We start from the raw sequence: 57671 nt of genomic DNA, 5'->3' as shown, positions 1-57671 counted from the left end.
CGGTGATCGAGTCGGGGATGTTGACCTGCGACTCGGCGATCCGCTTGACGACCTCGGCGGAGACGGCCGTCTCCACGGTCACCGGGAACGCGGCCTGCGGCTCCGGGACGTGCGGGGCGGCCGGCTGCGAGGTGGCCTCGCGGACCTCTGCGAACACCTTCTCCAGCTGACCCTGGAAGTCCTGGAGCGCCTGCTCCGCCTCTTCCAGCGTGATGTCGCCGCGACCGATGAGGGACTCGGTGTACAGCTTGCGCACCGAGCGCTTCTTGTCGACCAGGGTGTACATCTGCGGGTTGGTGAACTCCGGGTTGTCGGTCTCGTTGTGACCGCGGCGCCGGTAGCAGATGAGGTCGATCACGACGTCCTTGTTGAACGCCTGCCGGAACTCGAAGGCGAGCCGCGCGACGCGGACCACGGCCTCCGGGTCGTCGCCGTTGACGTGGATGATCGGCGCCTCGATCATGCGCGCCACGTCGGTGGCGTACATCGAGGAGCGCGAGGACTCCGGGGCGGCGGTGAAGCCGACCTGGTTGTTGATCACCACGTGCACGGTGCCGCCGGTGCGGTAGCCGCGCAGCTGCGACATGTTGAGCGTCTCGGCGACGACGCCCTGGCCCGCGAAGGCCGCGTCGCCGTGGAGCGCGACCGGCAGGACCGTGAAGTCCGTGCCGCCCTTGTTGATGATGTCCTGCTTGGCGCGGGCGATGCCCTCCAGGACCGGGTCGACCGCCTCCAGGTGCGAGGGGTTGGCGGCCAGCGAGACCTTGATCTGCTCGCCGTCCAGACCGGTGAAGGTGCCCTCGGCGCCCAGGTGGTACTTGACGTCGCCGGAGCCGTGCATCGAGCGCGGGTCGAGGTTGCCCTCGAACTCGCGGAAGATCTGCGCGTACGACTTGCCGACGATGTTCGCCAGCACGTTCAGGCGGCCGCGGTGGGCCATGCCGATGACGACCTCGTCGAGGCGGGCCTCGGCGGCGGAGTCGATGACCGCGTCGAGCAGCGGGATGACGGACTCGCCGCCCTCCAGCGAGAACCGCTTCTGGCCGACGTACTTCGTCTGCAGGAACGTCTCGAACGCCTCGGCGGCGTTCAGCCGGCGCAGGATGCGCAGCTGCTCCTCGCGCTCGGGCTTCGGGCGCGCGCGCTCGACGCGGTCCTGGAGCCACTTGCGCTGACTCGGGTCCTGGATGTGCATGAACTCGATGCCGGTGGTGCGGCAGTACGACTCACGCAGAACGCCGAGGATGTCGCGGAGCTTCATCATCGTCTTGCCGGCGAACCCGCCGACAGCGAAGTCCCGCTCCAGGTCCCACAGGGTGAGGCCGTGCTCGGTGATGTCCAGGTCGGGGTGCTTGCGCTGGTGGTACTCCAGCGGGTCGGTGTCGGCCATGACATGGCCGCGGACCCGGTAGGAGTGGATCAGCTCGAAGACCCGCGCGGCCTTGGTGACGTCGTCGTCGTGCGAGGCGTCGATGTCCTTGAGCCAGCGGACCGGCTCGTAGGGGATCCGCAGCGCCTTGAAGATCTCGTCGTAGAACTCGTTCTCGCCGAGCAGCAGCTGGGACAGGACCCGCAGGAACTCGCCGGAGGCGGCGCCCTGGATGACCCGGTGGTCGTAGGTCGACGTGAGCGTCATGACCTTCGAGATGCCGAGCTTGTTCAGGGTGTCCTGCGACGTGCCCTGGAACTCCGCCGGGTAGTCCATCGCGCCGACGCCCATGATGAGGCCCTGACCGGGCATCAGGCGGGGCACCGAGTGGACGGTGCCGATGCCGCCGGGGTTGGTCAGCGAGGCGGTGACGCCGGCGAAGTCGTCCATGCCGAGCTTGCCGATGCGGGCGCGCCGGACGATGTCCTCGTACGCCTGCCAGAACTCGAAGAAGTTGAGCGTCTCGGCCTTCTTGATGGCCGCGACGACCAGCTGGCGGTCGCCGTTCGGCTTCACCAGGTCGATGGCCAGACCCAGGTTGATGTGCTCCGGCTTCACCAGGGTCGGCTTGCCGTCCTTCGTGGCGAAGGAGTAGTTCATCGACGGCATGGCCTTGAGGGCCTGCACCATCGCGTACCCGATGAGGTGCGTGAAGGAGATCTTCCCGCCGCGGGCGCGCTTGAGGTGGTTGTTGATGACGATGCGGTTGTCGAAGAGCAGCTTCACCGGGACCGCGCGGACGGATGTGGCCGTCGGCAGCTCCAGCGAGGCGTTCATGTTCTTCGCGACGGCGGCCGAGGGGCCGCGCAGCGTCACGTACTCCGGGCCGGCCGGGGCCTCGGTGGAATCGTCCGCCTTGGCCTTGGCGGGCGCGGCGGCGGGCTTCGCCGCCGCGGGCTTCGCCGGGGCCGGAGCCGGGGCGGCCTTGGCCGGGGCCGGCTGCGCGGGAGCCGCCGGAGCGGCTGCGGGCGCGGCCTTCGCCGGAGCCGGGGCGGCCGCCGGAGCGGGCGCGGCCGGGGCGGCGGGCGCCTCGGTCACCGGTGCGACGCCGGGAACGGGCTTGTCCGCCGTGCCGGAGGCACCCGGCTTGTAGTCGGCGAAGAAGTCCCACCAGGCGCGATCGACCGAACTGGGATCCTGGAGGTACTGCTGGTAGATCTCGTCGACGAGCCATTCATTGGCGCCGAACGCGGCGGCCGGGTTCGTACCCGGTCCGGCTTGATCGGTCGAGATGCTCGAGTTACTGGGGGACTGAGACGACACGGCGGCAACCGCCCTCTTCCGCTTCACAAGGTGATGGACAGCGGAAATCAAGGCTACGCCCCCCGAACCGTTCCTTGCAGGCCGGGCCGGTGCTTCGTCGTGCACATCACATCGGAAGGCGGGTTTCGGCGCAGGAAATGGCGGGAAACAAGCGAGGTTCCACTGCACTTCGGGTACTTCGGGTACGCAGGACCGAGGATACGGCCATCCGGCCGCCTCCCTTTGAGGCCCCTGCTGGCAGGACACGGGTGAACGTGCCCTTCCGGTTCGACCCTATGTCAACCGCACCGTCAACCGCGCGGCTCGGGGATTCCCGGGAGGGTGACCTGGATGCGGCAGCCCGTCGCGGATTCGGCCACTCCGATCCGGCCGCCGTGCAGATCGACCGCCCAACGGGCGATGGCAAGACCCAGCCCCGTACCGCCGTCGCTTCCCGGACCGTGCGGGGAGGGCACCTGGCCCCGGTTGAAGCGCTCGAACACCCGGTGGCGCTCCGCCTCCGGGATCCCGGGCCCCTCGTCGACGACCTCCAGCTCCAGCGACTCGGGACGGTCCCCGCGCCGCGCGAGCACCGTCACCCGGCCGTGCGGCGGGCTGTGCTTGACCGCGTTGTCGATGAGGTTGGCGACCACCTGGTGCAGCCGCTCGGCGTCCGCGTGCGCGGTGAGCTCCGGCGGCGAGACGTCCAGATGCAGGTGGACGTCCGTACGGGAGTGATTGCCCGAACCCGACGACAGACGTCGGTGGGAGGCGGCGAGATTGGCCTCTTTCAGTACGCCCGACAGATAGGGCCAGACCTCGAAACGGCGGGCCTTGAGCGCCACCACCCCGTTGTCCAGCCGCGACAGGTCCAGCAGCGTCTCGACCAGCCGGCCCAGCCGCTCCGTCTGCTGCAGCGCCGTGCGCATCGTCTCCGGATCGGCGGCGGAAACCCCGTCCACCACGTTCTCCAGCACGGCTCTCAGCGCCGCGATGGGGGTGCGCAGCTCATGGCTGACATTGGCGACCAGCTCTTTTCGATGCCGGTCCTCCGCCTCCAGATCGTCCGCCATGCGGTTGATCGTCTGCGCCAGGTCCCCCAGCTCGTCCCGCCGCCCGGCGCCGCTCACCCGGCGGGTGTAGTCGCCGTGCGAGATGGACCGGGCCACCGCTCTCATCTCGTCCAGCGGCGCGGTCAGACCGTGCGCCACGAACTGGGTGATCAGCAGCGTGGCGATCACCGAGAACACCGTGATGAAGCGGAACTCCGTACGGGTCCGCAACGCGACGATCAGCAGACCCGTGGTGATGAACACCGAGATCACGACGAGTGTGCCGAGTTTGGCCTTGATCGAGAAGGGCCGCAGTCCGGACCCTGGCCGCGTCATGGCGCGGGAGTCTCCAGGGCGTAGCCCACGCCGTGCACGGTACGGATCCGCTCCGCGCCGATCTTCCGGCGCAGCGCCTTGATGTGACTGTCGACCGTGCGCGTGCCCGAGGCGTCCGCCCAGTCCCACACCTCGGCCAGCAACTGCTCCCGGGAGAGCACCGCGCGCGGGGTGTTGGCGAGACAGACCAGCAGGTCGAACTCGGTCGGCGTGAGGTGGACGTCCTCGGCGCGCACCCGGACCCGGCGCTGCGCGTGGTCGATCTCCAGCTCACCCAGACGCAGGATTCCGCTCCGCGGGGTGACGGCGGCCAGCGCGGCCCGCTCCACCCGGCGCAGCAGCACGTGCACCCGGGCGGCCAGCTCCCGCATGGAGAACGGCTTGGTCATGTAGTCGTCGGCGCCGACCCCGAGCCCGACCAGCATGTCGGTCTCGTCGTCGCGCGCGGTGAGCATCATCACCGGTACGGGGCGCTGCGCCTGTACGCGGCGGCAGACCTCCAGGCCGTCGAAGCCGGGAAGCATGATGTCGAGCACCATCAGGTCGGGCTGCCAGGCCTCGGCCGCGTCCACGGCCGCAGGGCCGTCCAGCGCGGTCTGCACCAGGAAACCCTCCGCCCGCAGCCGGGCGGAAATGGCGTCGACGATCGTGGGGTCGTCCTCGACCACCAGCACCCGGCGCTGAGCCCCCGGGGTGGCCGCGACGCCGTTGTGGGTGGTGTGTGTCTGTTCCATCGCCCCGCCCCTGCCCGTTCTCGCGGGAGCCATTCCCCCGGAGGCACGGTTTTCGCTCGTGGATTTCGGTGGGTGATCCCGTGTGCCGGTCAGCAGCGTAAAGGCAGCGGAGGGCTCCCGGCTACGCAGGGTGTTGCCCCGGACGTGCGCGTCCACGCCGACCGGGCGGCCGGATCGTCGCCCTTGTGCCGGTTGACCCGTGCCACCGCCGGTCCGCGCATACCGGGAGGGGGGTTCAGATCGCCCGAAGTGCGAGATGGACCACGTCGGGCACACCTCGGGCAACGGCCACCTCTTCCGTCCGAACCCTGCTGAACCCGGCATTCCGCAAGGCCTGTTCGAAGGCCGGCGACGGCTGCGCGGACCAGACGGCGAGCACTCCGCCCGGGGTCAGCCGGTCGTGGCAGTGCGCCAGTCCGGCGGGGGAGTAGAGGCTTCCGTTGTCCTCCGTGACGGTCCAGTCCGGCCCGTTGTCGATGTCCAGGCACAGGGCGTCGTAACGCTCCGTGCTGATACGGAGGTGGGCGACGAGATCCGTGTGGAGGATCCCGGTCCGGGGATCGGCCAGTGCCGGCCCGGAGATCCGGTCCAGCGGCCCGGCCAGGTGCCAGTCCACGATCGCCTGCTCCCGCTCCACGACCACGATCCGGCCCCAGCGCTCCTCCTCGGCGGCCCGCACCAGCGAGAATCCGACGCCCAGGCCGCCGATCAGCACCGAGGGGCCGGTCCGCGCGGCGGGCAGGGCGGCCAGCGCGGCGTCGATCAGCAGCCGCTCGGAGCGCCCGTCGGAGGTGTCCATCAGGAAGCAGCCGTTGGCGATGATCTCGAAGTGCTCCCCGCGCTCCCGCAGCACGACTTCGCCGAAGGGTCCCTCGCGGCGGTCGAGGACGACGGGGGTGCCGGCGGAACGCGTCGGCAACGGGTCGGGGGCGGGCATCGCACGCATCGGGGGCATCGCGGGCATCGTGTGGCTCTCCGGTCTCCGGTCGTAGCGGTCGGTGTCCGTCATCCTGTCCCGCCGCCCGGGCCGAGGGCCAGCGCGTTCCCTCTTCCGGGGATGCTCCGGGGGACGCTTCCGGGGATGGGGAACAACGGCCCGCCCGGTGGCGCTCCCGTATGCGGGGGGCCGCCCCGGCGCCGCCCGCCGGGAGGGCGTGAAGGACGGTCCGGTGTCGACGCGGGAGCGGCTTGAAGCGGTCTGATCGCTCAGAGCGAACAAGCGGTGGGGAACATTCAGCGGCTCAGGAGCATTGAGTCCACATAGCTCAACTTGCCTGCCGAAGGGGAGATCATGACTAACGAGTCCGAGGCGTTCACACCGATCGACCTGCCCGTGCTGCCGCTCGACGACGAGGTCGTCCTGCCCGGCATGGTGGTACCGCTCGACCTGTCCGACACCGAGGTGCGCGCCGCCGTCGAGGCCGCGCAGGCCGCCGTCCGTCCCGGTGGGGGCAAGCCCCAGGTGCTGCTTGTCCCGCGGATCGACGGGACGTACACGGGGACCGGTGTCCTCGGCACCGTCGAGCAGGTCGGACGCCTGTCGGACGGTGATCCTGGCGCCCTGATCCGGGCCCGCGACCGGGTCCGCATCGGCGCCGGGACCAGTGGGCCCGGCCGGGCGCTCTGGGTCGAGGGGACCGTGCTCGAGACCGCCGCCCCCGATCCCCTGCCCGGATCCGCCGCCGAGCTGGTCAAGGAGTACAAGGCGCTCGCCACCAGCTGGCTGAAGAAGCGCGGCGCCTGGCAGGTCGTGGACCGGGTCCAGCAGATCGACGACCTCTCCGCGCTCGCCGACAACTCCGGATACTCGCCGTTCCTCACCACCGCCCAGAAGGTCCAGCTCCTGGAGACCGCGGACCCGATCGCCCGGCTGAAGCTCGCCATCCAGTGGCTGAGCGAGCACCTCGCCGAGCAGGACGTGGCCGAATCCATCGCCAAGGACGTCCAGGACGGCGTAGACAAGCAGCAGCGCGAATTCCTGCTGCGCCGCCAGCTGGACGCCGTGCGCAAGGAGCTCTCCGAGCTCAACGGCGACCCGGAGGACGAGTCCGACGACTACCGGGCCCGTGTCGAGGCCGCCGACCTCCCCGAGCACGTCCGCGAGGCCGCGCTCAAGGAGGTCGAGAAGCTGGAGCGGTCCAGCGACCAGTCGCCCGAGGGCTCCTGGATCCGCACCTGGCTGGATACCGTCCTCGAACTGCCCTGGACCGAGCGGACCGAGGACGCCTACGACATCCGTGGCGCCCGGGAGATCCTGGACGCCGAGCACGCCGGCCTCGCCGACGTGAAGGAACGCATCACCGAGTACCTCGCGGTGCGCAAGCGCCGTGCCGACCGGGGTCTTGGCGTGGTGGGCGGCCGCCGCGGCGGCGCGGTGCTGGCCCTCGTCGGCCCGCCCGGCGTCGGCAAGACCTCCCTCGGCGAGTCCGTCGCGCACGCCATGGGCCGCAAGTTCGTCCGCGTCGCGCTCGGCGGTGTCCGGGACGAGGCGGAGATCCGCGGCCACCGGCGTACGTACGTGGGCGCGCTCCCCGGCCGTATCGTGCGGGCCATCAAGGAGGCCGGTTCGATGAACCCGGTCGTCCTGCTCGACGAGATCGACAAGGTCGGCTCCGACTTCCGGGGCGACCCGGCCGCCGCCCTCCTCGAAGTCCTCGACCCGGCCCAGAACCACACCTTCCGCGACCACTACCTGGAGGTCGAGCTCGACCTCAGCGACGTGGTCTTCCTCGCCACCGCCAACGTGCTCGACGCCATCCCGGAGGCCCTGCTCGACCGCATGGAGCTGGTCCGCCTCGACGGCTACACCGAGGACGAGAAGGTCGTCATCGCCCGGGACCACCTGCTCCCGCGCCAGCTGGAGCGGGCCGGCCTGGAGAAGGACGAGGTCGCCCTGGAGGAGCCGGCGCTGCGCAAGCTGGCCGGCGAGTACACCCGCGAGGCGGGCGTACGGAATCTGGAGCGGGCGGTGGCCCGGCTGCTCCGCAAGATCGCGGCACAGCACGAACTGGGCGACCGCGAGCTGCCGTTCGCGGTGACCGACGCGGACCTGCGCGGCCTCATCGGCCGGCCGCACCACGTGCCCGAGTCCGCCCAGGACCCGGCCGGGCGCCGCACCGCCGTGCCGGGCGTGGCCACCGGGCTCGCGGTGACCGGGGCGGGCGGTGACGTCCTCTTCGTCGAGGCGTCGCTCGCCGACCCGGAGACCGGGGCCTCCGGACTGACCCTGACCGGTCAGCTCGGGGACGTCATGAAGGAGTCGGCCCAGATCGCGCTGAGCTTCCTGCGTTCGCACGGTGCGGAGCTGGAGCTGCCGGTCGCGGACCTCAAGGACCGGGGCGTGCACATCCACTTCCCGGCGGGCGGCATCCCCAAGGACGGCCCGAGCGCCGGCATCACCCTGACGACCGCCCTGGCCTCGCTGCTCTCCGGACGTCTCGTCCGCACGGATGTTGCGATGACCGGTGAGGTGTCGCTGACCGGGCGGGTCCTGCCGATCGGGGGCCTCAAGCAGAAGCTGCTGGCCGCCCACCGGGCGGGCATCACCACCGTGGTGATCCCCCAGCGCAACGAGGCCGACCTGGACGACGTCCCGGCCGAGGTGCTGGAGAAGCTGGACGTCCACCCGGTCACCGACGTCCGCCAGGTGCTGGAGATCGCCCTCGCCCCGGCCTCCGCCCGGGTGGAGGACAGGATCCCGGCCGCGGCCTGACCGCCACGCGGTGACGGGCGCGACGGCAGGAACGCGACCGGTACGGACGGCCCGCTTCCCGAGTCGGGGGCGGGCCGTTCCGCGTGCCGCGCGGGCCGGTCAGGGGCGGTAGATCGTGCCCGGCTCCGGCACGGCCGGGGCCATCAGCTCGGGGACGGTCACGAAGGTGTAGCCGTCCTTCTGGAGCGCGTCGATGATCCCGGGCACGGCGGGGACGGTGCCCTTGTAGATGTCGTGCAGCAGGATGATGCCGTCCTTGCTCGCCTGGTCCAGGATCCGCTTCTTGATCAGCGCGGAGTCGTTCGTGGAGTAGTCCTTGGCGGTGGCGCTCCACAGCACCTGGGAGAGCCCCAGGTCCTTGCTGATGTCCGAGACCGTGTCGTCGGTGCGGCCCTGCGGCGGGCGCATCAGCCGGGGCTTCTTGCCGGTGATCTTCTCGATGGCCCGCTGCGTCTTCTCCAGCTCGGCGCGTATCTCGTCCGGCTTCTGGTCGGTCAGCACCTTGTGCGTCCAGGTGTGGTTGGCGACCTCATGGCCCTCGTCCTCGATGCGCTGCACCACGGCGGGGTACTTGATGACGTGGTGCTTGCCCAGCAGGAAGAAGGTGGCGTGCACCTTCTTCTCCTTGAGGATGTCCAGCAGCTTCGGCGTGTCCTTGCCCGGACCCGCGTCGAAGGTCAGGGCGATGCACTTGGCCTTGCGGCAGTCCACCGGCCCGAACGAGCCCTTGGCGTCGGAGGCCGCCTCGCCACGTGCCGAGCCCGGCGCCGTGGTGTCCATGGAGCAGCCGCCCAGAGTCAGTGTGAGCGCCGTCACCAGCGCCGCGGTCAACCCCATCTTGGACAACGGCATCTTTCTGGGCACGACGCATCACTCCTCTGTGCGGGAAATCCCGCACAGGTGTGCGGTACGCCGAGGACTATACACAGTGCGTATACATGGAGTGTATAGAAGGGGATCGGGCTGCGAGAAGCCCTGTTGATGTGACCCGGGGTGCGGAAGAGGTCCAGGCCGCCGCCGTTGGTCCGCTCCTGCGAAATACTGGCCGAACCGCGGCGTCGACCGGTCGCGGAAGAAACTTTCATCGGCAGGAAACCGTACGAGGGGTGCTGACGTGCGCGGGAATGACAGCGAGCCGGAGCCGGGCGCGACGGACGGAAGTGGTGTCGACCACGAATTTCTGGCACTGGAGCGGGAGTTGGCCGTGTTCCTGCGCCGGGCGCGCGCCACCTCGGGCGATATGGCCCAGGAGGTCCACCCCGAACTGGAGCCCGCCGCCTACGGCCTGCTCGTCCGTCTGGAGGCGGCGGGCCGGCAGCGGGCCACCGAACTGGCCGCCTACTTCGGCGTCGGCAAGGCCACCATGAGCCGCCAGCTGCACTCCCTGGAGAACCTCGGGCTGGTGGCCCGCGAACCCGACCCCGCCGACGGGCGGGCCTGGCTCGTCCGTCTCACCGGCGACGGCCTGGCCCGCTTCCGCAGCGTCCGGGACGCCCGCCGGGGGCGCTACGTGCGCAAACTGGCCGACTGGGACCGGGCCGAGGTCGCCGAGCTGGCCCGGCTCCTGCACCAGCTGAACGCCCGCGCCGAGAGCTGAGCCGCCCGCCGCCGGTCGTGCTCAGCCCAGCTCCACCAGGAGTGCGGTGGCGTCGTCGTGCGTCTTGCCGTGCCGCAGCCGTACGCGCCCGGCCGCCACATCGGCGTCCTCCAGCTCCCGCACCCGGTCGATCAGGCCCTGTGGCCCGGCCTTCCGCAGCAGCCCCAGCGCGTCCGTCCAGTCGCCCTCGCCGAACACCTCCGTCCACCGGGTCGCGCCGTCCGTGAGCGCGGCGAGGGCCCGGACGCCGGCCGCCGGGGTGCTGCCCGTCACCGCGCGCGCCGCCACCGAGGGATCGGCGGCCGCGGTGAAGAAGCCGCCCTCCTTGTTGCGCACCGTGGCATCGGCGATCTCGTTCGAGGCGAGCGAACCCGGCGGCAGCCGGTCCAGCCGGTCGTCGAGGACGGCCCGGACCGCGCCGTCGGGGGACTCCAGCAGCAGGGCCGAGTCGGAGAGCACCAGGTGGTCGATCACGCGTTCGTCCCAGCGGGCCAGCACCACGGTCGCCTGAGGCGTACGTACGTGAGAAAGGTCACAGGTGGCTCGATGCGTGTCGGCTGTACGGGAGATGGCCTCGGCCAGGACCTCGGGCAGGGTCAGATCGGGGCGGGAACCGGACAGTTCCACCAGCGCGCCGCCGAGCCGTGCGGTGAACCACGGCACCGAGTGCACACAGCCGTCGTCCCCCGGCGGCGGGGTGACGCCGTCGAGCACGACCAGCACACCGCCCTGGCCGGAGGCGGGGAGGGCCCCGGAGGCCCAGTCCTCGTTGGGGCGTTCGGGGCTTCCGGGCGCGGTGGCGAGTTCGATGCGCATGCCGCCAGTCTGCACGAGCCCTTCACCTCCTCGTCACGCGACCGGAAATGGCCTGTAGCAGCAGGTCAACGCGGGCGCGCGAGGCGGAAGGGGCGGCTCCGGACCGATGCGGGCGGGCATCCTGCCAAAGGCGGAGCGGAAGTTCCACCCCGCGGTCCACGCATGGTCAGGGGCGCACCAGGGGAGACTTGTTCGCCAACTCAAGAGTGATGTTCACTCCTTCGAGTGGCGGAGCGGTTGATGCGCGCCCCCCTCTCAAAAGCGCTGGAATGGTCAGAAGCCGTACCAGGAGCGGGGCGACCTTCCATGTGACCGTGCGTCACCTCTGCTTCAAGGGTGGACGAGTCAAGATTGCGAGCACCGGTGCAGAAGAAGCGGCCGCGGAGCAAGGGCACGACGCGCGACGGTTCCGGGGCGACGCCTCCGGCACCCGGCGTGGAGAAGCGGACCGTGCGGGTGCGCAGCCGACTGGTCGTCGGAGTCGCGGTCGTCGGCGTCATCGTCATAGCGGCGGGCGCCCCTGCCGTGCTCGGGGCCTCCGCCGATCTGACCGAGTCCCAGCGGCTGGTCACCCTCGCCGAGCTGAACCAGCAGGCGGTCACCCTCGGGCACTCCCTCGCCGACGAGCGCGACGCCATCACCGCGTACATCGCCGACGGCCGCGACGAGAAGGATGACGACGGCGCGAAGAACCGCACCGCCCGCACCACCCGCGTCGACCAGCAGATCGACGAGATCCACGACGCGGCATCCGCGGCCCTGCGCCGCGACCTCTCGACGGTTCCCTCGCTGCGCCGTGAAGCGCTGACCGGCAAGGGGTCGGCTCTGGAGGCGCACCAGGCGTACTCCGACGTCATCGCCAAGCTGCACGGCATCGCCGCCGAACTGGCGGAGAAGACCCCGCCGCGTGCCGCCGACGCCACCCGGGCCCCGGGGACCCTCGGCAGCGCGTCCGAACAGGCCTCCGCCACCCGCGGCCTCCTCCTCGCCGCGCTCGCCGTGCCGAGCCCCGAGCCGACCACGCAGCCGGACCCCTTCACCGGGCTCCCCGTGGCGACCCAGGACGAGGGCGACACCCGGGCCGGCCGCGAACGCGACGAGCTGAGCGCCGCGGCCCAGCAGGCCCGCGTCCGGGAGCTGGCCGCGCTGGCCGACTTCGACCAGGCGGCGGACCCGGAGGCCCGCGACAAGCTCTCCGCCACCGTCACCGGATCCGAGGTCAACAACGCGGAGAAGTACCTCACCCGCCTCACCGACCGCCCCGAGCTGTCGGAGGCGGAGCGCAGGATCAGCCCCAAGAAGCTGGAGGCCGCGCTCTCCGCCCGCGTCGACCGGATGCGCAGCGTCGAGTCGGCCCTGACCACCGGCCAGGTCCAGCACCTGGAGGGCCTTCGCGACGACGACGTCACCGCCCTCGAACTGAGCATCGCCCTGCTCGGCGGCTGCTTCCTGCTCGCCGTCGGCGTCTCCACCGCCGTCGCCCGCACCCTCACCCAGCCGCTCGCCGTCCTGCGCATCGGCGCCGCGCGCCTCGCCGAGGACCCCGAGGGCGCCGAACCGGTCCGCTACACCGGCCGCAACGACGAGTTCGCCCGGGTCGTCCGGTCGATGAACTCCCTGCACGGCAGGCTCACCACCCTCCACCAGGACCTCGGCGGACGCGTCGAGAGCCTCACCGGCGAACGGTCCAAGCTGATCGCCGGCCGCGAGACCCTGGTCACCCAGCGGGCCGAACTCCAGAAGCAGGCCACCGAGCTGGCCACCCAGCTGGAACAGCTGAGGAACACGGTCAACCACACCTTCGTCAACCTCTCGCTGCGCACCCTCGGACTGGTCGAGCGGCAGCTCGGCGTCATCGAGGGCCTGGAGGAGCGCGAGCAGGACCCGGAGCGCCTGGCCACCCTGTTCAAGCTGGACCACATGGCCACGGTCATGCGCCGCCACAGCGAGAACATGCTCGTCCTCGCCGGCGCCGAGCACGGCCACGGCCACGCCGGGCCGATCCCGCTGGTCGACGTGGCGCGCGCGGCCGTCAGTGAGATCGAGCGGTACGAGCGGGTCACCATCCAGTCCCTGCCGCCGCACGCCCAGATCGCGGGGTTCGCCGCCGACGACCTCAGCCACCTCCTCGCCGAACTCCTGGAGAACGCGACCTCCTTCTCGCCGCCCGACTCCCAGGTCGAGCTGTCCGGCTGGCTGCTGGAGAGCGGCGAGGTGATGCTCTCCGTGTCGGACGCGGGCATCGGCATGTCGACGGTCCGGATGGGCGAACTCAATGCCAGGCTGGCCGACCCGGCCTCGTTCGAGCCGGGGGAAAAGCACATCGACATGACCGGGGCCGGACTCGGCCTTCAGGTCACGTCGTTGCTGGCCGCCCGGCACGGAGTGCGGGTCCAGCTGCGTGAGCAGAAGGGGAGTGGTGTGACGGCCGTCGTCGTGCTGCCGAGCGCCGTGCTGCCCAACTCCCTGCCCGCCTCCTCGCCGCCCGCCGTGCAGCTTTCCGGTGACGCGCCCACGCTCAACCTCCCGGGCTCGGTGGCGGAGGCGAACTCCAACGCCCTGCCCAGCCGTTCACCGCTGCCGTCCTCGGCATCCACGCCCGGTACGCCCGCCGGTGCGGAGCCGGGGCCGGAGCAGGCAACGGCACCGACTCCGGAGCCCGAGGCGGCGTCGGACCCGGAAGCGGAGAGCGCCCCCGAGGCGGTCACCGAGTCCCTGCCCGCCGTCGACCCGCTGATCGCCGCCGCCGAGCGGACGATCCGCGAGAACGCGGCGACCGAGGGCACGGGACCCGACGAGGACCCGGAAGCCACCGCCGTACCGCCGCAGGAGCAGGAGCAGGAGCAGGAGCAGGAGCAGGACGAGGACGAGGACGCGCGGCAGTCGGCCGCGGAGCCCGGCACCGGTCCCGAAGCCGGAGTCGGTACCGGCACCGGACCCGGCTTCGGGACCGAAGACGGGTCCGGAGCCGACCCGGACTCCGAGATCACCTTGCAGGTCCGGCTCCCGAAGCCTCCCCCGCCCCCTGCCGACCCGGTGGCCCCCACGGCTCCGGGCATCCCGGCGGGAGGGGGTACCCCGGCCGTGCCGGGCGCCGCCGACCCGTACGCGATCGGCCCCGACCGCCACGAGCGCCCGGCCGAGACCGGCCCGGTGGACCAGGACCCGGACGGGCCCGCGGTCCGCCCCGCCCCGCACGCCGAAGCGGCCCCGGCCCCGGCCCCCGCCGACACCGTCCCCGGCCCCCGCCGCCCCGAGGCGGCACGGATCACCGACAAGGGGCTGCCGAAGCGCACGCCCAAGGTGGTCCGGCCCGACGCGACCCCCGCCCCCGGGCGGACGGGCAGCCTCGACCGGGACGCCCTGCGCCGCCGGCTGGGCAGCTTCCAGCAGGCGGCCGACGAAGGCCGGCGCGACGTCGAGGCGGAGATCGCCGAGACCGGCGGCATCACCGTCACCGGCCCCGGGGGCGTACCCACCGGGCGTACGGGGCACGAGACCACCACCGCACACACCACAGGCGCCGCACAGGACTCACCTGGCGCAAGGACCGCACGGACCGCCGAGACCGGCGGCCGGGCGGACGGCCGGAACGAAGAGACGGGGGACACAGTCGAGGAGGCACGCAGTTGACTGCGCCCAGCACATTCGGGCTGAGTACCGAAGCCCGGAACCTTCACTGGTTGCTGAGCAATCTCGTGGAGGAGGTGCCAGGGGTCCACTCGGTCACCGTCGTCTCGTCCGACGGCCTGATGCTGCTCTCCTCCGACCCCGGCCATCTGACCGCGAAGGCGGCCGGACCGGCCGCCGGGACGTCGGACGGACCCAGGGGCTCCAGCGCCGACCTGGCCACGATCGTCTCCGGCATCGGTTCGCTGACCGTCGGAGCCGCGAAGCTGATGGACGGCGGCGGCGTCAAACAGACGATGGTCGCCATGGACGAGGGCAGCGTCTTCGTCATGTCGATCAGCGACGGCTCCCTCCTCGGCGTCCACGCCGCCCCGGACTGCGACATGAGCGTCGTCGCCTACCACATGGCCCTCTTCGTCGGCCGGGCCGGACACGTACTCACCCCCGAACTCCGCAGCGAGCTGCGCACATCGATGGAGAGTGCCCTGTGACCACCGCCGCCGCAGAACCCGCCCCCCGGCTCCCCGTCCGCGGTGCGGACAAACGCCCCGCCCGGGTCCGCCCGTACTCCCTCACCGGCGGTCGCACCCGGTTCGGGCACGTCCTGCTGGTCGAGACGTTCGTCGCGGCCCTCGAAGCACCCGACGAGCGCCGCGAGCTCACCAACGGCAACCTCGCCTCGCGCGTGATGCCGGAGCTCCGGGCCATCGTCGAACTCTGCCGCCGCATGCGTACGGTCGCGGAGATCTCGGCCCTGTTGAAGATGCCGCTCGGAGTCGTCCGGGTGCTGCTCAGCGACTTGGCCGACCAGGGAAAGATCCGCGTGTACGGAACCGGCCACGGCGCCGGTCAGCCCGACCGCGCACTGCTCGAAAGGGTGCTCAATGGACTCCGCCGTCTCTGAGGCGCCGCTCTTCGCCCCGCGCCAGCCGGGGCCCCGGGAACAGGCCGAGGAGTCCCTCCAGGCCTGGCAGCTCGACCACACCCGCGCGCCCACCGCCACCAAGATCGTGGTGGCGGGCGGGTTCGGCGTCGGCAAGACGACGTTCGTCGGCTCGGTCTCCGAGATCACGCCGCTCCAGACCGAAGCGCTGATGACCCAGGCCAGCGAGGAGACCGACGACCTCTCCTCGACGCCCGAGAAGACCACCACCACCGTGGCCATGGACTTCGGCCGGCTCACGCTGGAGGACGACCTCGTCCTGTACGTCTTCGGCACCCCAGGCCAGCAGCGCTTCTGGTTCATGTGGGACGACCTGGTGCGCGGGGCGATCGGCGCGGTCGTCCTCGCCGACACCCGGCGGCTGGAGGACTGCTTCCCGGCGCTCGACTACTTCGAGAGCTGCGGGCTGCCGTACATCGTGGCCGTCAACCACTTCGAGGGGACGCCCGGTTACGAGGCGGAGGACGTCAGGGAGGCCCTGACCGTACCCCCGCAGGTCCCGATAGTGATCATGGACGCTCGTAACAGGATCACGGTCGTCGAGTCGCTGCTGGCCCTGGTGGGCCACGCTCTCGACGCCACCCCCGTCTGAGGGCGGTCACTCGGACCTCCTCCAGACCTCCTCGAATCAGAGACAACGGAGAGCCGCGATGCGGAAGATACTCATAGTCGGAGCCGGCCAGTCCGGGCTCCAGCTGGCCCTGGGGCTGCAGTCCAGAGGCTACGAAGTCACCCTGATGTCCAACCGCACCGCCGACGAGATCCGCACCGGCCGGGTCATGTCGACACAGTGCATGTTCCACACCGCGCTCCAGCACGAGCGGGACTACCAGCTGAACTTCTGGGAGTCCCAGGCCCCGAAGATCGAGGGCCTCGGCGTCTCCGTCGCCGCCCCCGACTCCTCGCGCGCCATCGACTGGGTCGGCAAGCTGGACGGCTTCGCCCAGTCCGTCGACCAGCGCGTGAAGATGGCCGGCTGGATGGAGACCTTCGCCCAGCGCGGCGGCCAGCTCGTCATCCACGGGGCCGCCGTCTCCGACCTGGACTACTTCTCCCGCACCTACGACCTGGTCATGGTCTCGGCGGGCAAGGGCGAGCTGGTCTCCATGTTCGGCCGGGACGCCGCCCGTTCGCCGTTCGACGCCCCGCAGCGCGCGCTGGCCGTCGCCTACGTCCACGGCATGGGCCCGCGCCCCGAGCACCCGGAGTTCGACGCGGTCCGCTGCAACCTGGTCCCGGGCGTCGGCGAGCTGTTCGTCATGCCGACGCTCACCACCTCCGGCCGCGCCGACATCCTCTTCTGGGAGGGCATCCCGGGCGGGCCGCTCGACGCCTTCCAGGGCGTCAAGGACCCCTCCGAGCACCTGGCGAAGACGCTGGAGCTCATGGAGAAGTACACGCCGTGGGAGTACGCCCGCGCCACCAAGGTCGAGCTGACCGACGCCAACGGCACCCTCGCCGGCCGCTACGCCCCCACGGTCCGCAAGCCGATCGGGCGGCTGCCCGGCGGCGGCCTGGTCCTCGGCGTCGCGGATGTCGTCGTGGCCAACGACCCGGTCACCGGTCAGGGCTCCAACTCGGCCTCCAAGTGCGCGAACGCGTACCTGGACTCGATCGTCGAGCACGGGGAGAAGGAGTTCGACGCGGCGTGGATGCAGTCCACGTTCGACCGTTACTGGGAGACCGCGCAGCACGTCACGAAGTGGACCAACGCGATGCTCGGCGTCCCGCCGGAGCACGTGCTGAACCTGATCGGCGCCGCCGGCGAGCTCCAGCCCGCCGCGGACCGCTTCGCCAACGGGTTCGACAACCCGGCGGACTTCGAGAACTTCTTCTACGAGCCGGAGAAGACCAACGCCTACCTGGCCTCGCTCACCGGAGCCTGAGCCGCGAACGCCCTCGGCGGCCGGACCCGCACCGCCGGTCCGGCCGCCGAGGTCTGTCCGTACGGCCTACGGGGCGTCCGGCGCCGCGTCCGTGCCGTACCCGGTGTCCGCGCCGTCGCGAGCGCCCTCGGGCAGCTCCGGGGGCGTGTACGTGGACAGCGGGGCGCCCCCGGGGTCGGGCCGGACCGCGCCCAGCAGCGGGTTCGACGCGAGCGGCGAGACCTTGACCTTGGTGCCGGGGCGGGGTGCCTGCACCACCAGACCGTTGCCGATGTACAGCGCCACGTGGGTCGCCTTCGGGAAGTAGATCACCAGGTCGCCCGGGCGGAGCGCGGAGACAGGCACCTTCGGCAGCCGCTTCCACTGTTCCTGCGAGGTGCGCGGGATCGTCCGCCCCGCCGCCGACCAGGCCTGGGACGTGAGTCCGGAGCAGTCGAAGGAATCGGGGCCCTCGGCCCCCCACACGTACGGCTTGCCGATCTGCCGGACCGCGTACGCGACGGCGTCGCCGCCCTGCCGGGTGGGCCGCCGGGTGGAGCTGAGCGCCCCGGAGGCCACCAGGTCGCGCTGCGCCTCGTCCACGCCCCGCTGTTCGAGAGCGGCGAGCTGGGTCATCTGCTCCTCGGAGAGCGTGGCCAGCAGCCCCTCGACCTCCTTCAGCTTCCCGCGCACGGTGTCGCGCTGCCTCTTCTGCCGGTCGGCCAGCTTCTTCTGCCGGCCCAGCGCCTCGCGGGAGGCGGCGGCCAGCTCGTCGGCCCGCCGGGCGGCGTCGGTCAGCCGGTCCACCGTCGCCGCGCGGTTCGCGGCCAGCCGCCCCACGACATGGGTCTGGTCCAGGGCCCGCAGGGGATCACGGGACAGCAGCAGCCGGAGGTAGGCGGAGAACTCGGTGCGCCCCTGGTACTGCTCCCGGGCCAGCCGCCCGGCGTCCCCGCGGCTGCGCTCCAGCGCGGCCCGCGCCTTCGCCAGGTCCGCGGTCACCTTCTTCACCTGCGCGGTCCGCCGCTTGAGCTTCTCCTCGGTGGCGTTGTAGGTCTCGCTCGCCTCCTCCACCGCCTGGTAGCGGGTCCGAAGGTCGCGCAGCAGGGCGGCGACGCTCCTGGGCGCCTCGGGCGCGCCGAGAGCCGTCTCGGCGTCGACCTCCGCCGCTTCGGTGTCGGCGTCGGGGTCCGCCGCGTCCGTCTCGGCGTCGGGGGCCGCCGCGTCGGTTCCGGCGTCGACCTCCGCCGCCTCGGACTCGTCGGCTTCCTCCGCCGGGCCGGACGCGTCCGATTCCTCCACCTGGTCGGGCGCGTCGGATTCCTCCGGCGCGTCCGGCCCGGCCGCTCCGGAGGCCTCCTCGGACGGTACGGGGCCCGGCTCGGCCGGCGCGGCGGTGGCGGGGGAGACCGTGAGCGCCGCGGCCAGCGCGGTCGTGCAGACCACGCGCAGGAGCCTGCCTGACACGACAACACCTCCGTGACGGAGACGTAGCCCGGCTACGGGCTCGTCCATAAATGGGCGAATCCGATAATCCGGTCACGTGGTGTCAGGTGATGCAAGCACCGGGCGGCGCGCCGCCCGGGGACCCCCCGGACGGCGGAGGTGAGAGTGAAAGGGCTCGGACGGCCCGGGCCTCAGGCCACCGGGAAGGCGTAGAAGGCCCTGTCCCGCTGGACGACGACGGTCTCCCCGGCGGCGAGCGCCCGGTACGACGCCCTCACCGTCGCCCCCTTCGGATCGGCCGACCCGATGTCCTGGAACTTCCACAGCCGCTCGCCGTCGGCCGCCGAGAACGCCGTGACCTGGACGGCGTCGGCGGCGATCAGGGTCTTCTCGCTGCCGCTGAGCGTGAGCGACGGGGCGTTCCCGATGCCCGGCACCTCCGTGGAGCGCCGCCACACGAGTCGGCCGCTCCCCCGTTCCACCGCGCCGACCAGTCGGCTGCGCTCGGTGGTGTGGATGAGGGACCCTGCGACCAGCGGGGTGCCGAACACCGAGCCGTCGCTGCCCTCGACGCGCCACAGCGGCTTCGTCGAGTCCGTCTCGAAGGCCTGGAGATCCCTGCCGACCGCCGTGTACAGCGACCCGTCCTCGTCGCCCGCCGTGGCGGCCTCGGGGGAGGCCGCGCCGTACTGCTTGGTCCACAGCAGCTTGCCGGTCTTCTGGTCGAACGAGCGGACGGCGCCCTTCCTCTTGGCCGCCCTGACCTCGGCCGCCGTCAGGCTGACCGCGTCCTGCCGTACGAGGACGTCGGCGGAGCGTTCCACGACCACCCGGTAGGCGGGGGTGCCCGGGGCGCGGCCCGCGGGCACGGGAGTCCGCCACAGCTCCTTGCGCCGCACGATGTCGTACGCGAAGAAGTAGGCCCGGACGACCTCCTTGTCCTTGCCCTTCTTCTTGCCCTTCTTCGGCTTCGGGGCCTTCACGGTGACCGTGTGCGAACCGGTGAACCAGATGACCGGCCCGGAACTCCCGGCCAGCCGCCCGACGGCGAGGCCCGGCAGGTCGCCGAAGGCTTCCGTATAGCGCTCACGGTGCGCGACCTTGCCGTTCTTCGGGGACAGCCACAGGAACTCCGTCGGGCTCGCCACGAAGACCAGATCGGCGCCCGCCGCCAGCGCGGCTTGCCCCTTCGCCGCGTCCGCGCGCTGCCACAGCCGCTTGCCGGTGCGCAGGTCCACGGCGCTCGCCTGGCTCTCGCTGGTCATCACGAGGAGCTTGTCCCGCCATACGGCGGTGGTGAGCGGGGGCGCCTCGGAGGCCGGGTGCGCGTAGATCCAGCGCGGCTCGGGGGGCTGCCCGGGGAGCGTGCGGCGGGGCTTCGGGGCGGGCTTGTCGTCCGTCGCCACCGCGGTGTCCCCGGACCCGAGAGCGGCGACCGAACCGCCGCCCACGATCAGCCCGCCGACGGCCGCCGCCGCGATGGTCAGCAGGGTCCGGCGGCTCGCGGCGGGGTCGGGCGCCGGGGCCGGCGCGGGAGGCAGCGGCAACGACACCATCGGGCCCCCGCCCGCGCCACGGGGCCCGGCGGGCCCGGCCGGGAGCGCCGCCGCGGGATACGGGGCGGGCCCGCCGTGCGGGTGGCCCGGCCGCTGCTGGGCGGCGGGCAGGGCGGATCCGGTGGGGAGGGCGGGCGGCAGCGGGTGGGGCGCCGGGAGGGGGGCGGCCCCAGGGGGTGCGGTGAGCTCGTGGGGGAGCGAGAGCTGGGTCGTCGGGCGGTCGCTCTGCGGCGGCCTCGGCCCGGTGTTGAGGAAGCGGGTGGTACCCCGGTCCTTCCCGATGTCCTCCCCGACGCCCCCGCCGCCCGCGGACACGGGCGCGGCGGACGCCTGCGACGCGGGCGCGTCCACCGCCGGTGCGGGCAGCGGCCGGGCGTCCTCCGGTTCCGGGGCCGTATGGGCGTCCTCCGGTCCCGGTCCCGGTCCCCCCTCCGGCTGAGCGCCCTTCTCCGGCCCGGCAGCCCCGGCAGTCCCCTCCGGCCCGTGCTCCGGGCCCTCCTCCGGCACCTCCAGGGCCAGGACCCGCGCCTCCTGGTCCGCGACCGCCGCCGCGAGCCCTTCGGGGAGCCAGCCGCCCCGGGCGAGGCCCGCCGCGCCCTCCAGGGCCAGCTCGGCGGCTACCGTGCCGGCGGTGGGCCGCTCGGCCGGGTCCTTCGCCAGGCAGTTGCTGATCAGCTCGCGCAACGCCTCCGGTACGGCGTCGAGTTCGGGCTCGTCCCCGGCGATCCGGCGGGCGGCCTCCTCGGCCGGCCCCTCGGTGAACGGGGTCGTCCCGGTCGCCGCGTACGCCAGCAGCAGCCCCAGCACGAACAGGTCGGAGGCGGCGGAGACCTCCTCGCCCTCGATCTGCTCGGGCGTCAGATAGCCCAGCCGCACCGAGAGCTGGCCGCCCGGCCCGGCCTGGGCCGAGGCCGCCGCGCCCAGCGGGCCGAAGGCGGTGAGGCGGGGCCCGTCGGCGGCCAGCAGGACCGTGCCGGGGGCCAGCCCCTGGAGCACGGCCCCGGCGGCGTGCACCCGGGAGAGGATCTCGGCGATGCCCGCGCCCAGTATCCGCAGGGCCCGCTCGTCCAGCGGACCGGCGATCCCGATCGCCTCCGCCAGCGGCAGCGCGGGGACGTAACCCGCCGCCGTCCACAGGGGTTCCGGTCCTTCCGCCGGCCCCTCCTCCGGGGCCTCCGGCTCCTCGCCGGTGTCCAGGGGCGCGGCCACCCAGCCGCCCGCGAGGCGTTCGGCGGTGCGCGCCTCGGCCTGGAAGCGGCGGCGGTACGCCGGTACGCCGGCCAGCTCCGGGCGCGCGGCGGTGATGAGGGCCACCTCGCCGGAGGCGGTGTCCCGCGCCACGTACCGCACGGCGCTCGCGCCTTCGTGGAAGCGGGCCAGCGCGGTGAAACGGCCGAAGCGGCGTGGATCGTCCTGACGCAGCGCCTCCATGGCGCACCCCCCTTGTGACCGTCCTACGGCGACCGGGTGACCCGTCCTCCGGTGCCTGACCGTCGATCTTAGGGCCTGGGCCCTACGGGCGGTCGCCCGCCGCTCAGTCGTGGTCCGGGGTGCGCGGGGGAGTCTTCGACCAGGGCCACTTGAGGGTGCGGTGCTCGCGGCCCCCGGGGGCGTACTCGTACACCCAGCCGCGCTGGAGCCCGAGCCGCTTGGTGTAGCCGGCCGGGACCCGCTGGTAGGCGTACACGGTGGCGGGGCCGCCGTCGGGCGAGGGCACCGGGACCTCGTACCACTTCGGCGGATGGCCGGTCGGGCCGAGCAGGACCGGCAGGACCCGGCCGTCCAGGGGGCCGCCTCGGAAAGGGGTGTTCTCGCTCTTCACCCGGTCAGTCTGACGCAGCGGCGGCGGGCAGCAGGTGCGCCGCCTCCGCGACGACCGGAATCACCCGCTCCGCCAGCTGTCCGGCCGGTCCGTCCGAGGTCTCCAGGGCCAGCAGCTCGTTCACCACCGCCGCGGTCTCCGGGTCGGTGGCGGCGGTCGCGGCGAGCAGGGCGATCAGATGGTCGACCAGCCAGCCGCGCAGCTCGGCCGCGGCCGGCCGCTTCCCGTCGTCCAGCCAGATCAGCGAGGCCGCCTCGACGGCGGCGATCCAACTGCGCACCATCATCCGCAGCCGCGGCCCGGCGTGCTGCTCCCCGGCCCCGCCCATCCGCCCCAGGTGGCGCAGGATCTCGTCGGCCGCCGCCCGCCGTACCCCGTCCACGATCGTCGTCGTGCGGGACGTCTCCACGACGCTGCCGCCGCGCAGCAGGGCGCTGAACCCGGTGTCGTGCTCGTCGACGAAGCGCAGGTAGCGGTCGAGCACCCGGGCGACCCGCTCGGTGGGCGGGCCCACCGGCGGCTCGGTGAAGCACAGCGTCAGCTCGTCGGCCGCCGAGCCGAGCGCGGCCTCGTACAACTGCTGCCGCCCGCCCGGGAAGTAGCGGTAGACGAGCGGCCGGGACACCCCGGCCGCCACCGCCACCTCGTCGAGCGAGACCTCGTCGGGCGCCCGGTGGGCGAAGAGGCCGAGCGCGGCGAGCAGCAGCTGGGCGCGGCGCTCCTCGACGCTGAGCCTGCGGTACGTCGCCCGGGGCGGCGGGACTGCGGCGGTGGAGGTCATGCCACCGACCCTAAGGCCTCTCGTTCGGATGGTGGCGGTCGTTCGGAGGGTGCCGGGCCCGCGGGCCCGGCGCTCCCGGTGCGCCCGGCTTTCGCTTCCGTCGGCACGGCTTTCAGGCCAGCAGCCCGGAGCGTCGCCACAGCCGGCGGCCGACGCCGTTCAACAGTCCGATGTCGTCGAAGAAGTCGGTGAGCCGCTTCGCGCCGGACTGCATCACCTCCGCGCGGTGGCCGCTGGCCCTCACCTGGGCGACGGCCTCACGGCGGTCCAGGCCGACGTTCTCGTACACCTGCGGGTTCACGAAGCAGATGGAGAAGACCCGGGCCGCCTCGCCGCAGCTGACCTTGGTGAGTTCCCGCTCCCAGCGCGGGGCGGTCACCATCTGGCGGCGCAGCTCCTCGCGGGCGTACCGGACGTGCCGGGCCTCCTCGATCACATGGATCCGGGTCACGCCCCGCACCAGGGTCTGCACACGGTCGTCCGGGAAGGTCAGGCGCTGCATCCAGTCGAGGATCTCCTCGCCGAGCAGGGTCGCGGCGAACGAACCGGGGGTGGTGGAGACGGTCTTCAGGACCCGCGCGAGGTTGTGGTAGACGCGCGGCACCGCATACGTCGGGGCGCCGCCCCAGTCGATCATGCGGCCGAACATCATCGAGTGCCGGCACTCGTCGGCTATCTCCGTGAGCGCGTAGCGGACGTGGTTGCTGGTCACCGGCTTGTCGTAGACGTGCCGGACCAGCAGCTGCATCAGGATGATCTCGAACCAGATGCCGAGCGAGGCGAGCGCGGCGCCCTCGTGCCGGGAGAGGTCCAGGCGCTGCTCCTCGGACATCCGGTCCCACAGCGGGGTCCCGTACAGCGAGAGCAGCTCCGGCGGCCAGAACCACTTGCCTTCCTCGACCGCCGCGTCCCAGTCGAGTTCGGTGTCGGGGTCGAAGGAGTGCCTGGCCGAGGATTCGAGCAGCCGCAGGGCGACCTGCTCGCGGTCGCGGAGCGGGCCGAGTGCGTCGCGGAGCGCGGTGGCATCGCGAGCGGTGACGGGTGTCATGGCGGGAGCACCTCACACGGGGGTTGCCGGGAACGGATGTTACCGGCGGTCACCTCTTATGAGACTGTCTGTCAGCAAGGCCGTCAATCCCTTGGACGCGACTCCGTACGACTTGTTGACCCGGTGTCTACCAACGTGTGAACCTGCCGGGGAGGCGGTCGGCGCATCCGCTCGCGCGCACTCAACTGCCGTCGGCGTCACGGAGCTTGTTCATCAGGTCGAGCCAGTCGAGCCAGTCGAGCCAGTCGAGCCAGTCGAGGCGAAGGAGCCGTTCGTGTCCACCCATGACCTCTACACCACCCCGCCTGCCGAACCGACCTGGCAGGTCCCCGCCTCCGGCGCCGCCCGGTTCAGCTGGGACTACGACGACGGCCGCGAACGCCTCCTCGCCCTCTATCAGAAGGGCAAGGACAAGCAGTGGGACGGCGACAAGCGCATCGACTGGTCGCTGGAGGTCGACCCCACCGACCCGCTCGGCACCCCCGACGAGGCGCTCACCCTGTACGGCACCCCGCACTGGGCGAAGATGACGGAGAGGGACCGGGGCGAGCTGCGCAAGCACTACACCTCCTGGCAGTTCAGCCAGTTCCTGCACGGCGAGCAGGGCGCGATGGTGTGCGCGGCGCGCATCGTGGAGTCCGTCCCGGACCTGGACGCCAAGTTCTACTCCGCCACGCAGACCATGGACGAGGCCCGGCACGCCGAGATCTACGGCCGGTTCCTGCACGAGAAGGTCGGCATGCTCTACCCGGTCAACGACAGCCTCCAGGGGCTGCTGGGCGACACCCTGCGCGACTCCCGCTGGGACATGCCCTACCTCGGGATGCAGGTCCTGATAGAAGGTCTGGCGCTGGCCGCCTTCGGGATGATCCGCGACACCACGACCAAGCCGCTGCCCAAGCAGATCCTGGCGTACGTGATGCAGGACGAGGCCCGGCACGTCGCCTTCGGGCGGATGGCGCTGCGCGACTACTACCAGCAGCTGAGCGACGCCGAACTCCGCGAACGCGAGGAGTTCGTCATCGAGGGCTGCTACCTGATGCGCGACCGGCTCAGCGGCGTCGAGGTCCTGGAGAACTTCGGCATCGGCAAGCAGGAGGCGACGGACCTCTCGGAGCACTCCGAGTTCCTCCAGCTCTTCCGCAAGCTCCTGTTCAGCCGGATCGTCCCGTGCGTCAAGGACATCGGCCTGTGGGGCCCGCGGCTCCAGAAGGCGTACGTCGACATGGGCGTCCTCGAACTCGGCGACTCCAACCTCGACCTGCTGATGTCGATGGACGAGGAGATAGCCGAGGAACTGGACCGCGAACGCTTCGCCGCCGAGGAAGGGGCCCGGGTGGCGGAGGTCACGGAGGCGATCGAGGAGGGCGCGGCCGACGCCGCCTGAGGGGGCGCGGGGTGGGGCGGTGCGGCGCCCCGGGGGCCCGGGGGCCGATAATGGATTTACGCCATCGGGCCCTGGCCGTCACGATGCGGGCATGACGACGAACTCGCCCGCAGCCACTACCGCCGGGCGCGCCGCCGCCCGCCGCAGCCTCGAAGCCCTCGCGCTCGGCGACGCGTTCGGGGAGCGCTGGTTCCCGCTCTTCCGCGAGCCCCGGCAGTCCGCGAACGAGATCCGGGCCCGCCGCACCCCGCCGGAGCCCCGCTGGCACTGGACCGACGACACGGCTCTGGCCCTCGCCCTGAACCGCTCCCTCGACGAGCGCGGCCACGTCGACCAGGACCACCTGGCCCTCTGCTACGCCCTGGCCTTCGACGCCGACCAGGCCCGCGGCTACGGCCACGGCATGCACCTCCTGCTGCCCCGGCTGCTTCAGGCCCCCGCCGAATGGCGCACCCTGGCCCCCGAACTCTTCGACGGCGGCAGCCTCGGCAACGGCGCGGCCATGCGGGTCGCGCCGCTCGGGGCCCGGTTCCACGAGGACCTGGACCGTGTCGCGGCACAGGCCGCGCTGTCGGCGGAGGTCACCCACGCCCACCCGGACGGCATCGCGGGCGCGGTGGCCGTCGCGGTGGCGGCGGCGCTCTCGGCGCGCGGCGAACTGACGCTGGACGCGGTGGCGGAACGGACGCCCGAAGGGCCGGTACGCGACGGAGTTCGGCGCGCCGCGCGGACGCCGTTCACCACGGAACCGTGGAGGGCCGCGGACCTCCTCGGCAACGGACAGCGCATCCGGGCCGACGACACCGTGCCCTTCGCGCTGTGGACCGCCACCCGCCACGGGGACGACCTGGAGGCGGCGCTCTGGGCGACCGCGGAGGGCCTCGGCGACGTCGACACCACGTGCGCGATCACCGGGGGCGTGGTCGGGGCGGCGACGGGGACGACCGGGGCGCCGGAGGAATGGCTGCGCAGGCGCGAGCCGTTGGGGTGAGGCGGCGGCCCCGAGCGGCGGGAGGGGTCCGGCCGCTCGGGGCCGACGCTCTCGACCCGATACCGAAACCGGACGCATCGAAATTCCGTTCGCAAACGTGTCGTACGGTGAGCGCATGACCACCCCGCCGCACCCGCCGCAGGGCCCGTACGGGCCGCCGCCCCCGCAGAACCCCTACGGCCAGAACCCCTACGGCTCGCCGCCGGCCGCGCCCGGGCCCGTGCCGCAGCAACCGCCCTACGGCTACCCGCAGCAGCCCCCGGCGCCGCCCCAGCAGGGCGGCTGGGGTCAGCCCGGCTGGGGGCAGCAGCCCGGCATACCCGGCGGGGGCGGTCCCGGCGCTGCCGGGTGGCCGCCCCAAGGGCCACAGCCGCCGCGGAAGAAAAGGGCCGTACTGATCGTCGGGATCGTGGCCGGCGCGGTCCTGGCGGCGGGCGGAATCACCTACGGTGTCTCCCAGCTGTTCGGGAAGGCCACCGACGCGGCGTTCCCGGCGGCGGAGTACGAGCTCGTCCTCCAGCAGGAGTTGATGGACGGGGAGTTCACCCTGGCCCAGGACCTGTCGTCGAGCGAGGGCAAGCAGATCGAGGACATGTACGACCCCGCCGTCCGGGACGCGAAGGCCGTTGTCGGCCAGTACAACTCCGCCAAGGGCGGAGTCCTGGTGATCTCCGGGATGTACGGGCGGTTCACGGAGCCGGAGGCCATGCCCGGCAAGATGATGAAGGGCGGGGCCGAAGGCAAGGGCGCGACCGTCGCCGTCCCCCCGAAGGAGTTCACCCCCGCCGGTCACGACATCACGCTGGAGTGCCAGGTGCTCCAGTCGAACCAGAACGGCGTCAGGGCGAACATCCCGATGTGCGCCTGGGGCGACGAAAACACCGGGGCGTCGGTGGGGATCATCCGTCCCGAGACGGCCCTCAAGGACCCCGAGGCGATCGACCTGGAGGCGGCCGCGGTCGAGACCGCGGAGATTCGCGAGGAGATCCGCCGGCCGATCGGCTGACCCGTCGCGGTCCGGGTGTGGGCCGCGGCTTCCCCGCCCGCCCCGCCGCCCCCCCCGTCAGCGCCGCCCGGCGGTGGGCGGCATCGGTGCGGCGGGCAGGGCGTCCTCCACCGCGCGGGCCGCGGCGAGCAGCCGGACGTCCGCGCCCCGCGCCGCCGCCAGTTGGAGCCCCACCGGGCAGCCGTCCCCGGTGAAACCGGCGGGCAGACTCGCCGCTGGATGCCCGCTCAGGTTGAACGCCCAGGTCAGCGCCGTGGAGTAGAGGTTCCCCGGGCCCTCGTGGCCGTGCGGCCGGTTCGGGGTGACCGGGGTCAGCAGCAGGGTGCCGTCGGCGAGAAGGCCCGCCAGCCGCTCGTCGTTCGTCCGCCGCACCCGCACCGCGTCCGGGGCGTCGGGCGAGCCGCCCCGTATCGCCGTCCAGGCCCCCACCGGGTCCAGCAGCGCGGCCTCGCGCGCCAGCAGGCGTACGGTCCCCGCCGCGACGAGCCGGTCCACCGCCGCCCGGACGACGGCCGCCACCTCCGGGTCCACCTCCGCGTATCCGAGGTCCTCGCTGTACACGGCGGGCAGCGGCAGGGCGGGGGCGGCGACCGGTTCGTATCCGTCCAGCACCTGGCGCAGATACGGCTCCGCCGCGGCCGCCGACCGGGCCAGCACCCCGGCCGAGGCCAGCCCCGTCCGGTCGGGGGAGGGGAGCAGCCCGTTCGTCGTCTTCAGCCCGAAGACCCCGCACCAGGCGGCCGGGATGCGGACCGACCCGGCCCCGTCGCTGCCCGTCGCCAGCTCCGCCATCCCCGTCGCCACCGCGACCGCCGACCCGGCCGATGAGCCGCCCGGAGTACGGTCCGCCCGCCACGGGTTGACCGTGCGGCCGTGGGCGCCCAGGCCCCAGGTCTGCCAGTGGGTGCCGGGCCCGGGCACCGAGGTCGCCCCGACGGGGGCGCCGCCCGCCGCGATGAGCCGTCGGGCCGCGAAGGACCGGACCCCGGCGGGACCCTTCACCGCGAACGGCAGTCCACCCAGAGGGAGTCGGCGCGCCACGGCCTCCCGCTCCCGGGCGAGCGCCTCGTCCGGCCAGACCTCGATGAACGCGTGCAGCGCCGGGTCCAGCCGGCCGATCCGCTCCAGGGCCCGCGCCACCGCGGAGGTCGTCCGTGTCATGGGCCCAGTCTGCCGCTGTGCCGCTGCGCGCGCCGCGGCTACTCCTCCAACGCCGCCTCCATCACGGCCCGGGCGATCGGGGCCGCGCTGCCGCCGCCGCTGATGTCGGCCCGGTCGGCGGCGGCGTCCTCCACGACCACCGCCACCGCGACGGCCGGGCGGCCGGAGTCGGGGGCCTGGGCCCAGGAGATGAACCAGGCGTACGGCAGACCGGAGTTGTCGACGCCGTGCTGGGCGGTACCGGTCTTGCCGCCGACCTTCACCCCGTCGATCGCCGCGTTCGCCCCGGTGCCGTTCTCCACCACGTCGACCATCATCCGCTGGAGCTGCACGGCCGTCGACGGGCTCATCGGCCGCTCGTACGGCTCCGACCGCTCCTGCCGGACCGTGTCCCCGTCGTTCGTGGTGATCCGTTCCACCAGATGCGGACGGCGCAGGTCCCCGCCATTGGCCACCGCCGACGCGACCATCGCCATCTGGAGCGGGGTCGCCGTCGTGTTGAACTGCCCGATCGAGGAGAGCGCGAGCTGGTCGTCGCTCATGTCCGTGTCGAAGTTGCTCCTCGCCACCCCGGACGGGATCCGCAGCCCGGTGTCGTTGAAGCCGAACTTCTCCGCCGCCTCCGCCATTCCCTCCAGCCCGACCTCCACCCCGAGATGGGCCATCACGGTGTTGCAGGAGATCCGGATCGCGTCCGCCAGGGACGCCCGGTCGCAGCCCCTCGCCTCGTTCGGCAGGGTCGTGCTCGTACCGGGCAGGACGTACGGCGAAGGGGTGTCCGTCGGCGCGTCGGCGTCCGTCACCGCCCGGGCGTCCAGGGCCGCCGCCGCCGTCACGATCTTGAAGGTGGAGCCCGGCGGATAGGTCTGCCGGGTGGCCCGGTTGAGCATCGGCAGACTCTCGGCCGCGTTCAGCCGGGCCCACGCCTCGGTCACCGCGGAACCGGTCCCCGACAGCCGCTCGGGGTCGTACGACGGGGTCGAGACCAGCGCCAGGATCGCGCCCGTCGACGGATCCAGCGCCGCGACCGCCCCCCGCCGCCCGCCCAGCCCGTCGTACGCGGCCTGCTGCATCGACGCCCTGATCGTGGTGACGACATCGCCGCCCGGCTGCCGGCCCCGCGTGAACTCGTTCCAGAAGGGCAGCGGCGCCAGCAGGGAGTCCGTACCGGACAGGACGGAGTCCTCGGCGTTCTCGATGAGCGTCGTGCCGTACGTCTGCGAGGCGTATCCGGTCACCGGGGCGTACAGCGGGCCGTGCAGATAGGTGCGCTCGAAGCTGAGCTGCTCGCCGGTCTCCTTGCTGCCGGTCACGGGCCGGTCGCCGACCAGGATGTTGCCGCGCGGCTGGTCGTAACGGGCGATGGTGTTACGGCGGTTGGCCGGGTTGGCGTCCAGTTCGTCGGCCTCGAAGACCTGGATGCGGGCCGCGTTGACGAGCAGCGCCACCAGCAGCAGCAGACAGAAGGCGGCGGCCCGCCGGATGTAGCGGATCACCGGTCCTCCTCCGCGGCCGGGGCGATGACCCCGGTCTCGGCCTGTTCGGGGTGGGGTCTGCGCGAGACGTCGCTGACCCGGATCAGCAGCGCCACGATGATCCAGTTGGTGACGACCGACGAGCCGCCCTGCGCGAGGAACGGCATCGCCATCCCGGTGAGCGGGATCAGCCCCATCACCCCGCCCGCGATCACGAACACCTGGAGCGCCAGGATCGACGCCAGGCCGATGGCGAGCAGCCGCCCGAAGGGATCGCGCAGGGCGAGCCCGGCCCGGTAACCGCGCGCCACGAGCAGCGCGTAGAGCAGGAAGACCGCGGTCAGCCCGCTCAGGCCCAGCTCCTCGCCCGCGGTCGCCAGGATGAAGTCGGACTTGGCGGCGAAGCCGATCAGGATGGAGTGGCCCGCGCCGAGCCCCGTCCCGAGCATCCCGCCCGCGGCGAAGGCGAACAGCGACTGGGCGAGCTGGCCCGGCCCCTGCCCCGCGTCGATCGAGGCGAACGGGTCCAGCCAGTCCTGCACCCGGCTGTGGACGTGCGGTTCGAAGGAGCCGACGACGAAGGCGCCGACGCCGGCCAGGAGCAGACCGACCGCGATCCAGCCCGTCCGGCCGGTCGCCACGTACAGCATGATGACGAAGAGCCCGAAGAACAGCAGCGAGGTGCCCAGATCCCGCTCCAGCACCAGCACCCCGACGCTCAGCAGCCAGATCGCCACGATCGGCCCGAGCACCCGGCCGGAGGGCAGTTGCAGCTTCCAGAAGGTGCGGCCGGTGTACGCGAGCGCGTTGCGGTTGGCGGCCAGATAGGCGGCGAAGAACACCGCGAGCAGGATCTTGGCGAACTCGCCGGGCTGGAAGGAAAGTCCGCCGATCCGGATCCAGATCTTCGCCCCGTTCACCGCCGGGAAGAAGATCGGCACGATCAACAGGACGAGCGCCGAGGCCACCGAGAGATACGCGTACCTCTGGAGCACGCGGTGGTCGCGCAGCAGCACCACCACGGCCGCGAACAGCGCGACGCCGAGCGTGGACCAGACGAGCTGGGTGGGCGCGGCCTGGTCCCTCGGGGTCTCCAGGTCGAGCCGGTAGATCAGCACCAGGCCGAGCCCGTTGAGCAGGACGGCGATCGGCAGCAGCAGCGGATCGGCGTACGGGGCCCGGAAACGGACCGCGACATGGGCGAGCAGCGCGAGCGTGCCGAGCCCGGCGCCGTACCCGGCGACGTCGGGAGGCACGGTGCCGTCGTGGGCGAGGCCGACCGCCGCATAGCCGAGGACGGAGATCAGGACGCCCCCGACGAGGAGGGTGAGCTCCACCCCGCGCCGCTTGGGCAGGCGTAGCTCGGGCGGGGGAGCGTCCGCCGTCGTTGCGGTCATGCCCCGCAACGTAGCAAGAGGTGCGCGATATTTCCTTTATGTCACACCCTTGCCCATGTCAGCGCCCGGCGGACATGAGGCCGGCGCCCACCGGACATGCGCCCGCCCGGGGAGCCGACGGCGACACGGCCGGGCTCCACGGGCGGGTGGACGTGCGGGTGACGCGAGGTCAGCACCACTTCGGCGCGGCGCCGATGTTCTCGATGTAGCGGGCCGAACCCCAGGCCCAGGTGCCGTCGGTCAGCAGGTACCAGCGGTTGTTGTTGTCGACGTTGTCGCCCTCGGTCTTGCAGAAGATGTTGACGATCTCGCCGTACTCGACAGAGCCGACGACGCGGCTGCTGCGGGTGGGCTTGTCGCGGAGCAGCAGGTACGGCTTGGCGATGACGCGTCCCTTGTAGGTCCGCTTCGGCGCCTGGGGCTTCGCCTGCCCCTCCTTCCGCGCCTCCTCGCGGGCCTGCTTCTGCCGCGCCTCGTGCTCGCGCTGCAGCGCCGAGGCGGAGAGCTCGTCGGACGTCGGGTCCGGGGCGGCGGCCTCCGCGCGCTGTCCGACGGGCTGGGGGTCGGCCGCCAGTGCGGCGGGAGCGGCGGCGGTGAGCGCCGCGAGCGTGCCGGTGGCGACGCAGAGGCCGAGCCGGCGGAGCCGCGAGGGGCGGGACAGGGGGGACATGCTGCCTCCATGCGATGAGGAAGGGGCCGTGGGGGACACGAGCTGGGCTCGTGCTCGTCACGCTAAATTCGCCACACACGGCCCGCAACGCGTCACGTTGTGTGAGGGCCCCTACGCGTTGAGCCGTCCGGGTCGTCCCTGGTGCCCCGGCCCCCGCCATCACCGGGATTCCCGTTGGCATCACCGCCGTCGAGGCGCACGTACTCCGGCAGGGTCATCCGGACGAGCGCCCCGCCGTCCGGCGGATTGCCGAAGTCCAGCCGGGCGCCGATGACCTCGGCCTGGCCGAGGGCGATGGTCAGCCCCAGACCGTGCCCCTTGCCCGCGCCGTCCGTGCGGAACCGCTGCGGCCCGCCGTCCAGCAGATACGCCGGGAACCCCGCCCCGTGGTCGCGTACGGAGACCACCGGGCCGTCCACGCTCAGCACCACCGGAGGCCGCCCGTGCCGATGGGCGTTGGCCACCAGATTGCCGATCACCCGCTCCAGGCGCCGCCGGTCCGTCTCCACCCGGGCCGCGCCCGTCACCCGCACCTCCGTGTCGGTGCCCGACGCCCGGACGACCCGCTCCGCCACGGGCGCGAGTTCGTGCACGGCGAGATCGACCTGCTCGGTACGGGCGTCGAGGCGGGAGATCTCCAGCAGGTCCTCCGTCAGCGCCCGCATCGCCCGCACCCGGTCGCGCACCAGTTCCGCCGGGCGGCCCGGCGGCAGCAGTTCGGCGGCGGCCGACAGACCGGTCAGGGGGGTGCGCAGCTCGTGCGCCACGTCGGCGGTGAACCGCTGCTCGGTCTGGAGCTTGCGCTGGAGGGTCGAGGCCATGGTGTCGAGCGCGCCCGCCACGATCGCCACCTCGTCCTGGGCGCGGACCGGGCGCGCGGTCCGGGGGTCGCGCACCCGGGCGTCGAGATCGCCGGCGCTGATCCGGCGGGCCACCCGGGCGCTCTGGTGGAGTCTGCGGGTCACCCGGCCGACGGCGAACAGGCCGACGAGCAGGGTCGCGGCGATGGCCAGCAGCGAGGAGCCGATGATCGCCCGGTCGAGGCCCCCGATGGTGCGGGCGCTGTGGCTGTAGTCCGTCCAGGTGGCGAGCGCCCGCCCGTCCGCCGGGCCCGCCGCCCACATGGCGGGGCGGCTCCGCCCGTCCGGGTCGCCCGGCCGGCGCGGTCCGTCCGCGACGACGGTGCCCCGCTCGCCGTCCGCGGCCAGGGCGCGCAGCGAGGCGGGCAGGCCCGGCGGGTCGATGCCGGACCTCGGGGGCAGCGGCTCCCCGGCCTCGTACGCGTCGGTGACCACCTCCAGCCGGCCCAGCGTCTTCTCCCGGGCCTGTTCGACCGTCTGCCGGGTCACCGCCGTGTGCACCAGGAAGCCGAGGAGCGCCGCCAGGGTGCAGCACATGACGGTCAGGAAGACCGCGGACTTCCAGGTGAGGCTCGCGGTCCAGGAGGGCGAGCGGAACCCGCGCCGCCTCATCGCTTCCCCGTGGAGGGCGCGGAGGATTCCGGGGTGGGTTTCGGGGCCTTCCGGTGCTCGGGCGTCCGCAGGATCTCGTCCCGGGTGGGCAGCATCGCGCGCTGCCGGTCGTCCCAGGACCACGCGGTGCGGTATTCGTACCCCGGGATCACCGAGGGGGCCCGCATGATCAGGTCCCGGCCCGCCAGCTCCACGCTGATGACGGCGTCGTAGGTGGACATGATCCGGGTCAGCCGCCCCTCGTCCGGCATGTAGACGCGCACGGCGAGCTGCCGGTCGGGCATCCGGATGCCGAGCACCAGCTCGTCCCTGCCGTCACCGGTCAGGTCGCGGTAGTACGGCGGGAGGACCGGGCAGTCGTCCGGGGCCGTCCGGCACGCTTCGATGTGCCGGACCGTCCCGTCCGGCAGCTCGTCCAGACCGCTGCCCCGGTCCGTCTTCGCCTTCAGCCCGGCCTGTGCCACGGCCACCGGGTCCAGCCGCCGCACATCGCCGCCGGTCACCCGGATCCCCGGGATGCGCGCGGTCTCGCCCTCGCCGTAGTCGTACGGGGCGGCGGAGGCGGGCGGCAGGTCCGGCCAGAGGCTCCTGGGCTCCACGGCCGACGGCGCGTCCCCCGCGCTCTTCAGCCCGCCGGCCGCGCCACAGCCCGCCAGCAGGGTGAGCGCGGCGAGGACGGACGCGGCGGTACGGGTCGCCGCCGGGACGCGGTGCGGGCGCAAGGCTCGCCTCCTCTACGACGACGGACGGCACGGCGGTCTCACACCCTAATCGGACGACCGTGCGCAATGTCGACTTCGTACCCCTGTGCAACGTACGCGGCCCCGCGGCCGGGGCGGTCAGGAGGACCGCGGGTTCAGTGCCGGTGCGGCTCAGCGCCGGTACGGGATCAGCGCCGGTACCGGTTCCGGTTCTCCGGTGCGGCTCAGCGCCGGTACGGGTTCAGCGCTGGTACGGGTTCTGCCCGGGAGGCGTGAAACCGGGCTGCTGCGGGGCCTGGCCGTGGGCGTTGCCGTCCTGCCCGGCCGCGGCCTGGGCGAGCAGCTGGTCCGCCTCCTCCTTGGGTATCTGCCGCTCCCCGCCGCAGAACGTGCACTGCGTGGCGTACTTCGTCGAGAACGGGAACAGCGGCACGAAGAACAGCGTGAACTTCGTGACCCGCTTGCGCAGCGTGTGTGCCGCCGGATTGCCGCACCAGCCGCACACCATCGTCAGGATGGCCAGCTGGTGGAGGTAGCCCTTGGTGCCGAAAATGATCATGCCGTGGTTCCTTTCCCCGTCCCCCGGAGTGCCTGTCGGCACAGCGCCAGGAGCTTCTCGTCCTCGTGGATGTCATGACTGCCGTACCCGCCGTCCATCGCGTTGTGACGGCGTACGGAGACGAGTTCGCTCCGCAGGACGTGTGCTGCGGCCGACCCCTCCGGGACCGGCCCCATCCGTGCCACGCATTCTGCCACCCGGACCCGCACATGGCGGCTCCGCTCCCAGCCGGCGAGCAGTGCCTCGACGGTCTCCTGCGACCGGCCCGACACCTCCCACAGGGCGATCGCCGCGTCGACCCGCAGCCACAGCTCCTCGTGCGCCAGCAGCCCGCGCAGCCGGGGCGCGACCATCTCGGCGCGCGGCCCGAGGGACCCCAGCGCCACCGCCGCCGCCCGCCGCTCGTGGACCTGGGGCGACTGGAGGCCCTCGATCAGCGCCGGCAGCACCGCCTCGGCGTCGCCGGAGATCGCCCACAACGCCTCGGCCGCCTCCGTCGCGGAGGCCGTCCCCGGTCGGCTGATCAGCGCCCGCAGCTCGGGGACGGCCTCCCGCGCCGCCGGTCCGAACGAACCCAGCGCCCGCAGCGCCGCCGTACGCAGCCATTCGCCCCGGTACTGCGGCGCCCCGCGCAGCACCCGCAGCACCTCGGGCGTCGCCTCGCCCGCCCGCAGCCCGGTCAGCCCGGCCAGCAGCGGGCTCGCCCGGTCGTAGGCCCCCTCGTCCAGCTCCATCTCCGCGAGCCTGCTCCGCAGCGCCCCGGCGAGCGGCTGGGCCGCCGCCCCCAGATGGCCCACCGCGAACCCCACGTCGTGCGCCACCTGCGGCAGCTCCAACGCCGCCGCGAGCGCGGGCACCGCCCTGGCGTCGCCGAGGCGCGCCAAGGCCTTCACGGTGGAGCCGAGGCCGGGCGGACCGCTGGCCCAGGACTTCACCCAGTCCCCGGGACGGGCGGCCAGCCGGGCGGCCAGGGCGTCCGCGGCGGGCGCGGCGAGGCCGAACAACTCCTCCAGGACATGGGACGCGGCCTCCGCCAGCCGGGGCTCGGCGTCGGACAGCTGATCGCCGACGAGCGCCACCAGCTCCTCGTAGGGGCCGCGCCAGGCCCGTATCAGCCCGCCGCTCATCCGCACGGCGTCGATGCGCTGCCGGCGGTCGGGGCTGCGCAACTGGTCGGCGAGCAGCGCCGTGCGGTCGCCCACCCGGTCGTCGAGGCCGACGTGCAGGGTGCGCAGCAGATCCGCGGCCCAGGGGGCGCCGCGCCCGGCGCTCTCCTGCGCGGACAGCGACCGCAACTGCCCCACGAGCGTCGGCGTCGCGACCTGCTCGCCCCGAGATGCCTCCGCGGCGGCCACCGGTTCCGCGTCCACCGTCTCGGCGTCCGGGTCCACCGGCTCCGCGTCCGGGTCCGGGTCCCGGTCGGGTTCCGCCCCGCCCCCCTCCGCCCCGTCCCCTTCCGGCGGGGAACGCATCTCGCGCAGGAGCCCCGAGACCACCGGCACCACATCGCCGGGCAGCCCGTCCGGCGAACAGCGCGCCAACTGGGCCAGGGCCGCGAGCCGCAGCCCCGGGGAGTGCGCCCGCGACGCCAGCCGGCCCAGCCACTGGGCGACCCGCCCCGCCAGCGGCCGGTGCCGAAGCGCGACCCGCCCGGCCGCCTCCACGAGGGCGAGCCGCACCTCCTCGTCGGGCTCCACCGGCAGCCGCTCCCGCAGCAGCGCGAGCACCCGCACGGGGTGCCGGTGCAGCGTGGCGAGCGCCAGCGGGGCCGCGAGCCGCACCCCGGCGTCCTCGTCGGCGATCAGCTCGAAGAACACCCCGGCGCCCGCGGTGACCGCCGCCGCCGCCATCGCGTAGTTCGCGGCGCCCTCGATCTCGTCCTCGTCGATCTCCGCCTCGTCGTCCTCGTCGAGGTCGAAGCCGCCGATGCTGGTGAGCAGTTCGACCACGCTGCCGCGGTCCTGCACCTCCGGGTCCACGGCCAGCTCGAACAGGAACGGGATGCAGGCGAGCGTGCAGGCGTACACATCGCCCTGGTGGTGCACCGCGCCGTACATACCGTCGAGCGCGGCCTCGCGCTCCGCCGGATCCTCGGACGCGAGCCCCCGCAGGAGCTCCGGCACATCGTCGGCAGGCCCGTAGGCATGCTCCATCGAGGCCCAGTCGACCTCGTCGATCCCCGAGAACACGCCATCCCCTCCCCACGATCACGACAGCGCCCGGACCGGCGCGCCCCGTGGCGCGCCCCGTCCGCCACACCTCTCCCGGCGCGCCCTGGAGAAAGCGCCTGCGCAGAGTGTGCACCACGGGTCCGACAATCCACCCGCCACTTGTGGCCTTTCCTCGGGCCGTAACCAGGTCATGACCCGGTCAAGACGATTCAGCTGTGCGTTCCTGTGGACCGGGGCGTGTCACGCGGGCAGTGGACGCGCTTGTTCCGGGTCGCTCAACGGCGCGATCAGATCGCCGTGCCGGTCCAGCCGGGCGGCCATGTCCCCGGCCCGGAACACCAGGGCGCCCGCCTCCCGGCACTCCGCGATCTCGTCCCAGGTCACCGGCGCCGACACGGTGGGTTCGGGGCGGGCGCGCAGGGTGTAGGGCGTGGCCGTCGTCTTGGCCGCCGCGTTCTGGCTGAAGTCGACGAATACCTTGCCCGGCCGCAGGGCGCGCTTCATCCGGTGCAGGGCCAGCCCCGGCAGGGCCGCCTCCGCCTCCACGGCGAGCCGCTTCGCGTACGCGGACACCTCGCCGGACGGGGTCGGCTCCAGTGGGACCAGCAGATGCATCCCCTTGGACCCGGACGTCTTCCCGTACGCGGCCAGCCCGTCGGCCGCGAGACGCTCCCGCAGCCAGAGCGCCACCGTGCAGCACTCCACGACGGTCGCGGGGGAGCCGGGGTCCAGGTCGAAGACCATCCGGTCGGCGATCTCCGGCGCGTCCTCGCGCCACTGCGGGGTGTGGAACTCCACCACCAGGTTGGCCGCCCACATCAGGGAGGCCAGATCCCGCACGACCACCTGCCGGGCGCCCGGGTCCTCGCTCCGCGGAACGGCGGTGGTCCCCACCCAGGCGGGCGTACCGGGCGGCGGATTCTTGGTGAAGAAGACCTGGCCGTCCGGCCCGTCCGGGTAGCGCAGGAAGGACACAGGGCGATCGCGCAGATGGGGCAGGATCACGCCGCCCGCGGTGGCCGCGTAGTAGTGCAGCACCTCGCCCTTGGTCGTTCCGGTGGCCGGATACAGGACCTTGTCGAGATTGCTGAGCGAGACCCGTCGCCCCTCCACCTCGGTGATCGGCGTCATACGATAAGAATCACACGAAACCATGCCAAAGCGTCTCTGACGCCTCCAGGGTGCTCAACGGTCGGCAAGGGGTGAACGGTGAGGTCCATATGGAACGGCGCGATCGCCTTCGGGCTGGTCAGCATCCCGATCAAACTGATCAACGCCACCGAGAACCACTCGATCAGCTTCCGGCAGATCCACCTCGCCGACGGTGGCCGGATCCGGTACCGCAAGGTCTGTGAACTGGACGAGGAGGAGGTCTCCGGCGGCGAGATAGGCAAGGCGTACGAGGACGCCGACGGCACGATGATCCCGATCACCGACGAGGATCTCGCCCAGCTCCCGCTGCCGACGGCGAAGACGATCGAGATCGTCGCCTTCGTGCCCGCCGACCGGATCGACCCCCTCCAGATGGACACGGCGTACTACCTCTCCGCCAACGGAGTCCCGGCCGCCAAGCCGTACACCCTGCTCCGCGAGGCCCTCAAGCACAGCAACAGGGTCGCCGTCGCCAAGTACGCCCTGCGCGGCCGCGAACGGCTCGGCATGCTCCGCGTCGTGGACGACGTGATCGCCATGCACGGCCTCCTCTGGCCCGACGAGATCCGGCCCCCGCAGGACGCGGCCCCGGACGGCGACGTCACGGTCCGCGACGCCGAACTCGACCTGGCGGACGCCCTGATGGACACCCTCGGCGAGGTCGACATGGACAGCCTCCACGACGACTACCGGGAGGCGGTGGAGGAGCTCGTCGCCGCGAAGGCCTCCGGCGAGAGCGTGCTCCCGGCCGAACCCGAGGACACCGGCGGCGGCAAGGTCATCGACCTGATCGCGGCCCTGGAGAACAGTGTGCGGGCGGCCAGGGGATCGCAGGACGGCGAGGGTGATGGCGGCGGCGACATGGCCGACGTCCACCCCATCAAGAAGACGTCGTCGAAGGCGTCCGGGAAGACCGCGCGGACCACCGGAGCCGCGGAGACCAGCAAAGCCGCGCAGACCACCGGAGCCGCGCAGACCACCGGAGCCGCGCAGAGCAGCAAAGCCGCGCGGAAGACCACCCACCGCACTCCGACCGGCAAGACGGTCACCCGCTCCGGAAGCTCCACGACGGAGAAGTCCGCCCCCAAGTCCACCGGAGCGAAGAAGTCCACGGCGAAGAAGTCCACGGCGAAGAAGACCGCGGCGAGGAAGACCGAGGCGAAAGAGTCCACGCCGAAGAAGTCCACTGCGAAGAAGCGGACGTCGTCGAGCGGCGGCACGGCGGCGAAGAAGACCGCGTCCTCCCGCAAACGCACCTCGGCCTGACGGGGACGCGGCCCGAGGACGACGCGGCCCGCCGTCGCCCCGCGGACGGATCACGGCCGGTGTCCTCTTGCCGCCCGGCAGGCCGTACCGCCCCGCCGCCCCGCTGTCGTACGCCCCCCGTACGCTACGGCCATGAGCGCAGAGGCCCCCTCGGGACGGGTGATCGACGGCCGCTTCACGCTGCTGGAGCGGCTCGGCAGCGGTGGCATGGGCATGGTCTGGCGGGCCCGCGACGAGGCGCTCCACCGCGATGTCGCCCTCAAGGAGGTGCGGCCCCCGGACCCGGCGCTCGCGGAGTACGACCCCGAGGGCGCCCGCACCCTGCGCGCCCGGGTGCTGCGCGAGGCCCGTGCCCTGGCCCGGGTCGACCATCCGAACGTGGTCACCGTCCACCACATCGTCGACCCCGGCGAGGACGGCTACCCGTGGATCGTGATGGAGCTGGTGGCCGGCTCCTCCCTGCACGACCGGCTCGCCCACGGGCCCATGGAACCCGCCGACGCCGCCGAGCTGGGACGCGGCATCCTCTCCGCCCTCCGCGCCGCCCACGCCGCCGGCATCCAGCACCGCGACGTCAAGCCCGCCAATGTGCTGCTGCGCCCCGACGGCCGCCCGGTCCTCACGGACTTCGGCATCGCCGCCATCCGCGAGTCGACCAGCCTCACCATGACGGGCGCCCTCATCGGCTCGCCCGACTACATAGCCCCCGAGCGGATCCGGGGCGCCGAGGGCGACCCGTCCTCCGACCTCTGGTCCCTCGGCATGATGCTGTACGTGGCCGTCGAGGGCCGCCACCCGCTGCGCCGGGCCACCACCCTGGCCACCCTGGCCGCCGTGCTCGACGAGGAGATCCCGCCGCCGGTACGGGCCGGATCCCTCGCCCCGGTGCTCGACGCACTTCTCACCAGGGACATCCCGGCCCGCCCGGACGCCGAGGCCCTCGACCGTCTGCTGGCCGAGGCCGCGCCCATGGGCGGGAGCCCCGCCCCGACGCCCACGGAGCCCGTACGGGAGCGGCCCGGGTCCGTGCACAGCACGCCCACGCAGACGGCCGCCACGCCGCCGCCCCGGCCGGGACCCGCGTCCGGGGCCGTGCCGCCCCCGTCACCCGTGTCCGACCGGAAGCCTCCGGCGTCCGCACGGCCCGGCGGGTCCCTCGCCCCGCCCTCCTCGCCCGAGGGCCCGGAGGACCGCCTCCCGACGGGCCACGGCTTCCCGCCCCCCGCTGCCACGTCCACGCCCGCACCCGGCGGCAATCCGTACCAGCGGCCCGCCACCGCCCCCTACGACGCCCCGGACGAGCGCGGCCGCCGCGTCGAGCGCCGGGTCTGGCGGATCAGCGCCGCGTCGTCCGTCGTCTCGGCCCTGGTGATCGCGGGCACCATCCTCTGGACGGCCGACCCGTTCTCGTCCCGGGGCTCCGACGACGACGACCGCCCGCGCGACCGGGTGAGCGCCCCTCAGGCCTCCGCTCCGGCGCCGGACCCGGTGGCCGGCGACACCGGCGACACCGGCGGGTCCGGTGACACCGGTGACACCGGTGACACCGGTGACACCGGCGACACCGGCGACACCGGGGAGGAGGCACCGGAGACCGTGGACCTGCTGACCCCGGACGGCGCACGGGCGGCGATCGAGGCGATGAAGCCTCTCATGGGCGGGACGAAGGTCACCGACTTCACCCTCTACGGCGAGCACGCCTCCGCCGACGCGCCGCTGAAGTCCAACGCCGCGCTGTACGACCGCTTCAGCTACCGCGACGGCCGGGCGAAGAACAACGACATGGGCGGCACCCTGCCGTCCGGGTCCACGACGATCGACCTGGACTCCGTCGACTGGGACGCGCTGCCCGCCCTGCTGAAGACGGCGGAGAAGACGCTCAACGTCGACGAACCGGAGAGCCGTTACGTGATCGTGGACCCCTCGTCGCCCTTCCACGAGGATCGCCCGGTGCTGCGCGTCTACGTCTCCGACGCGCACGGCGGCGCCTATCTCACCGCTGAGTTGGACGGCCGGGTCATCGAGAAGAGCCCGCGCCCCAAGGGCTGAGCACCGGCTGGACCGGATCCGGAAGCTGCGGCAGGTCCAGGTCGAACGGGCTCCGCTCGATGACGTACGTGCAGCTGGTGTAGGAGTAGCCCGGCTGGACCTTCGTCCCGGAGGAGTAGCTGTCCACCCGCGCGGTCGCGCCCGTGCCGTGCTTGTAGAGGAAGTGGTACTCCCCGGCGGGAAGCCGGAGCCGGGCCTTGGGGTAGTTCCTGCCGCTCGCCCCGCAAGCCCGCCGCGAGCCTTCGGAGGCGCTGTACCGCTCACAGCCGGCGCAGGCCCTCAGCGTGGCGGTGCCGGTGACCGGACCGGTATAGAGCACCTCGACCGCGTTCGGCGCGTCGTTGCTGATGACCAGCTCCATGCGTGAGCCGCCGGGCCGCTTCGACGGCGGCAGCCGCTTGCCCGCCGCCGGCCGGTCGTCGGCGATCTCCGCGGCTATGGCGATGTTCCGCGCCTGCCGCACCCGCCCGTCGCTCTTGTACGTCCGCGCGAAATCGGTCAGCGTCGTGCGCGCGTCGTCGAACTTCTCGTCCTTGAACTGGTCGACCCCACAGGCGTACACCCCGTCCACGACACCCTGGTCGGCATCGCCGCGCAGCGCCTTCACCCCCTCGGCCGGGAGGCCGGACGCGGTGGCGCCGAGACCCCGCAGCACCTCGGTGGCCGCACACGGCTCGGCCCCCTTCAACGCCGCGACCTGCTCCTCGATCCGCTTCCCGATCGCCGGCCCCACCTGCCGCGCGGAGGCGGAATCGGGGAACGTGCGCAACAGCTCTCCCAGCTCCGTGCCGCCGCCGCCCGGCCCGCCCAGACGCGACACACCGCACCCGTACAACGAAACGGCGAGCGGTTCGTCGGGCCACGCGGCGAGCGCGCCCAGCAGCTTCTCGCCCACCGAGTCCGGCAGCGTCCGCAGATAGGTCAACGGTGCGACGGCCTCACAGAGTCGCTTCTCCGCGTACGGGGCGGAGACGGCGTCGTAGTACGTCTTCAGGCGGTCCGGGACGAGCTTCGCGGCCCGGGAGCCCGGATGGTCCTCGCCGAGCGCGCGATAGGCGTCGAGCGCCCGCTCGTACTCGTCCTTCGCCGAGCCGAACGGCTGCCGCGAAGCCGCCGCGACCCGCTTGTCCCCTGCCGCCAGCCGGTCCAGCAGCATCTGCTCCCGCGCCTCGTCCCGCGCGGAGCCGTACACCACGGCTCCGCCCGTCGGCACGGCGAGCAGCACCACGCCGAGCCCGACCGCCAGAACGGGCCGCCACGCCCCGCCCAGCGCCGAACGCCGGGCGATCCGCGCCCCGTCGGCGGCGGCGAGCACCAGCACGAGCAGATACCCGACGAGAACGCCGCCGGGCACCCCGTCCGGATCGGCCGGCAACGCCGCCCACAGCAGCACCGCCGTGGCCGCCCAGCACACCGCGGCCCGCACCCAGCGCCCCAACAGGGCGTAACCCAGCCCGAGTCCGGTCAGATTGAGCAGCGCCGCACCGGTCGCACGCAGGGGCGCACCGGGCGGCGGCGGCCCGACGGCCGGCGCGTGGGAGGGCGGCGGAGGGACGGTCCCGTCGGTCCCGTATCCGTCGAACCCGTAATGATCACCGGACTCCATAACGGTCCCCCCACCGTCGATCCGTAAAAGTCACCCCGAATCTGCCCAGGGGCGCCCTCGTCCACACGCGGTCGGAGGGGCTTGTGTCAGCCGGCCGGGGTGAGGGTGGTGCCGGCCATGGTCGACCCCAAGTGCAGCCGAGGTTACGAAGAATCGTTAAACCTCACCCATACGGATGATCTAGTTCGACACGAGAGCGAAGAGCGTGCAAGATCGCACATGTCGCTCCCCCTGGGGGGCGAAGACTCAACCCTCAGTTCGACAACCCGAGCCAGTAAGCCGGCTTGAGCAGAAAGCGGTTATCGATCCATGTACAAGCTGCTTCAGTGGATGTGGGGCGCTCCGAGCGCCTGATCAGCCCTCATCGGCAGCGGCGCATGATGCCTGCCGACGACCGAACGGACCGGCACCCGGGCAGGTTTCAGGCGCCGGTCCTTCTCGTTTCCCCCGGCAGCAGACGCCGCAGGCTCTCCGCCTCGGCCTCGGAGCCCAGGCTCCGGTACACCTCCTCCGCCCTCCTCGCGTACTCCACAGCCAGGTCGCTCCGGTGCGTACGCAGCGCCGTACGGGCGAGGCCCGCCAGCGCCCGCGCCGCGGCGGGCCTGGAGCCGGTGCGCTCGGCCAGCTCCAGCGCCTGCTCGTACGCCTCCGTCGCCACCTCCGGCCGGCCCGCCGCGTCGTGCACGTCGGCCACGCCGAGCAGCGCCCGGGTGCGCTCGTAGGCGCTGTCGATCGCCAGGGCCACCTCCTCCGCCGCGGTGAAGTGGAGCAACGCCTCACCGGAGTCACCGCTCTCGGCGTACGCGGTGCCCATGCTGATCAGCGCGTTGGCCTCGCCCAGCGCGTCCCCCCGGGCCCGGTGGCTCTCCAACGCCCTCCGGAAACCGTCCAGCGCTCGTGACGTGTCCCCCATGGCCTGGTGCACCGCACCCAGGTTGGTGTCCAAAATGGCCAGTTCCTGGGCGCCGCTGTGCAGCCGGGCGAGCACCCGCGACCTTTCGAAGTGGTCGCGGGCATGCTCGATGCGCCCCTGGAGCTGGTGGATCTCGCCGATGTTGTTGAGTGCGCGGATCTGCCCCAGCAGATCACCCGTCCCCTCGTGGATGTGCAGGGTGAGCCGGGCCCGGCCGAGCGCCTCGTCGTACCGGCCCTCGTAGTACAGCGCGGCCCCCTCGACATTGAGGCAGTCCGCCTCACCGTGCAGATCGCCCAGTTCGCGGTAGAGCGCCAGTGCCCGCGCCACCAGGCGCAGCGCCGGTCCGGTGTGTCCGGCGGCCAGGTGCGCGCGGCTCGCCTGGAGCGAGCTGTCGGCGCACCCCGCCGGGTCCTTCAGGTCCTGGAAGAGGGTCAGCGCCTCGCCCGCGCAGCTCAGCGCCTCCCCGGGCCCGGTCTGCGCCAGCACCTCCGCCGCCTCCACCAGCGTCTGCGCGAGCAGCACCGGAGTGTTCCGGGAGCGCAGCGCCTCCACCGCCGCGCCGTACAGCTCGTTGGTGATGTCCCAGCTGCCCCAGATCCTGAGCGACGGGGCCAGCGCGTGCGGGAAGAGCGCCGCGTGCTCCGGGTCCTCCGCGGCCGCCGTGCGGGCGGCGGCCAGCAGGTTGGCCCGCTCGACGCCCAGCCAGGCCGCCGCCTCCTGGGCGTCCCCGAAATCGGCCGCGTACACCGACACCTGCTCGGGCTCCATCGCCCTGCGGCGCGGGTGGGTGAGGCGGTGGGCCCGGAACGCGGAGGTGAGGCAGTAGCCGAGAAGCCTGCCGACGGCATCGCCGCGCGCGCTCTCCGACTCCTCGGCGGTGGACATGCGCAGCGCGAACGCCCTTGTGAGGTCGTGCAGTTGATAGCGGCCGAGCATTGGCTCGGTCAGCAGATGGCAGTCCAGCAGCTCCTCGACGCCGCGCCGCACGCCCCCGTCGCCGGCGGGCCCGGGCGGGCCCCCCGACAGGGCCGCCGCGGCCGCCGCCGTGATGTCGGGGCCGGGGTGCAGGGCGAGCAGGCGCAGCAATCGGCGTGTGCCGGGCGTCAGTTCCGCGTACGAGAAGCGGAACGCCGAGACGAACACCTCCTCGTCGAGTCCGTCCAGCGGATCGCTCGACTGGGCCAGGCGCTCCAGGAGATGGCGCAGATCCCAGATCTCCCGGTGCCGGAAACGGCCCGCGAGCAGGGTCGTGGCCAGCGGATGGCGGTCGCAGGCCTCCACCAGCAGCTCCAGCGCCTCCGGGTCGCGAGAGGTCCGGGCGGTGCCCGCGATCCGGGTGAACAGGGTCGCCGCCTCCCGGGCCGACAGTGCGTCCACCGGTACGGAGACGGCCCCGTCCAGGGCGGAGAGCCGGTTGCGGCTCGTCACGATCGCCAGGCATCCGGGCGACCCGGGCAGCAGCGGGCGCACCTGGGCGGCGTCCCGGGCGTTGTCGAGCACGACCAGCACCCGCTGGTGAGCGGTCCACTCCCGCCACGCGGCCGCCCGCCCGTCGAGGGTGTCCGGCAGCGCCTCGCCGGTCCCGGCGGCCTGCAGCAGAAAGGCCAGCGCCTCGGCCGGGTCGACGGGCCGCCGTCCGCTGAACCCGTGCAGATCGACGTACAGCTGCCCGGCCGGGTAGTGCTCGGCCAGCCGGTGCGAGGCATGCACCGCCAGCGCGGTCTTGCCGATACCGGGCATTCCGTGCAGCACGGCGAGCGGCAGCGCGTACCCGTCGGCGCAGGCGATCCCCTCGCGCAGAAGCGCCAGCTCGGCTGCCCGGCCGGTGAAGTCCCGGGTGTCGCGGGGCAGGTTGTTGCGGCCCGGATGGCAGGACGGGGGCTGCGCGGCCGGGGCGGCGCTGGGAGTGGGGGGAGTGGGGGCGGCCGGGGCGGCGCCGGGCGCCGGGGGAGCGGGGGCGGCAGGGGAGGGAGCGAGGGCCCCGATGGTGACGACCTCCGCCCCGGGTCCTGTCAGACCCCGGTCCTGTGCCAGGATCCGCTGGTGGAGCGTCCTCAGGTCGGGCCCCGGCTCCATGCCCAGCCCCTCCCGCAGGCGGGCGTGCGTCATCCGGTAGAGCTCCAGCGCCTCGCTGTGCCGCCCGCTGCGGGTCAGTGCCAGCATCAGGGAGCCGACCACCCCTTCCGCCAGCGGGCTCTCGGCCGCCAACTCGCGCAGCTCTCCGATGAGATCGGCATGCCTCCCGAGCTCCAGCTCCAGCCGGATGCGCTCCTCCCGGACATGGCGGTGGTCCTCGACCAGCCGGGCCCGCACCGACGCCGCCCACTCGCCGGAGCTCTCGGTCAGCGGTTCGCCCCGCCACATGCTCTCGGCGGTCCGCAGCAGCCCGATCGCCCAGTCCGTGCGGCCCTGCTCCGCCGCCACGGCCGCCTCGGAGCGGAAGCGCTGGAAGCGGTTCAGGTCCAGATCGTTCCGGTCGCGCATCCGGAGCCGGTACAGCCGGGGCTGCACCAGGTCCACCCGCACGAGCGGGCCCACGGCGTCATCCAGGTGCCGCCGCAGCTTGGAGAGGTAACTCTGGAGCGTGGCCGGCCCCTTGGGAGGCGGCTCATCGCCCCAGACCCGCTCCATCAACGTGTCCACGGCGACCGGTTCGCCGCGCGCGTGTACCAGAACCGCGAGCACGCAGCGGTGTTTCACCGAACCGAGCGTGTGCTGCTGGTCTCCGTGCCATAGTTCCAGAGGTCCCAGAGCAAGAAGGTCCATTTCGCTCCCCCGACAGGTGCCCCGCTTCCTGCCGCCACCGGCAGCCGCCGCACGTCTGTGCGGAACAGTCCACTGTTCCCTGAGCCACCGGCCCGGACCAGAGCGCACAGGGGGCGTGAGCGGGGCGCATGGCGCGGCGCTTTTCCGCGTACAGCTGGAACGCAGGATTCCTGCAAGCCGCCTGTCCATGTCCGTGGGCAGACCCGTCCCGGGCCGCCATCAGCGGCGGCCTCCGCGGGCTCCGGTCCGCGGCGACGGAAACGGGGACTGATCAGATGAGCCTGACCATGCCGGACGCGTACCCGCCCCTTGTACCGGTGCGCCTGGACGTCGAACGCTGGGCCACCCGGCGGACCCGCAGGAAGGTCCTGGCCGTGGTGCACACCGTCACGGCCGGACAGCGGCTGCTCGAAGCCGTACGGCTGCTGGAGGGCGACGCCCGGGTGCAGGTGTTCTTCACCCAGGCGCCCGACGTGTTCAGCCACGGTGTGGACCACTTCCTCCAACGGCTGGGCGGCCTGGTCCTGCCCTGGCACCAGGCGGTCCAGCTGCCCTTCGACCTGGCGGTGGCGGCCGCCCACGGCGGGCTCCAGGAACTGCACGCCCCGGTGATCGTGCTGCCGCACGGCGTCGGGCACAACAAGCTGATCCCCGCCGGGCAGCGCGGCCGCCCGGTCGCCGGGCGCGGGATCTACGGACTCGACCGGCAATGGCTCATCCAGGACGGCCGGCTGGTGCCCGAATCGATCGTGCTGGCCCACCACGAGGACCTGACCCGCCTCGGCCGCGCGTGCCCCGAGGCACTGCCCGCCGCCGAGGTGGTCGGCGACCCCTGCTCCGACCGGATCACGGCGAGCCTGCCGCAACGGGCCCTCTACCGCGACGCCCTGGGGGTCGGAGCACGCCGGCGACTGGTGACCGTCTGCTCCACCTGGGGGCCCGGCTCCCTCCTGGGCCGCCAGTGGGAGCTGCTGGAACGGCTGGTCGACGAGCTGCCCCGGGAAGATTTCCGGGTGGCGCTCCTGCTCCACCCGCACGTCTGGAACGCCCATGGCGAATGGCAGATCCGCAGCTGGCTCGCGGGGCTCGTGCGCTCCGGTCTCCTGGTGATCAGCCAGCACGCCGACTGGGTCGGGGCGCTGGTCGCCGCCGACCACATCGTGGGGGACCACGGCTCAGTCTCGCTCTACGGGGCGATGACCGGGGTCCCGGTCCTCATGGGCAACGTTTCCGACGGCGACCTGGACCCCGGCTCGCCCGCCGCCGAGCTGGCCTCCTTCGCCCCGCGGCTGCACGCCGACCGCCCCCTGGACCGCCAGCTCGCCCGCGCCGCCGCGGCCTACCGCGCGGAGCGGTACGAGCAGGTGACGGCCCGGATCACCTCGGAGCCGGGACGGTTCGCCGTCCGGATGCGGGCCCTGATCTACCGCAAGCTCCGGCTGCGCGCCCCCGCCGTCCGGCCGCGTACCGACCACGCGCCGCTGCCGGTGACGGCGCGCCACGACGCCTGGGGGTACGCCCGATGACCGCGACGACCGTACGGCTCACCGAGGACGCCCCGCGGCCCGGGGTCCGCCGGACCGGAGCCGCCCTGCTGCGCCCCGACCGCCCGCTGCGGGTCGTCGACGAGCACCTGCGCGTCCGGCTCCCGGCCGTGCACCCGATGCCGCTGCTGGCGGACGTCCTGGTGGCGGAGCTCCCGTCCGGTACGCGGTCGCCGTACGCGGGCCCCGCCCGGTACGCCGCCGAACTCGCCGACTGCCACCCCGGAGCCCTGGTGGTGGCCGTGTACCGGGGCCCGCGCTGCTGGCTGCGGCTCGGCGGCCGGCCACGGCTGCTGGTCCGCGGACCGGGAGGGCCGGTACAGCCCTGGGCGGTCTGGGCCTCGGTCGCACACGTCTGGCTGGTGGCGGGCCTGGACCCGGCGGCGTTCGATCCGGCCGACGTACGGGTCGTCAGGACCGTACGCGACTACGCGCCGGCCCCGCTCCGATCGTCCCCCGACGGGCCCGGTTCCGGGGGCGGGGGAGGGGAGTCCTCCGTTTCCGACGGCTCCAGCGCACCGAGCCGGGCTCCCGCCCGGACCGCCTCCGCCGACCCCGACCGGCCGACGGAGCCGTACAGGAACACCGCCTCCCGGTAGTACTGCCGGGCCTGCCACGGCTGCCCGCGCCGCTCGGAGAGCCGAGCCAGTCCTCCGAGCACGTGGGCCGCCTCGAACCCGGCGGATTCCGCCCGCAACGCGGACAGCGCCGCCGACAGCTCCGCCTCCGCCCGGTCGAGCCTGCCCAGGCCGACGCAGGCCCGGCCGGTCAGGCCGGCGGCGCGCGCCGCGTTGTACGTGTCGCCGGCCGCCTCCAGCGTGAGACGGGCGGCTTCGGCCTCGACGGCGGCGATCTCGTACCGCTCCTGGGCCAGGGCGATGTCGGCCAGATTGAACCGGGCCAGCGCACCGGCCCGGAGATCACCGTGGGCGGGCAGCTCGGCGGCCGCGCGGGCGAAGTACTCGGCCGCGCGGTCCTGCTGCCCGAGCCGCTGATGGGCCAGCCCCCGGTAGTTCAGCGTCCGGGCGTGCCCGAGGGCGTCGCCGCGCTCCAGGAAGGAGGCGGCGGCCCGCTCGAACATGACCAGCCCCTCGGCGTGATCACCGGTGGCGAGCCTCCCCAGGGCGCCTGAGGTCAGCATCCGGCAGGACGCCTCACCGTTCCCCGCCTCCTCGGCGGCCAGCAGCCCCTCCCGGTGCGCCTCGATCCACTCGCGGTACAGCTTGCGACGCGGGAACAGCGGCCACAACGCGTCGGTCAGCTGCCAGGCGAGCTCCGGAGCGCCCATCGGGCGCGCGAGACGGACCACCGCCATCAGATTGGGCAGCTCCCGCTCCAGCCAGTCCAGCGCCGCTTCCGCCGCCGTCTGTCCGCCGACGGGATCGAAGTCCTCCTCCGCGACGGACTCCGGCTCCACGCCCCGCCCGAACTCGCGCGCCGCACCGGCGCGTCCGGGCTCGATGATCTCCTCGGCCCGGCCGGCGGCGGCGAGATAGTGGTGGCCGATGCGCAGCAACGCGGCGGCCCGTTCGTCGCCGCTCTCGTCCTGAGCGGCCCGCGCGGCGGCGTGCAGCCGCACCAGATCGTGGAACCGGTAGCGCTCGCCGCCCGACGCCTCGGCGACATCGACGAGAAGATTCGCGTCGTGCAACGCGTCGAGCGCCTCGACGGCGTCCCCGCCCAGCAGCGTCCGCGCCACCGGGGCGCCGAACTCCCTGCCCGGGTGGAGCCCCAGCAGCCGGTAGAGGCGGGCCGCCGTGGGCGGCAGGCCCTGGTACGAGAGGTCCAGCGTCGCCCGTACGTCGTGGTCGCCCTCTATCGCCAGTGCCTCCAGCCGTTCGTGCTCCTCGGACAGGGCCCGGACCATCGCGGTGATGCCCTGCCGGGGGCGGGCCGCCAGCCGCGCCCCGGCGATACGCACCGCGAGCGGCAGCCCCGCGCAGAGCAGGACCAGGGCCCGCGCCTCCTCGGGCTGGGCGGCGACCCGGCCGTCGGCGAGGGTCGCGTCGAGCAGTTCGACCCCCGCCTCGAGGGAGAGGGGCTCCAGATGGATCACATGGCCCCCGTCGAGGCTCAGCCCCGGCATCCTCCGACGGCTGGTCACCGCCGTCACACACGGTCCCGCCGGTAACAGGGGCCGCACCTGGGCCGCGGTCGCCGCGTCGTCCAGCAGCACCACGAGCTGCCGGCCGGCCGTCAACGACCGGTAGAGCGCGACCCGTTCACCCAGCGCGGGAGGCACCTGACCGCTCGGGACGCCCAGCGCCCGCAGGAACCTGGCCACCACCTCACCGGGGTCGGCGGGGCCGTCCGGCGCCTGCGCGCCCAGATCGGCGTACAACTGACCGCCGGGAAAGTGCGGGCGCAGCGTATGAAGCCAGGCCAGCGCCACCGCGGTCTTCCCCACCCCGCCCAGCCCGCTCACCGCCGCCAGCGTGGGATGCCCGTCCTCCGTGGCCCGGTCCCGGTGTGCCTCCAGGGCGCGCAGCTCGTCCGTGCGGTCGGTGATCCGGACCGAGGGCGGTAACTGCCAGGGTGGCGGCACCTCCTCCCGCGCCCCGGCCCCGGACACATGGATGCCGCCGTGCACGCTTCCCGTCTGCACCACGAAGCCGTGCACCGTGCCGCTCAGGTCGTTGGCGTTCGTGCTGTGCTCGTGCCCCCGCATGCGTCCCCCTCCGGACAGCCGAGTACCAGCTTTCACCAGACATCCTTTCCGTACAGGCGCTCGATACCCGGGCCCACGGCGATCGGCCGCGGCGGCCGCGTCCTCATACGGGGAGCGCAGGGCGGTTCGGCATATGCCCATCGGATATGCGTTGCGTAACGGGGACCTTACGCGCCGCGCACACCAACCCCGTCTTTTCACACGTTCTCCGCCTTCGGCGCCGCGCGCTGTGGCACCGTGGATCAACTGACGACCCGGATGTCCGGGCGTCCGCGTAGGGGGATCCTCATGCGATGTCGCACCGTCGCGGTCTCGGCCGTATTCGTCCTGTGCGCCACGGCGGGCGCAGCCGCCTGTTCGTCCCCGTCGGACACCGGCGACGCCACCCGTCCCGCCGGTCCCGCCACCTCCGCGACGCCTGTTCCCGTGGACGGCATGGCGGGCTCCATCGAGACGGGCGAGCGCCGGGCCGGTCCGCCGGAGACGGACGGCCGGGTCGGGGCGGGCCCCGCGGTGTGCGAGGCCTCCGCCGCCGCGATCCCGGCGGAGTGTGCCCTCGATCTCTCGTTCCATGACATCGCCGAGGGGGAGCCGGCCGCGGGGCCACCCGTGCGGTGAGACCGGCTACCCAGGAGGGGCGGGCGCACACAGGTGCTCCCGCCCCTCTTCCTGTGCCCGCGACGTGCCTGCCGGGTGTGCGTCGTTCGCACCATGGGGCCCCTGCGTCACGGAAGCCCCTTCCATCCGTCACGACGATCTCTTAGTCTCACACTCTGTTCACATATTGGTATTTGATGATCTCGCAACAGAGGTCAGGCGCGGGGGTAGTGAAGCATGCGTGAAAAGTGGCGCTCGAAGGTGAGCGTTCTCGCCGGCGCGTCAGCACTCGCGGTCTCGGTGGTCACCGTGTCGCCTGCGCTGGCCGACGGCGTACCGGCGGGCCCCCAGGAAGTGCGGATCCCGGCGGACGTGCGGATCGTCGAAGGCGGGGCCACGGCGCCCGGAGAGACCGTTCCCTTCCCGGCGGAGGCGGCGGAACCCGCGGGACCGGTGGAAGGCGCGACACCGGGCGGACAGGCGGAAGCCGTGGCCGCGGCCGCTCCGTCGTCGAGCGCGTGCCTGGGTTCGACCGCCGCCTACGGCGCCAGTGGGTGCTTCCAGCACAACGGCGACATCGTCTGGGCGGGCGACACGAAGAAGGACGGCATGTCCGCGGCGGTCGGTGTCTACACCGACTACGGGCGCGCCGAGGAGGTCTGCGTCAACAAGCTGGGCGTGGACACCTGGGCGACCTGCAACAAGGACTACCGCGAGGACGGCAACGTACGTCTCCGGGTCCTGCGCTACGACGGCGACACGGGCAAGTTCTACCAGCCCGAGACCTGGTCCGGCTGGATCCCGGTCAACGGGAAGTTCTGACGGCCGACCTCGCGGGAGCGAGCCGGACCGCGCTCCGCCAGGGCGGCCCGACCGTCGACATCCGTCAGTCGGGGTCAAAGGCGGAGGCGGTGACGTCCTGTTCGGCCCAGACCAGTTTGCCGGTGGGCGTCCGGCAGGATCCCCAGCGTCGGCACAGCATGTTGATGAGCTGGAGGCCCCGGCCGCCTTCATCGCTGAGGGTCGGCGGCTGAATATGCGGGAGGTCCGCTCCCGTGTCGGTGACCTCGACCGTCACCCGGTCGTGACGCAGCAGCCGCAGCTGACCGGGGCCGCCTCCGTAGCGCAGAGCGTTGCCGACCAGCTCGCTGACGACGAGCTCGGTGGTGTCGACCAGCCCGGCCAGGTTCCACCGGCCGAGCTGCTCCCTGACCAGCCGACGGGCGGCGGAAGCAGCGGTGGCGTCGGACGGCAGCTCCCAGACGACGACGTCGCCCTCGCCGGAGACGGGGCGGCTGGTGGACATCAGCAGGACGGCCTCGTCGAAGCGGGTGCCGGGCCCCACCCCGGACGTCACCAGAGTGCCCAGGAGAGCGGGATCCATCCGCGACACGGTGTCGCGCAGCCTCTCCAGCTGGGTGTCCAGCTCATCCGTGCGGGTCTTGAACAACCCGTCGGTGTAGAGCACGAGCCGACTTCCCGTGGGCGCCGGCAGACGGACAGAGGTATACGGGATGACGCCGGCGCCGAGCGGTGCGCCCAGCGGCACGTCGACGTGCGTGGCGTGCCCCGCGTCGTCGACCAGCAGCGGTGGCGGATGTCCCGCACTCGCCAGGGTGTAGTCCCCGGTCGCAGGGTCGTACACCGCGCACAGGCAGGTGGCGACCTGGTCGTCGTCCAGGTCGCGGGCGGCCAGATCCATGCGGGCGAGGGTGTGTTCGGGGGCGATGTCCAGGGCCATGAGCGTGCGCGCCACCGTCCGCAGCCGCCCCATGGTCGCCGCGGCCGACAGGCCGTGGTTCATGACGTCACCGACGATCAGGGCGCTCCGGCCGCCCGGCAGAGCCACCACGTCGTACCAGTCCCCGCCGACGCCGCTCATGTCCGTCGGCGGGGCGTAGAAGGCGTCGACGTCCAGGCCCGGTGTGCTCGGCACGGCACGAGGGAGCAGGCTGCGCTGGAGGGCGACCAGGCGCTCCCGCTCCTGCCCGTACAGACGCGCGTTGTCCAGGAAGACAGCGGCCCGCGAGGCGAGTTGCCTCGCGAGCGCGAGATCGGTGTCGGTGAAGGGAGGCCTGTTGCCCGCGCGAATGAAATCGGCCACGCCCAGCAGTACGCCCCGAGAGATGAGCGGCACAGCCATGTAGCTGTGCACCCCCCCGTCGCGCAACAGCGCCGCTGCTTCGGGTGTAGGAGCCACCCACCCGTAGTCGTCGGCGCTCAACCGGGCGAGCAGCACAGGCTTCCGCTCGGTCAGGCAGCGGTCCACCGCTCTCTCCTGATAGACGGAGATCTCCCCGACCGCGTCCGGCTCCAGGTGCGCCAGCGCGTCGATGACGGCCACGGCGATGGCTCGGGTGCCGGTCGGCTGTGCGTCGGCCCGCACACCCTCCTCGCCACGAAGCACCGACTCGAGGAGATCGACGGCCCCGCCGTCCGCCAGCCGGGGCACGACGAACTCGACCAACTCCTGCGCCGTGCGCTCCAGATCGAGCGTGGTCCCGATGCTCGTACTCGCCTCGTTGAGCCACTCCAAGTGGTCGCGGACCACGGAACGGCCGGCCGATGCCGCGCTGCGACGGTGCCGGGAGATCGCTGTGGCGGCCCCGCTCCGTGTGCGCAGCGGGCCCCTCCTGCGGTCGCCTTCTCGCACGAACCGAGCCTCCCGTCTGGCGCCTGCCTGGCCGGATTGAACCATACTCCCGCCCATACGCGAGGCGGCCCGGTCGAAGCGGAGGCGGATCGGAGGCCCCCCTCGGCGGCCGACCGGCGCCGCTCGAAGAGGGGCGGGGCGGACGCGCACATCCCACAGTGGGCCGCCCCGGGGCTGCGCCCACTGGGGTCTGCCCACACATGGAAACAGACCCCCCGATCTGGCTGAATGCCTGATCAGAGGGCCTGTATGGCACCTGAACTGTGGTGCCCCCGGCAGGATTCGAACCTGCGCACCCGGCTCCGGAGGCCGATGCTCTATCCCCTGAGCTACGGGGGCGTATCGCGGTGCTGCTCTGCGACGGGTGAAACACTACCAGCTCCCGCGGGGTGTCCGTGAACAGGTATTCCGCCGTGCCTGCGCGCCTCTTCGCCCCGGTCGGGCGGTCCGTGGGAGCCGTGGCCGCCCCACGGGGGCGGAAGTGGACAAAACCCGGACGCCGCACCTCCGGCCGACCTACTCTCGAAGGGTGCCAGGGGCTTACGGCCGCGTGCTTGTTGTCGACGACAACAAGGTCATCCGGCAGCTGATCAGGGTCAATCTCGAGCTGGAGGGCTTCGAGGTCGTGACCGCGGCCGATGGTGTCGAGTGCCTGGACCTGGTCGAACGGGTCCGCCCCGACGCGATCACCCTCGATGTCGTGATGCCCCGGCTGGACGGTCTGGAGACCGCCACCCGCCTGCGCTCCGACCCCCGGACCCGTAGCCTTCCCATCGCCGTCATCAGCGCCTGTACGCCCTACGAGGTCGACGCGGGTGTGGCGGCCGGGGTCGACGCGTTCCTGGCGAAGCCGTTCGAGCCCAGCGAGCTGGTGCGGATCATGCGCCGGCTGGTGACGGGGGAGGAGGAGCCCTCGGTGGACGGCCGGCGCGGCGCCGGACGGGCGGGGAGCGCCACCGGCTGACCGGGGCGGCGAACCGGTCCCGGGCCCACCGGGGCGGTGCCGCAGGGTCCGGCCGACCCGGGCGTCGGGCCGGGTCCGGCCGACCGGATGGCGAAACCGGGTCGCGGAGTGCCCCCCTCTCTCACCTACGCTTGACCCGTGACCCCCGCCGACCTCTCCCGGACCGTGCTGCGCGCCGTGCGCCGCGCGGTCGACGAGGATGCCGTGCGCGCACCCGTGCCCGCGCGCGTGCGGGTGGAGAGGACCCGGCCCGGCGGCAGCGGGGACTACGCCTGCGCCGTCGCGCTCCAGCTGGCCGGGGACGCCGCGCTGCCCGCCCTGGAGATCGCCCGCATCCTGCGGGAGCGCGTCGTCGCCGAACCCGGCGTCGGACGGGTCGAGATCACCGGGCCGGGGTTCCTGAGCTTCACCCTCGACGCACCGGCAGCGGGCGACCGTGCCGTGCTCGACGCCGTACGGGAACAGGGCCTCGCGTACGGACACGGGGACGCGCTCCGGGACGAGATCCTCCAGTTCCACCACGCCCGGGAGGTCCGCGCCGCCGTCACCGCCCACGCCGTCCGCCGGCTCGTCATCGCCCAGGGCGCCCGGGTCCGGGTCAGCTGCGAGGAGGCGTCCGACCCGGACTGGGCCCGCCTCGGCGTCACCGTGGACGCGCACGGGACGCCCCCCGTGCCGCTCACCGGGATCCGGCCCGTCCCCGCCGGGGCCACCGCGGGGGAGCTGCTGGAGCGGCTCGGGTCCGACGCCGCCCGCTGGGGACTCCTGCGGCCCGCCGGGCACGACCGTGCCGCCCTCGGCCCCGGACTGCTCGTCCAGGGCGAGTCGAACCCGCTCTTCCGGGTCCGCTACGCCCACGCCCGGGCCCGTGCGCTCAGCCGCGGGGCCGCCCTCCTCGGCTTCACGGCCGAGCGCGCCCCGGGCGCCGAGCATGCCGCGCACGGCGGAAGCCACGCCGCGCCCGCCCCGTCCAGCCAAAGCCCCGCCCCGTACGCCGAGCCCGCCCCGTACGCCCAGCCCGCCGGGCCCGCCGCGTACGGCCGGCATGCCGCGCCCGCCCCGGGCGCCGAAGGCCCCGCCCCGTACGGCAGCGCCGCCCGCCCCCTCCTCGACCTCATCGCCGACCACCCCGGCGTCCTGCTCGCAGCAGCCCGTCACCGCGCGCCCGACCGGGTCGCCCGGCAGCTGGAAGCCGTCGCCCACGCGTTCTTCGACTTCCACGACTCCTGTCCGTCCCTGCCCGCCGGTGACGAGAAACCCTCGGCCGCCCACCGCGCCCGGCTGGCTCTCGCCGAAGCCGCCGGGACGGTGCTGGCAGGCGGCCTGTCCCTGCTCGGCATCCGCGCGCCCGAACACCTCTGACGCGATCAGAAGAGACCCGAAAGAACCATCACGATGAGCCGCTCCGCACACCCCGCAGGCCCCCGCCACGCCGACGTCCTCCACGAGGGGCACTACTCCGCGCCCGCCGCCGACCTCAACGTCCTCGACGAGAAGGTCTGGTCACGCACCGTCGCCCGTGACGCGGACGGTGCCCTCACCGTCGGCGGGATGACCGTCGCCCGGCTCGCGGAGGAGTTCGGCACCCCCGCCTACTTCCTCGACGAGAGCGACTTCCGGGCCCGCTGCCGCGCCTGGTCCGACGCCTTCGGGCCGGACGCCGACGTCTTCTACGCCGGCAAGGCCTTCCTCTCCCGCGCCGTCGTGCGCTGGTTGAAGGAAGAGGGGCTGAACCTCGACGTGTGCTCCGGCGGGGAGCTGACCACCGCGCTCGACGCCGGTATGCCCGCCGAGCGCATCGCCTTCCACGGCAACAACAAGACCGTCGCCGAGATCGAGCGGGCCATCGAGGCCGGCGTCGGGCGGATCGTGCTCGACTCCTTCCAGGAGATCGTCCGCGTCGCCCACATCGCCCGGCGCCACGGCGTCCGCCAGCGGGTACAGATCCGCGTCACCGTCGGCGTCGAGGCCCACACCCACGAGTTCATCGCCACCGCGCACGAGGACCAGAAGTTCGGCATCGCGCTCGCCGACGGGCAGGCCGCCGAGGCCGTGCGCCGCGCCCTCGCCCTCGACGGCCTCGAACTCATCGGCGTCCACTCGCACATCGGCTCGCAGATCTTCGACATGGCCGGCTTCGAGGTCTCCGCCCGCCGCGTGGTGCAGCTGCTCGCCGAGATCCGCGACGAGCACGGCGTCGAACTGCCCGAGATCGACCTCGGCGGCGGCCTCGGCATCGCGTACACCTCCGAGGACGACCCCCGCGAGCCGCACGAGATCGCCAAGGCGCTCAGCGACATCGTCACCCGCGAGTGCGAGGCCGCGAAGCTGCGCACCCCCCGGATCTCCGTCGAGCCGGGGCGCGCCATCGTCGGCCCCACCGCGTTCACGCTGTACGAGGTCGGCACGATCAAGCCCCTGGAGGGGCTGCGGACGTACGTCAGCGTCGACGGCGGCATGTCGGACAACATCCGCACCGCGCTGTACGACG

The 57671-nt window shown here is 73.0% G+C and carries 42 protein-coding genes and 1 tRNA gene (2 of these 43 only partly in view); 18 read left to right on the top strand and 25 right to left on the bottom strand.

Features of this window, described 5'->3' with window-relative positions; translation table 11 throughout:
• The 4 genes from AB0F29_RS28480 to AB0F29_RS28465 all read right to left on the bottom strand — a co-directional run.
• Nucleotides 1-2692 carry the 5' portion of a multifunctional oxoglutarate decarboxylase/oxoglutarate dehydrogenase thiamine pyrophosphate-binding subunit/dihydrolipoyllysine-residue succinyltransferase subunit gene (locus AB0F29_RS28480; protein WP_361877619.1) on the bottom strand. Its footprint begins 1109 nt before the window's first position, so 2692 of the gene's 3801 nt are visible here — the first part of the coding sequence; its start codon is at nucleotides 2690-2692; its stop codon lies beyond the left edge, outside the window.
• A 290-nt stretch (nucleotides 2693-2982) separates the two neighbouring features.
• On the bottom strand, nucleotides 2983-4059 hold the full coding sequence (locus tag AB0F29_RS28475) for an ATP-binding protein (RefSeq protein ID WP_361877616.1): 1077 nt from the start codon (nucleotides 4057-4059) through the stop codon (nucleotides 2983-2985).
• Nucleotides 4056-4793 carry a response regulator transcription factor gene (locus AB0F29_RS28470; protein WP_003966317.1) on the bottom strand — a complete coding sequence of 246 codons (738 nt, stop codon included), beginning with the start codon at nucleotides 4791-4793 and terminating at the stop codon, nucleotides 4056-4058. The genes AB0F29_RS28475 and AB0F29_RS28470 overlap by 4 nt, the downstream gene beginning before the upstream one ends.
• A 235-nt stretch (nucleotides 4794-5028) precedes the next feature.
• On the bottom strand, nucleotides 5029-5739 hold the full coding sequence (locus AB0F29_RS28465; RefSeq protein ID WP_361877659.1) for a spermidine synthase: 711 nt from the start codon (nucleotides 5737-5739) through the stop codon (nucleotides 5029-5031).
• Between the two features lie 345 nt (nucleotides 5740-6084).
• On the opposite strand from AB0F29_RS28465, the gene lon reads away from it, so the two are divergent.
• Nucleotides 6085-8505 (top strand): endopeptidase La, encoded by a 2421-nt coding sequence (gene lon / locus AB0F29_RS28460; RefSeq protein ID WP_361877613.1) that lies wholly within the window; start codon nucleotides 6085-6087, stop codon nucleotides 8503-8505.
• A gap of 99 nt (nucleotides 8506-8604) precedes the next feature.
• Here the strand turns inward: lon and AB0F29_RS28455 are convergent, their stop codons facing one another.
• Nucleotides 8605-9357, bottom strand: coding sequence for a polysaccharide deacetylase family protein (locus AB0F29_RS28455; RefSeq protein ID WP_361877656.1), 753 nt, complete (start codon nucleotides 9355-9357; stop codon nucleotides 8605-8607).
• Nucleotides 9358-9619: 262 nt separating this feature from the next.
• Here AB0F29_RS28455 and AB0F29_RS28450 point away from each other — a divergent pair, with 262 nt between their 5' ends.
• Nucleotides 9620-10102: a MarR family transcriptional regulator gene (locus AB0F29_RS28450; protein ID WP_361877610.1), complete on the top strand. Its 483-nt coding sequence runs from the start codon at nucleotides 9620-9622 to the stop codon at nucleotides 10100-10102.
• Nucleotides 10103-10123: 21 nt separating this feature from the next.
• Here the strand turns inward: AB0F29_RS28450 and AB0F29_RS28445 are convergent, their stop codons facing one another.
• A complete protein-coding gene (locus tag AB0F29_RS28445; RefSeq protein WP_361877607.1) occupies nucleotides 10124-10918 on the bottom strand; it encodes a hypothetical protein in 795 nt (264 codons plus the stop codon).
• A gap of 363 nt (nucleotides 10919-11281) precedes the next feature.
• On the opposite strand from AB0F29_RS28445, the gene AB0F29_RS28440 reads away from it, so the two are divergent.
• The 5 genes from AB0F29_RS28440 to AB0F29_RS28420 are packed head-to-tail and all read left to right on the top strand — an operon-like array spanning nucleotide 11282 to nucleotide 17377.
• Nucleotides 11282-14551: a nitrate- and nitrite sensing domain-containing protein gene (locus AB0F29_RS28440; RefSeq protein ID WP_361877653.1), complete on the top strand. Its 3270-nt coding sequence runs from the start codon at nucleotides 11282-11284 to the stop codon at nucleotides 14549-14551.
• Nucleotides 14548-15039: a roadblock/LC7 domain-containing protein gene (locus AB0F29_RS28435; protein ID WP_026290733.1), complete on the top strand. Its 492-nt coding sequence runs from the start codon at nucleotides 14548-14550 to the stop codon at nucleotides 15037-15039. The genes AB0F29_RS28440 and AB0F29_RS28435 overlap by 4 nt, the downstream gene beginning before the upstream one ends.
• Complete coding sequence (locus AB0F29_RS28430) at nucleotides 15036-15452, top strand: DUF742 domain-containing protein (RefSeq protein ID WP_003966308.1); 417 nt, start codon at nucleotides 15036-15038, stop codon at nucleotides 15450-15452. The genes AB0F29_RS28435 and AB0F29_RS28430 overlap by 4 nt, the downstream gene beginning before the upstream one ends.
• Nucleotides 15433-16083: an ATP/GTP-binding protein gene (locus tag AB0F29_RS28425; RefSeq protein ID WP_361877603.1), complete on the top strand. Its 651-nt coding sequence runs from the start codon at nucleotides 15433-15435 to the stop codon at nucleotides 16081-16083. The genes AB0F29_RS28430 and AB0F29_RS28425 overlap by 20 nt, the downstream gene beginning before the upstream one ends.
• Before the next feature lie 58 nt (nucleotides 16084-16141).
• Nucleotides 16142-17377, top strand: coding sequence for a styrene monooxygenase/indole monooxygenase family protein (locus AB0F29_RS28420; RefSeq protein WP_361877600.1), 1236 nt, complete (start codon nucleotides 16142-16144; stop codon nucleotides 17375-17377).
• A 66-nt stretch (nucleotides 17378-17443) separates the two neighbouring features.
• On the opposite strand, the gene AB0F29_RS28415 is transcribed toward AB0F29_RS28420, so the two are convergent.
• The 5 genes from AB0F29_RS28415 to AB0F29_RS28395 all read right to left on the bottom strand — a co-directional run bounded on the left by AB0F29_RS28415 (nucleotide 17444) and on the right by AB0F29_RS28395 (nucleotide 24009).
• Nucleotides 17444-18823, bottom strand: a complete 1380-nt coding sequence (locus AB0F29_RS28415; protein WP_361877597.1) for an NlpC/P60 family protein — start codon at nucleotides 18821-18823, stop codon at nucleotides 17444-17446.
• A 170-nt stretch (nucleotides 18824-18993) separates the two neighbouring features.
• A complete protein-coding gene (locus tag AB0F29_RS28410; RefSeq protein WP_361877595.1) occupies nucleotides 18994-21789 on the bottom strand; it encodes a PQQ-binding-like beta-propeller repeat protein in 2796 nt (931 codons plus the stop codon).
• Nucleotides 21790-21892: 103 nt separating this feature from the next.
• Nucleotides 21893-22180, bottom strand: a complete 288-nt coding sequence (locus tag AB0F29_RS28405; protein ID WP_361877592.1) for a hypothetical protein — start codon at nucleotides 22178-22180, stop codon at nucleotides 21893-21895.
• A gap of 4 nt (nucleotides 22181-22184) precedes the next feature.
• A complete protein-coding gene (locus tag AB0F29_RS28400) occupies nucleotides 22185-22961 on the bottom strand; it encodes a TetR/AcrR family transcriptional regulator (RefSeq protein ID WP_361877590.1) in 777 nt (258 codons plus the stop codon).
• 112 nt (nucleotides 22962-23073) lie between these two features.
• Nucleotides 23074-24009 carry a diiron oxygenase gene (locus AB0F29_RS28395; protein WP_361877587.1) on the bottom strand — a complete coding sequence of 312 codons (936 nt, stop codon included), beginning with the start codon at nucleotides 24007-24009 and terminating at the stop codon, nucleotides 23074-23076.
• A gap of 274 nt (nucleotides 24010-24283) precedes the next feature.
• On the opposite strand from AB0F29_RS28395, the gene AB0F29_RS28390 reads away from it, so the two are divergent.
• From AB0F29_RS28390 to AB0F29_RS28380, 3 genes are all read left to right on the top strand, one after another.
• The gene (locus tag AB0F29_RS28390) at nucleotides 24284-25396 is read left to right on the top strand and encodes a ferritin-like domain-containing protein (protein WP_361877585.1); all 1113 of its coding nucleotides are present in this window, start codon (nucleotides 24284-24286) and stop codon (nucleotides 25394-25396) included.
• 91 nt (nucleotides 25397-25487) lie between these two features.
• Nucleotides 25488-26387, top strand: coding sequence for an ADP-ribosylglycohydrolase family protein (locus AB0F29_RS28385; RefSeq protein ID WP_361877583.1), 900 nt, complete (start codon nucleotides 25488-25490; stop codon nucleotides 26385-26387).
• A 115-nt stretch (nucleotides 26388-26502) separates the two neighbouring features.
• Nucleotides 26503-27393, top strand: coding sequence for a hypothetical protein (locus AB0F29_RS28380; RefSeq protein ID WP_361877581.1), 891 nt, complete (start codon nucleotides 26503-26505; stop codon nucleotides 27391-27393).
• A gap of 57 nt (nucleotides 27394-27450) precedes the next feature.
• Here the strand turns inward: AB0F29_RS28380 and AB0F29_RS28375 are convergent, their stop codons facing one another.
• The 9 genes from AB0F29_RS28375 to ligD form a co-directional block, all read right to left on the bottom strand.
• A complete protein-coding gene (locus AB0F29_RS28375) occupies nucleotides 27451-28554 on the bottom strand; it encodes an amidase (RefSeq protein WP_361877578.1) in 1104 nt (367 codons plus the stop codon).
• Between the two features lie 38 nt (nucleotides 28555-28592).
• Nucleotides 28593-30050 carry a penicillin-binding transpeptidase domain-containing protein gene (locus AB0F29_RS28370; protein WP_361877575.1) on the bottom strand — a complete coding sequence of 486 codons (1458 nt, stop codon included), beginning with the start codon at nucleotides 30048-30050 and terminating at the stop codon, nucleotides 28593-28595.
• On the bottom strand, nucleotides 30047-31426 hold the full coding sequence (locus AB0F29_RS28365; RefSeq protein ID WP_361877572.1) for an FtsW/RodA/SpoVE family cell cycle protein: 1380 nt from the start codon (nucleotides 31424-31426) through the stop codon (nucleotides 30047-30049). The genes AB0F29_RS28370 and AB0F29_RS28365 overlap by 4 nt, the downstream gene beginning before the upstream one ends.
• Before the next feature lie 169 nt (nucleotides 31427-31595).
• Complete coding sequence (locus AB0F29_RS28360; protein ID WP_361877569.1) at nucleotides 31596-32096, bottom strand: SH3 domain-containing protein; 501 nt, start codon at nucleotides 32094-32096, stop codon at nucleotides 31596-31598.
• A gap of 92 nt (nucleotides 32097-32188) precedes the next feature.
• Nucleotides 32189-33568 carry a HAMP domain-containing sensor histidine kinase gene (locus AB0F29_RS28355; protein ID WP_361877566.1) on the bottom strand — a complete coding sequence of 460 codons (1380 nt, stop codon included), beginning with the start codon at nucleotides 33566-33568 and terminating at the stop codon, nucleotides 32189-32191.
• Nucleotides 33565-34290, bottom strand: coding sequence for a hypothetical protein (locus AB0F29_RS28350; RefSeq protein ID WP_361877563.1), 726 nt, complete (start codon nucleotides 34288-34290; stop codon nucleotides 33565-33567). Before AB0F29_RS28350 ends, AB0F29_RS28355 begins: the two co-directional genes overlap by 4 nt.
• Nucleotides 34291-34510: 220 nt before the next feature.
• Nucleotides 34511-34828, bottom strand: coding sequence for a zinc-ribbon domain-containing protein (locus tag AB0F29_RS28345; RefSeq protein ID WP_018959034.1), 318 nt, complete (start codon nucleotides 34826-34828; stop codon nucleotides 34511-34513).
• Nucleotides 34825-37017, bottom strand: coding sequence for a HEAT repeat domain-containing protein (locus AB0F29_RS28340; protein ID WP_361877560.1), 2193 nt, complete (start codon nucleotides 37015-37017; stop codon nucleotides 34825-34827). Before AB0F29_RS28340 ends, AB0F29_RS28345 begins: the two co-directional genes overlap by 4 nt.
• 222 nt (nucleotides 37018-37239) lie before the next feature.
• A complete protein-coding gene (gene ligD, locus AB0F29_RS28335) occupies nucleotides 37240-38130 on the bottom strand; it encodes a non-homologous end-joining DNA ligase (RefSeq protein ID WP_361877557.1) in 891 nt (296 codons plus the stop codon).
• A gap of 78 nt (nucleotides 38131-38208) precedes the next feature.
• On the opposite strand from ligD, the gene AB0F29_RS28330 reads away from it, so the two are divergent.
• Both AB0F29_RS28330 and AB0F29_RS28325 read left to right on the top strand, forming a co-directional pair.
• Complete coding sequence (locus AB0F29_RS28330; RefSeq protein WP_361877554.1) at nucleotides 38209-39417, top strand: Ku protein; 1209 nt, start codon at nucleotides 38209-38211, stop codon at nucleotides 39415-39417.
• 132 nt (nucleotides 39418-39549) lie between these two features.
• Nucleotides 39550-41466, top strand: coding sequence for a protein kinase (locus tag AB0F29_RS28325; protein ID WP_361877551.1), 1917 nt, complete (start codon nucleotides 39550-39552; stop codon nucleotides 41464-41466).
• Here the strand turns inward: AB0F29_RS28325 and AB0F29_RS28320 are convergent.
• Both AB0F29_RS28320 and AB0F29_RS28315 read right to left on the bottom strand, forming a co-directional pair.
• Entirely contained in the window at nucleotides 41435-43072 is a 1638-nt protein-coding gene (locus tag AB0F29_RS28320; RefSeq protein ID WP_361877549.1) for a hypothetical protein, read from the bottom strand. The genes AB0F29_RS28325 and AB0F29_RS28320 overlap by 32 nt on opposite strands.
• Nucleotides 43073-43493: 421 nt before the next feature.
• On the bottom strand, nucleotides 43494-46754 hold the full coding sequence (locus AB0F29_RS28315; RefSeq protein WP_361877547.1) for a BTAD domain-containing putative transcriptional regulator: 3261 nt from the start codon (nucleotides 46752-46754) through the stop codon (nucleotides 43494-43496).
• A gap of 275 nt (nucleotides 46755-47029) precedes the next feature.
• Between AB0F29_RS28315 and AB0F29_RS28310 the strand changes: the two genes are divergently transcribed.
• Nucleotides 47030-48280 carry a hypothetical protein gene (locus AB0F29_RS28310; RefSeq protein WP_361877544.1) on the top strand — a complete coding sequence of 417 codons (1251 nt, stop codon included), beginning with the start codon at nucleotides 47030-47032 and terminating at the stop codon, nucleotides 48278-48280.
• 445 nt (nucleotides 48281-48725) lie between these two features.
• Here the strand turns inward: AB0F29_RS28310 and AB0F29_RS28305 are convergent, their stop codons facing one another.
• The gene (locus AB0F29_RS28305; RefSeq protein ID WP_361877541.1) at nucleotides 48726-50966 is read right to left on the bottom strand and encodes a regulator; all 2241 of its coding nucleotides are present in this window, start codon (nucleotides 50964-50966) and stop codon (nucleotides 48726-48728) included.
• Between the two features lie 288 nt (nucleotides 50967-51254).
• Between AB0F29_RS28305 and AB0F29_RS28300 the strand changes: the two genes are divergently transcribed.
• Nucleotides 51255-51584 carry a hypothetical protein gene (locus AB0F29_RS28300; RefSeq protein ID WP_361877538.1) on the top strand — a complete coding sequence of 110 codons (330 nt, stop codon included), beginning with the start codon at nucleotides 51255-51257 and terminating at the stop codon, nucleotides 51582-51584.
• A gap of 216 nt (nucleotides 51585-51800) precedes the next feature.
• Complete coding sequence (locus tag AB0F29_RS28295) at nucleotides 51801-52385, top strand: hypothetical protein (protein ID WP_361877535.1); 585 nt, start codon at nucleotides 51801-51803, stop codon at nucleotides 52383-52385.
• A 64-nt stretch (nucleotides 52386-52449) separates the two neighbouring features.
• On the opposite strand, the gene AB0F29_RS28290 is transcribed toward AB0F29_RS28295, so the two are convergent.
• Nucleotides 52450-54114, bottom strand: a complete 1665-nt coding sequence (locus AB0F29_RS28290) for a SpoIIE family protein phosphatase (protein ID WP_361877650.1) — start codon at nucleotides 54112-54114, stop codon at nucleotides 52450-52452.
• Between the two features lie 366 nt (nucleotides 54115-54480).
• Nucleotides 54481-54555: transfer RNA gene (locus AB0F29_RS28285), tRNA-Arg, on the bottom strand.
• A gap of 211 nt (nucleotides 54556-54766) precedes the next feature.
• Here AB0F29_RS28285 and AB0F29_RS28280 point away from each other — a divergent pair.
• From AB0F29_RS28280 to lysA, 3 genes are all read left to right on the top strand, one after another.
• Nucleotides 54767-55180 carry a response regulator gene (locus tag AB0F29_RS28280; protein WP_228924077.1) on the top strand — a complete coding sequence of 138 codons (414 nt, stop codon included), beginning with the start codon at nucleotides 54767-54769 and terminating at the stop codon, nucleotides 55178-55180.
• Between the two features lie 138 nt (nucleotides 55181-55318).
• The gene (nrtL, locus tag AB0F29_RS28275; RefSeq protein WP_361877532.1) at nucleotides 55319-56542 is read left to right on the top strand and encodes an ArgS-related anticodon-binding protein NrtL; all 1224 of its coding nucleotides are present in this window, start codon (nucleotides 55319-55321) and stop codon (nucleotides 56540-56542) included.
• A 33-nt stretch (nucleotides 56543-56575) separates the two neighbouring features.
• Nucleotides 56576-57671: the 5' portion of a diaminopimelate decarboxylase gene (gene lysA, locus AB0F29_RS28270; RefSeq protein WP_361877529.1), read on the top strand. 296 nt of this gene lie beyond the right edge of the window; only the first 1096 of its 1392 coding nucleotides appear in the window; it begins with the start codon at nucleotides 56576-56578; its stop codon lies beyond the right edge, outside the window.

Origin of the sequence: Streptomyces sp. NPDC026589 (assembly GCF_040638385.1) — a bacterium.
Lineage (GTDB): Bacteria > Actinomycetota > Actinomycetes > Streptomycetales > Streptomycetaceae > Streptomyces.
Note: the sequence above shows the minus strand (reverse complement) of the source record. Positions and strands in the feature narration are given on the sequence as shown.

Bases quoted from the DNA above. Each gene is read 5' to 3' on its own strand.
- AB0F29_RS28380 (WP_361877581.1), top strand. From the start codon at position 26,503: ATGACCACCCCGCCGCACCCGCCGCAGGGCCCGTACGGGCCGCCGCCC.
- AB0F29_RS28400 (WP_361877590.1), bottom strand. From the start codon at position 22,961: ATGACCTCCACCGCCGCAGTCCCGCCGCCCCGGGCGACGTACCGCAGG.
- AB0F29_RS28395 (WP_361877587.1), bottom strand. From the start codon at position 24,009: ATGACACCCGTCACCGCTCGCGATGCCACCGCGCTCCGCGACGCACTC.
- AB0F29_RS28465 (WP_361877659.1), bottom strand. From the start codon at position 5,739: ATGCGTGCGATGCCCGCCCCCGACCCGTTGCCGACGCGTTCCGCCGGC.
- AB0F29_RS28360 (WP_361877569.1), bottom strand. From the start codon at position 32,096: ATGTCCCCCCTGTCCCGCCCCTCGCGGCTCCGCCGGCTCGGCCTCTGC.
- AB0F29_RS28420 (WP_361877600.1), top strand. From the start codon at position 16,142: ATGCGGAAGATACTCATAGTCGGAGCCGGCCAGTCCGGGCTCCAGCTG.
- AB0F29_RS28475 (WP_361877616.1), bottom strand. From the start codon at position 4,059: ATGACGCGGCCAGGGTCCGGACTGCGGCCCTTCTCGATCAAGGCCAAA.
- AB0F29_RS28385 (WP_361877583.1), top strand. From the start codon at position 25,488: ATGACGACGAACTCGCCCGCAGCCACTACCGCCGGGCGCGCCGCCGCC.
- AB0F29_RS28470 (WP_003966317.1), bottom strand. From the start codon at position 4,793: ATGGAACAGACACACACCACCCACAACGGCGTCGCGGCCACCCCGGGG.
- AB0F29_RS28375 (WP_361877578.1), bottom strand. From the start codon at position 28,554: ATGACACGGACGACCTCCGCGGTGGCGCGGGCCCTGGAGCGGATCGGC.
- AB0F29_RS28295 (WP_361877535.1), top strand. From the start codon at position 51,801: ATGCGTGAAAAGTGGCGCTCGAAGGTGAGCGTTCTCGCCGGCGCGTCA.
- AB0F29_RS28445 (WP_361877607.1), bottom strand. From the start codon at position 10,918: ATGCGCATCGAACTCGCCACCGCGCCCGGAAGCCCCGAACGCCCCAAC.
- AB0F29_RS28345 (WP_018959034.1), bottom strand. From the start codon at position 34,828: ATGATCATTTTCGGCACCAAGGGCTACCTCCACCAGCTGGCCATCCTG.
- AB0F29_RS28455 (WP_361877656.1), bottom strand. From the start codon at position 9,357: ATGCCGTTGTCCAAGATGGGGTTGACCGCGGCGCTGGTGACGGCGCTC.
- AB0F29_RS28305 (WP_361877541.1), bottom strand. From the start codon at position 50,966: ATGCGGGGGCACGAGCACAGCACGAACGCCAACGACCTGAGCGGCACG.
- ligD (WP_361877557.1), bottom strand. From the start codon at position 38,130: ATGACGCCGATCACCGAGGTGGAGGGGCGACGGGTCTCGCTCAGCAAT.
- AB0F29_RS28410 (WP_361877595.1), bottom strand. From the start codon at position 21,789: ATGGAGGCGCTGCGTCAGGACGATCCACGCCGCTTCGGCCGTTTCACC.
- lon (WP_361877613.1), top strand. From the start codon at position 6,085: ATGACTAACGAGTCCGAGGCGTTCACACCGATCGACCTGCCCGTGCTG.
- AB0F29_RS28425 (WP_361877603.1), top strand. From the start codon at position 15,433: ATGGACTCCGCCGTCTCTGAGGCGCCGCTCTTCGCCCCGCGCCAGCCG.
- AB0F29_RS28310 (WP_361877544.1), top strand. From the start codon at position 47,030: ATGAGCCTGACCATGCCGGACGCGTACCCGCCCCTTGTACCGGTGCGC.
- AB0F29_RS28315 (WP_361877547.1), bottom strand. From the start codon at position 46,754: ATGGACCTTCTTGCTCTGGGACCTCTGGAACTATGGCACGGAGACCAG.
- AB0F29_RS28320 (WP_361877549.1), bottom strand. From the start codon at position 43,072: ATGGAGTCCGGTGATCATTACGGGTTCGACGGATACGGGACCGACGGG.
- AB0F29_RS28355 (WP_361877566.1), bottom strand. From the start codon at position 33,568: ATGAGGCGGCGCGGGTTCCGCTCGCCCTCCTGGACCGCGAGCCTCACC.
- AB0F29_RS28325 (WP_361877551.1), top strand. From the start codon at position 39,550: ATGAGCGCAGAGGCCCCCTCGGGACGGGTGATCGACGGCCGCTTCACG.
- AB0F29_RS28365 (WP_361877572.1), bottom strand. From the start codon at position 31,426: ATGACCGCAACGACGGCGGACGCTCCCCCGCCCGAGCTACGCCTGCCC.
- AB0F29_RS28300 (WP_361877538.1), top strand. From the start codon at position 51,255: ATGCGATGTCGCACCGTCGCGGTCTCGGCCGTATTCGTCCTGTGCGCC.